Origin of the sequence: Helicobacter sp. CaF467b (assembly GCF_022664765.1) — a bacterium.
Taxonomy (GTDB): Bacteria; Campylobacterota; Campylobacteria; order Campylobacterales; family Helicobacteraceae; genus Helicobacter_D; species Helicobacter_D colisuis.
Map to the genome: position 1 here is coordinate 1,501,297 of NZ_JALAIY010000001.1, position 53,039 is coordinate 1,554,335.

Annotated in this window: 58 protein-coding genes; 32 read left to right on the forward strand and 26 right to left on the reverse strand. The window is 33.8% G+C overall.

Annotated elements, in window-relative coordinates; translation table 11 throughout:
• Positions 1 to 87: 87 nt before the first annotated feature.
• Complete coding sequence (locus MKD52_RS07700; protein WP_242099837.1) at positions 88 to 963, forward strand: DMT family transporter; 876 nt, start codon at positions 88 to 90, stop codon at positions 961 to 963.
• Here MKD52_RS07700 and MKD52_RS07705 read toward each other — a convergent pair.
• From MKD52_RS07705 to MKD52_RS07720, 4 genes are read right to left on the reverse strand one after another with little or no spacing between them, the layout of a single operon-like run.
• Complete coding sequence (locus MKD52_RS07705; RefSeq protein WP_242099838.1) at positions 940 to 2,019, reverse strand: glycosyltransferase; 1,080 nt, start codon at positions 2,017 to 2,019, stop codon at positions 940 to 942. The genes MKD52_RS07700 and MKD52_RS07705 overlap by 24 nt on opposite strands.
• A complete protein-coding gene (gene pglF / locus MKD52_RS07710; RefSeq protein ID WP_242099839.1) occupies positions 2,003 to 3,811 on the reverse strand; it encodes a UDP-N-acetylglucosamine 4,6-dehydratase (configuration-retaining) in 1,809 nt (602 codons plus the stop codon). The genes MKD52_RS07705 and pglF overlap by 17 nt, the downstream gene beginning before the upstream one ends.
• Positions 3,812 to 4,924 carry a UDP-N-acetylbacillosamine transaminase gene (gene pglE, locus MKD52_RS07715; protein ID WP_242099840.1) on the reverse strand — a complete coding sequence of 371 codons (1,113 nt, stop codon included), beginning with the start codon at positions 4,922 to 4,924 and terminating at the stop codon, positions 3,812 to 3,814. It lies immediately after the preceding gene.
• A complete protein-coding gene (locus tag MKD52_RS07720; protein ID WP_242099841.1) occupies positions 4,921 to 5,541 on the reverse strand; it encodes an acetyltransferase in 621 nt (206 codons plus the stop codon). The genes pglE and MKD52_RS07720 overlap by 4 nt, the downstream gene beginning before the upstream one ends.
• 260 nt (positions 5,542 to 5,801) lie before the next feature.
• Here MKD52_RS07720 and MKD52_RS07725 point away from each other — a divergent pair, with 260 nt between their 5' ends.
• From MKD52_RS07725 to MKD52_RS07760, 8 genes are all read left to right on the forward strand, one after another.
• Positions 5,802 to 6,104: a hypothetical protein gene (locus MKD52_RS07725; protein WP_112057680.1), complete on the forward strand. Its 303-nt coding sequence runs from the start codon at positions 5,802 to 5,804 to the stop codon at positions 6,102 to 6,104.
• Positions 6,088 to 6,903 carry a prolipoprotein diacylglyceryl transferase gene (gene lgt, locus MKD52_RS07730; RefSeq protein WP_242099842.1) on the forward strand — a complete coding sequence of 272 codons (816 nt, stop codon included), beginning with the start codon at positions 6,088 to 6,090 and terminating at the stop codon, positions 6,901 to 6,903. The genes MKD52_RS07725 and lgt overlap by 17 nt, the downstream gene beginning before the upstream one ends.
• Complete coding sequence (gene abc-f / locus MKD52_RS07735) at positions 6,896 to 8,821, forward strand: ribosomal protection-like ABC-F family protein (protein ID WP_242099843.1); 1,926 nt, start codon at positions 6,896 to 6,898, stop codon at positions 8,819 to 8,821. The genes lgt and abc-f overlap by 8 nt, the downstream gene beginning before the upstream one ends.
• Complete coding sequence (locus MKD52_RS07740) at positions 8,808 to 9,833, forward strand: SAM-dependent methyltransferase (RefSeq protein ID WP_242099844.1); 1,026 nt, start codon at positions 8,808 to 8,810, stop codon at positions 9,831 to 9,833. Before abc-f ends, MKD52_RS07740 begins: the two co-directional genes overlap by 14 nt.
• A gap of 15 nt (positions 9,834 to 9,848) precedes the next feature.
• Entirely contained in the window at positions 9,849 to 10,052 is a 204-nt protein-coding gene (locus MKD52_RS07745; protein ID WP_112057676.1) for a hypothetical protein, read from the forward strand.
• Positions 10,052 to 10,972, forward strand: a complete 921-nt coding sequence (gene cmoB / locus MKD52_RS07750; protein WP_242099845.1) for a tRNA 5-methoxyuridine(34)/uridine 5-oxyacetic acid(34) synthase CmoB — start codon at positions 10,052 to 10,054, stop codon at positions 10,970 to 10,972. The genes MKD52_RS07745 and cmoB overlap by 1 nt, the downstream gene beginning before the upstream one ends.
• Positions 10,973 to 11,392: 420 nt before the next feature.
• Positions 11,393 to 11,935: a YceI family protein gene (locus MKD52_RS07755; protein ID WP_242099846.1), complete on the forward strand. Its 543-nt coding sequence runs from the start codon at positions 11,393 to 11,395 to the stop codon at positions 11,933 to 11,935.
• 110 nt (positions 11,936 to 12,045) lie between these two features.
• Positions 12,046 to 12,963, forward strand: coding sequence for a radical SAM protein (locus MKD52_RS07760; protein WP_242099847.1), 918 nt, complete (start codon positions 12,046 to 12,048; stop codon positions 12,961 to 12,963).
• A 3-nt stretch (positions 12,964 to 12,966) separates the two neighbouring features.
• Here the strand turns inward: MKD52_RS07760 and murJ are convergent, their stop codons facing one another.
• A complete protein-coding gene (murJ, locus tag MKD52_RS07765) occupies positions 12,967 to 14,376 on the reverse strand; it encodes a murein biosynthesis integral membrane protein MurJ (protein WP_242099848.1) in 1,410 nt (469 codons plus the stop codon).
• Between the two features lie 83 nt (positions 14,377 to 14,459).
• On the opposite strand from murJ, the gene MKD52_RS07770 reads away from it, so the two are divergent.
• The 5 genes from MKD52_RS07770 to MKD52_RS07790 are packed head-to-tail and all read left to right on the forward strand — an operon-like array spanning position 14,460 to position 19,442.
• A complete protein-coding gene (locus tag MKD52_RS07770) occupies positions 14,460 to 16,250 on the forward strand; it encodes a FapA family protein (RefSeq protein ID WP_242099849.1) in 1,791 nt (596 codons plus the stop codon).
• Positions 16,251 to 16,258: 8 nt separating this feature from the next.
• Positions 16,259 to 16,834, forward strand: coding sequence for a Holliday junction branch migration protein RuvA (gene ruvA, locus MKD52_RS07775; protein ID WP_112057670.1), 576 nt, complete (start codon positions 16,259 to 16,261; stop codon positions 16,832 to 16,834).
• A gap of 1 nt (position 16,835) precedes the next feature.
• Positions 16,836 to 18,167: a 30S ribosomal protein S12 methylthiotransferase RimO gene (rimO, locus tag MKD52_RS07780; protein WP_242099850.1), complete on the forward strand. Its 1,332-nt coding sequence runs from the start codon at positions 16,836 to 16,838 to the stop codon at positions 18,165 to 18,167.
• Positions 18,154 to 19,143, forward strand: a complete 990-nt coding sequence (gene tilS, locus MKD52_RS07785; RefSeq protein ID WP_242099851.1) for a tRNA lysidine(34) synthetase TilS — start codon at positions 18,154 to 18,156, stop codon at positions 19,141 to 19,143. The genes rimO and tilS overlap by 14 nt, the downstream gene beginning before the upstream one ends.
• A gap of 59 nt (positions 19,144 to 19,202) precedes the next feature.
• The gene (locus MKD52_RS07790; RefSeq protein ID WP_006656210.1) at positions 19,203 to 19,442 is read left to right on the forward strand and encodes a DUF2443 domain-containing protein; all 240 of its coding nucleotides are present in this window, start codon (positions 19,203 to 19,205) and stop codon (positions 19,440 to 19,442) included.
• Here MKD52_RS07790 and bcp read toward each other — a convergent pair.
• From bcp to MKD52_RS07860, 14 genes are all read right to left on the reverse strand, one after another.
• Positions 19,431 to 19,910 carry a thioredoxin-dependent thiol peroxidase gene (gene bcp, locus MKD52_RS07795; RefSeq protein ID WP_242099852.1) on the reverse strand — a complete coding sequence of 160 codons (480 nt, stop codon included), beginning with the start codon at positions 19,908 to 19,910 and terminating at the stop codon, positions 19,431 to 19,433. The genes MKD52_RS07790 and bcp overlap by 12 nt on opposite strands.
• A 25-nt stretch (positions 19,911 to 19,935) precedes the next feature.
• Complete coding sequence (locus tag MKD52_RS07800) at positions 19,936 to 20,271, reverse strand: dihydroneopterin aldolase (RefSeq protein ID WP_242099853.1); 336 nt, start codon at positions 20,269 to 20,271, stop codon at positions 19,936 to 19,938.
• A gap of 12 nt (positions 20,272 to 20,283) precedes the next feature.
• Positions 20,284 to 20,835 carry an ABC-type transport auxiliary lipoprotein family protein gene (locus MKD52_RS07805; RefSeq protein WP_242099854.1) on the reverse strand — a complete coding sequence of 184 codons (552 nt, stop codon included), beginning with the start codon at positions 20,833 to 20,835 and terminating at the stop codon, positions 20,284 to 20,286.
• 9 nt (positions 20,836 to 20,844) lie between these two features.
• Positions 20,845 to 21,642 carry an MlaD family protein gene (locus MKD52_RS07810; protein WP_112057664.1) on the reverse strand — a complete coding sequence of 266 codons (798 nt, stop codon included), beginning with the start codon at positions 21,640 to 21,642 and terminating at the stop codon, positions 20,845 to 20,847.
• Between the two features lie 9 nt (positions 21,643 to 21,651).
• Positions 21,652 to 22,398 carry an ATP-binding cassette domain-containing protein gene (locus MKD52_RS07815; protein ID WP_242099855.1) on the reverse strand — a complete coding sequence of 249 codons (747 nt, stop codon included), beginning with the start codon at positions 22,396 to 22,398 and terminating at the stop codon, positions 21,652 to 21,654.
• Entirely contained in the window at positions 22,399 to 23,526 is a 1,128-nt protein-coding gene (locus MKD52_RS07820; protein WP_242099856.1) for an ABC transporter permease, read from the reverse strand.
• Complete coding sequence (locus MKD52_RS07825) at positions 23,516 to 24,244, reverse strand: thiol peroxidase (protein ID WP_242099857.1); 729 nt, start codon at positions 24,242 to 24,244, stop codon at positions 23,516 to 23,518. Before MKD52_RS07825 ends, MKD52_RS07820 begins: the two co-directional genes overlap by 11 nt.
• Positions 24,245 to 24,317: 73 nt before the next feature.
• The gene (locus tag MKD52_RS07830) at positions 24,318 to 25,514 is read right to left on the reverse strand and encodes a type II secretion system F family protein (RefSeq protein WP_242099858.1); all 1,197 of its coding nucleotides are present in this window, start codon (positions 25,512 to 25,514) and stop codon (positions 24,318 to 24,320) included.
• Positions 25,514 to 27,022 (reverse strand): ATPase, T2SS/T4P/T4SS family, encoded by a 1,509-nt coding sequence (locus tag MKD52_RS07835; protein WP_242099859.1) that lies wholly within the window; start codon positions 27,020 to 27,022, stop codon positions 25,514 to 25,516. The genes MKD52_RS07830 and MKD52_RS07835 overlap by 1 nt, the downstream gene beginning before the upstream one ends.
• Complete coding sequence (locus MKD52_RS07840) at positions 27,019 to 27,678, reverse strand: SH3 domain-containing protein (RefSeq protein WP_242099860.1); 660 nt, start codon at positions 27,676 to 27,678, stop codon at positions 27,019 to 27,021. The genes MKD52_RS07835 and MKD52_RS07840 overlap by 4 nt, the downstream gene beginning before the upstream one ends.
• Positions 27,679 to 29,166, reverse strand: coding sequence for a pilus (MSHA type) biogenesis protein MshL (mshL, locus tag MKD52_RS07845; RefSeq protein WP_242099861.1), 1,488 nt, complete (start codon positions 29,164 to 29,166; stop codon positions 27,679 to 27,681). It lies immediately after the preceding gene.
• Complete coding sequence (locus MKD52_RS07850) at positions 29,163 to 29,423, reverse strand: hypothetical protein (RefSeq protein WP_242099862.1); 261 nt, start codon at positions 29,421 to 29,423, stop codon at positions 29,163 to 29,165. The genes mshL and MKD52_RS07850 overlap by 4 nt, the downstream gene beginning before the upstream one ends.
• Positions 29,420 to 29,959 carry a hypothetical protein gene (locus tag MKD52_RS07855; RefSeq protein ID WP_242099863.1) on the reverse strand — a complete coding sequence of 180 codons (540 nt, stop codon included), beginning with the start codon at positions 29,957 to 29,959 and terminating at the stop codon, positions 29,420 to 29,422. The genes MKD52_RS07850 and MKD52_RS07855 overlap by 4 nt, the downstream gene beginning before the upstream one ends.
• Positions 29,956 to 31,020 (reverse strand): hypothetical protein, encoded by a 1,065-nt coding sequence (locus MKD52_RS07860; RefSeq protein ID WP_242099864.1) that lies wholly within the window; start codon positions 31,018 to 31,020, stop codon positions 29,956 to 29,958. Before MKD52_RS07860 ends, MKD52_RS07855 begins: the two co-directional genes overlap by 4 nt.
• A gap of 97 nt (positions 31,021 to 31,117) precedes the next feature.
• Between MKD52_RS07860 and MKD52_RS07865 the strand changes: the two genes are divergently transcribed.
• The 14 genes from MKD52_RS07865 (at position 31,118) to MKD52_RS07930 (ending at position 44,682) form a co-directional block, all read left to right on the forward strand.
• Positions 31,118 to 31,345, forward strand: a complete 228-nt coding sequence (locus MKD52_RS07865; RefSeq protein ID WP_112057654.1) for a type II secretion system protein — start codon at positions 31,118 to 31,120, stop codon at positions 31,343 to 31,345.
• Positions 31,342 to 32,148: a type II secretion system protein gene (locus MKD52_RS07870; protein ID WP_242099865.1), complete on the forward strand. Its 807-nt coding sequence runs from the start codon at positions 31,342 to 31,344 to the stop codon at positions 32,146 to 32,148. The genes MKD52_RS07865 and MKD52_RS07870 overlap by 4 nt, the downstream gene beginning before the upstream one ends.
• The gene (locus MKD52_RS07875) at positions 32,145 to 32,525 is read left to right on the forward strand and encodes a hypothetical protein (protein WP_242099866.1); all 381 of its coding nucleotides are present in this window, start codon (positions 32,145 to 32,147) and stop codon (positions 32,523 to 32,525) included. The genes MKD52_RS07870 and MKD52_RS07875 overlap by 4 nt, the downstream gene beginning before the upstream one ends.
• Before the next feature lie 79 nt (positions 32,526 to 32,604).
• Positions 32,605 to 33,834, forward strand: coding sequence for an aromatic amino acid transport family protein (locus tag MKD52_RS07880; protein WP_242099920.1), 1,230 nt, complete (start codon positions 32,605 to 32,607; stop codon positions 33,832 to 33,834).
• A 5-nt stretch (positions 33,835 to 33,839) separates the two neighbouring features.
• Positions 33,840 to 35,201, forward strand: a complete 1,362-nt coding sequence (locus MKD52_RS07885) for an L-serine ammonia-lyase (RefSeq protein WP_242099867.1) — start codon at positions 33,840 to 33,842, stop codon at positions 35,199 to 35,201.
• Positions 35,201 to 35,809 carry a dethiobiotin synthase gene (gene bioD / locus MKD52_RS07890; protein WP_242099868.1) on the forward strand — a complete coding sequence of 203 codons (609 nt, stop codon included), beginning with the start codon at positions 35,201 to 35,203 and terminating at the stop codon, positions 35,807 to 35,809. The genes MKD52_RS07885 and bioD overlap by 1 nt, the downstream gene beginning before the upstream one ends.
• 53 nt (positions 35,810 to 35,862) lie before the next feature.
• Positions 35,863 to 36,414, forward strand: coding sequence for a DUF507 family protein (locus MKD52_RS07895; protein ID WP_242099869.1), 552 nt, complete (start codon positions 35,863 to 35,865; stop codon positions 36,412 to 36,414).
• Positions 36,414 to 37,556, forward strand: coding sequence for a glutamine-hydrolyzing carbamoyl-phosphate synthase small subunit (carA, locus tag MKD52_RS07900; RefSeq protein ID WP_112057648.1), 1,143 nt, complete (start codon positions 36,414 to 36,416; stop codon positions 37,554 to 37,556). Before MKD52_RS07895 ends, carA begins: the two co-directional genes overlap by 1 nt.
• 12 nt (positions 37,557 to 37,568) lie before the next feature.
• Positions 37,569 to 38,744 (forward strand): aminotransferase class I/II-fold pyridoxal phosphate-dependent enzyme, encoded by a 1,176-nt coding sequence (locus MKD52_RS07905; RefSeq protein WP_242099870.1) that lies wholly within the window; start codon positions 37,569 to 37,571, stop codon positions 38,742 to 38,744.
• Complete coding sequence (locus MKD52_RS07910; RefSeq protein WP_242099871.1) at positions 38,728 to 39,372, forward strand: pimeloyl-ACP methyl esterase BioG family protein; 645 nt, start codon at positions 38,728 to 38,730, stop codon at positions 39,370 to 39,372. The genes MKD52_RS07905 and MKD52_RS07910 overlap by 17 nt, the downstream gene beginning before the upstream one ends.
• On the forward strand, positions 39,366 to 40,097 hold the full coding sequence (locus MKD52_RS07915) for an SAM-dependent methyltransferase (RefSeq protein ID WP_242099872.1): 732 nt from the start codon (positions 39,366 to 39,368) through the stop codon (positions 40,095 to 40,097). Before MKD52_RS07910 ends, MKD52_RS07915 begins: the two co-directional genes overlap by 7 nt.
• A 51-nt stretch (positions 40,098 to 40,148) precedes the next feature.
• Complete coding sequence (locus tag MKD52_RS07920; RefSeq protein WP_242099873.1) at positions 40,149 to 40,895, forward strand: EI24 domain-containing protein; 747 nt, start codon at positions 40,149 to 40,151, stop codon at positions 40,893 to 40,895.
• The gene (locus MKD52_RS07925; RefSeq protein ID WP_242099874.1) at positions 40,879 to 42,324 is read left to right on the forward strand and encodes a replicative DNA helicase; all 1,446 of its coding nucleotides are present in this window, start codon (positions 40,879 to 40,881) and stop codon (positions 42,322 to 42,324) included. The genes MKD52_RS07920 and MKD52_RS07925 overlap by 17 nt, the downstream gene beginning before the upstream one ends.
• 171 nt (positions 42,325 to 42,495) lie before the next feature.
• On the forward strand, positions 42,496 to 44,682 hold the full coding sequence (locus MKD52_RS07930) for an NADP-dependent isocitrate dehydrogenase (protein ID WP_242099875.1): 2,187 nt from the start codon (positions 42,496 to 42,498) through the stop codon (positions 44,680 to 44,682).
• Positions 44,683 to 44,901: 219 nt separating this feature from the next.
• On the opposite strand, the gene MKD52_RS07935 is transcribed toward MKD52_RS07930, so the two are convergent.
• From MKD52_RS07935 to MKD52_RS07950, 4 genes are read right to left on the reverse strand one after another with little or no spacing between them, the layout of a single operon-like run.
• Entirely contained in the window at positions 44,902 to 45,741 is an 840-nt protein-coding gene (locus MKD52_RS07935) for a DNA adenine methylase (protein WP_242099876.1), read from the reverse strand.
• Positions 45,731 to 45,955: a hypothetical protein gene (locus tag MKD52_RS07940; RefSeq protein ID WP_112057640.1), complete on the reverse strand. Its 225-nt coding sequence runs from the start codon at positions 45,953 to 45,955 to the stop codon at positions 45,731 to 45,733. The genes MKD52_RS07935 and MKD52_RS07940 overlap by 11 nt, the downstream gene beginning before the upstream one ends.
• Positions 45,937 to 46,827 carry a hypothetical protein gene (locus tag MKD52_RS07945; RefSeq protein ID WP_242099877.1) on the reverse strand — a complete coding sequence of 297 codons (891 nt, stop codon included), beginning with the start codon at positions 46,825 to 46,827 and terminating at the stop codon, positions 45,937 to 45,939. Before MKD52_RS07945 ends, MKD52_RS07940 begins: the two co-directional genes overlap by 19 nt.
• Before the next feature lie 7 nt (positions 46,828 to 46,834).
• Positions 46,835 to 48,052 carry an argininosuccinate synthase gene (locus MKD52_RS07950; RefSeq protein WP_242099878.1) on the reverse strand — a complete coding sequence of 406 codons (1,218 nt, stop codon included), beginning with the start codon at positions 48,050 to 48,052 and terminating at the stop codon, positions 46,835 to 46,837.
• A 92-nt stretch (positions 48,053 to 48,144) separates the two neighbouring features.
• Here MKD52_RS07950 and MKD52_RS07955 point away from each other — a divergent pair, with 92 nt between their 5' ends.
• The 4 genes from MKD52_RS07955 (at position 48,145) to MKD52_RS07970 (ending at position 51,194) form a co-directional block, all read left to right on the forward strand.
• Positions 48,145 to 48,396 (forward strand): RNA-binding S4 domain-containing protein, encoded by a 252-nt coding sequence (locus MKD52_RS07955; protein ID WP_112057636.1) that lies wholly within the window; start codon positions 48,145 to 48,147, stop codon positions 48,394 to 48,396.
• 9 nt (positions 48,397 to 48,405) lie between these two features.
• Positions 48,406 to 48,945, forward strand: coding sequence for a purine-nucleoside phosphorylase (locus tag MKD52_RS07960; protein WP_242099921.1), 540 nt, complete (start codon positions 48,406 to 48,408; stop codon positions 48,943 to 48,945).
• Complete coding sequence (rlmN, locus tag MKD52_RS07965; protein ID WP_242099879.1) at positions 48,938 to 49,978, forward strand: 23S rRNA (adenine(2503)-C(2))-methyltransferase RlmN; 1,041 nt, start codon at positions 48,938 to 48,940, stop codon at positions 49,976 to 49,978. The genes MKD52_RS07960 and rlmN overlap by 8 nt, the downstream gene beginning before the upstream one ends.
• Before the next feature lie 106 nt (positions 49,979 to 50,084).
• On the forward strand, positions 50,085 to 51,194 hold the full coding sequence (locus tag MKD52_RS07970) for an epoxyqueuosine reductase QueH (protein ID WP_242099880.1): 1,110 nt from the start codon (positions 50,085 to 50,087) through the stop codon (positions 51,192 to 51,194).
• Between the two features lie 40 nt (positions 51,195 to 51,234).
• Here the strand turns inward: MKD52_RS07970 and MKD52_RS07975 are convergent, their stop codons facing one another.
• Genes MKD52_RS07975 through ruvC form a run of 3 tightly spaced genes read right to left on the reverse strand, consistent with a single transcriptional unit; the run spans position 51,235 to position 52,995 of the window.
• On the reverse strand, positions 51,235 to 51,879 hold the full coding sequence (locus tag MKD52_RS07975) for a DsbA family protein (protein WP_242099881.1): 645 nt from the start codon (positions 51,877 to 51,879) through the stop codon (positions 51,235 to 51,237).
• A complete protein-coding gene (gene thyX / locus MKD52_RS07980) occupies positions 51,876 to 52,511 on the reverse strand; it encodes an FAD-dependent thymidylate synthase (RefSeq protein WP_112057631.1) in 636 nt (211 codons plus the stop codon). The genes MKD52_RS07975 and thyX overlap by 4 nt, the downstream gene beginning before the upstream one ends.
• Position 52,512: 1 nt before the next feature.
• Entirely contained in the window at positions 52,513 to 52,995 is a 483-nt protein-coding gene (gene ruvC / locus MKD52_RS07985) for a crossover junction endodeoxyribonuclease RuvC (RefSeq protein ID WP_112057630.1), read from the reverse strand.
• Between the last annotated feature and the right edge of the window lie 44 nt (positions 52,996 to 53,039).

The window sequence follows — 53,039 nt, forward strand, 5'->3', positions numbered from 1 at the left end:
TAGACTACCCTCAAATACTTTAAGGCAAGACTTCAAAATTTATTTTAAAAATATTACAATAATGCATTTAAAATTAAAAGTTCTTTAATGCAAAAATTAAGTAATGAACAAATTGGTATTTTATGGATTGTTGGTGCGAGTATTGCTTATGGGATTATGCCTGTGTGGAGTGTGGTGTCTCAAAATAATGGAATCTCAACTGATTTTATTTTATTTTTTCGCTTCCTTTGTAGTGCCTTTTTGTTATTTTTATGGGCGCTTTATAAGCGCATCTCTCTTAAGCTTACAAAATTGCAATATTTGCAATTTTTCTTCCTTGGCGGCATTTTATATATTATTCAGTCTTTTGCCTATCTTGATTCTTTGCGCTATATTCCTGCTTCGCTTTCTGTGCTTATTTATCATATTTATCCTATTATTGTCGCTCTTATTGCCCTCATCTTTTTGAGACAAAAACTACAAACTAAAACACTCTTTTCACTCTTTTTGTGTTTTGCAGGATTAGCAATCATACTTCAGCCTCCAAAAGATCTCCAGCTTAGCGTTTATGGTGTGATTTTATCGCTTATTGGTGCATTATTTTATGGGCTTTATGTTGTTTTTAGCAAATCCTATACCAGCAATCTTTCCTCTGTTGTTTGCAGTTTTTATATTTGTCTCTTTGCCGCCTTGATGATTCTTGGTTTTATGATTCCAAATCCACCACAATTCAACAGCTTTAACCCCATTGGAATCTTTGCTCTTCTTGGACTTACCTTTGTTTCCACGCTTTTCCCTATGATAGCATATTTCCTTGGAATGCCAAGAATTAATGTAACTAAAACAGCGATTTTAGGTATGATAGAGCCTCTTGTGGGGGTTTTGCTTTCTTTGTGGCTTTTGGGAGAAAATCTTAGCTTGTTGCAATATTTTGGAGGGTTTTTAATTCTCTTTGGCTCTTTAGTTCTTTTTATTAAGCGTTAGAGCAATAAGCTCTCTCCACTTTTTTAAAACTACTTCTTCTCCAAATTTTTCATAAATCACTTGCGTATTTTTGGCAAATTCTTGCCTTTTAGCAAGCATTACTTCAAAGCTTTTTAATAGGGCATTTTTATCGCCCATTTTAACCAAGATTCCATTTTTGCCATTACTTATAATCTCGCTAGGTCCATAAGGGCAATCATAGCTAATCACAGGCACTCCACACATTAAAGATTCAATTAAAACATTACTTAAACCTTCCCTATGGCTAGTTAAGGCAAAAAATTCTGCATTTTGATAGGCACTATAAAGATTTTCAACTTTCCCTAAAAAAACAATTTTTGCCCCTAGATTCTGGGCTTGTTTTTCTAAAGAATCACGACACTTTCCATCACCTGCTAAAAGCAGTGAAAATTGAGGATTTTTTTTAGAGAATTGTCCAAAAACTTCTAATAACTCTTCAAAATGCTTTGTTTCTATCATTCGCCCTGCACTCAAAATATAGGGCTTATGGGCGATAAAATCTTGCCAATCTGCTTCTGTAGTTTTATGGATAACAACTGGATTAGGCATCACACTAACATTTTTTAAAAATCCATAATGCTTTGAATCTTTTTGAGTAAGCGTGGTGATATGATCTGCTAATGGATACACCCTTTGGCGCAAAAACTTCCAAATCTTAAGATGATCCAAACTTGCATAAATACTATGCTCTGTTGCAATCACTGGAATCTTGTTTGCTCTAGCAGCTAAAATCGCCAAAATGTTAGTCTGATGAATAAAACTAATCACCAAATCCACCTTATGCTCCCTAAAACAACGCTTAAGCCTAAAAATACGCTCTATATTCCCAAGCATTCCACGCATTTTTGTTGCAATCACCACCACTTCTATGCGTTCATCTACGCTAAAAAAGCGATCTTTATCGCTCCACAATATTAAAATAATTCGATAAGAATCAATTAAAGCATTTGCTAAAAAACTCGCCACTTTCTCAGCCCCACCCATTCTAAGTGAAGAGACCACCAAGGCAAGAGTTGGCTTATTGTCCGTGTGCATTATGATTAAACTCCACTACAATTTCTTTTAATTTTGCTATCACTTCTTGTGTTTCTAAAAGCTCACTAATATCTTGATTAAGCTTATTAATATCATAACTTGTAGGACGAGCTACTTGAATTGAAGGGTATTTTGTCTTACCCTCACTCTCACCAATCAAAAGCTCCTCATAAAGCTTCTCTCCCGGTCGCAATCCACTAAAGATAATCTCTATTTCCTCTTCTTTACCATAGAGTTTTAGCATATTTTTAGCTAAATCCACAATTTTAACAGGCTCTCCCATATCCAAGATAAAAATCTCTCCACCCCTAGCAATTGCAGAAGCCTGTAAAACAAGGCGACACGCTTCAGGAATAAGCATAAAATATCGCGTGATTTCTGGATGAGTTACAGTAATTGGTCCTCCACTTTGAATCTGTGCTTTAAACTTTGGCACCACTGAACCGCTACTTCCAAGCACATTTCCAAACCGCACCGCCACAATCTCACTTTGTTTTGAATCAACATTTTGTGCATATAGCTCGACAACTCGCTTGGTTGCACCCATTACATTTGTGGGGCGCACTGCCTTGTCTGTGGAGATAATCACAATTTTAGGGACTTTTGATTCTATAGCAGAATCAATCACATTTTTACTCCCTAAAATATTATTTTCAATGGCACTTTTTTGATTATATTCACAAAGTGGAACATGCTTATAAGCTGCAGCATGCACGACAATATCAGGCTTTTCTTCTTGCATAAGCTCCAAAAGTCGATCTTTTTCCAAGATTGAAAACATCACCGCACGCAATAAATTTTTTTTGTCATTTTTAGAGAAAATTTTTCTTGTTAGCTCCTCTGTAATTACATAAAGATTGTATTCACTATGATCTAGCAAAACTAATCGCTTCGCCCCAAACTCCACGCACTGCCGCACAATCTCACTACCGATGCTTCCACCTGCCCCTGTAATTAGAATTGTTTTATTAGCAATAAACTCTCCAATGACTTCTTTATCCAAATCCTTACTAGGTCGCGAGAGTAAATCCTCAATTGAAATATCTTCTAGTGGCTTGTCTTCTTTGAGCATTGAGGCAATTTTAATCTCTTCAATTCCTATTTGTGTTAATTCATTAAAAAGTTTCTCTAAAGGCGGCTTAGCATAAGGCTTGGTTAGAATCACACTTTTAATCTTATGCTTCTCCAAAAGTTCTTTTAGGGCTGCTTTGGGATAGACTTTGAGATTTGAAATATAATTACCTTGTTCCTTTTTATCTTCATCAATAATCGCCAAGGGATAAAAGGGAATTTCACTATTAAGGGCACTTTTAATGAGCGTAGCTGCTTGTGTATTAGCTCCAAAAATCAAAGCAGGTTTAGGAGAGTTTTTGGGAGAATTCTCCAAATAAATTCGTTTAGAGATTCTAATCCCTCCAATCAAAATCCCAGAAATTACAAAGTCAATTACTACCACACTCAAAGGAAATTTATCAAAAAATCCCAAAAAGAATAAAAGCGTAAAGATTCCATAAGCCAAAATATGTGCATAAATAATTTTTAAAGCTTCGCTTAGTCCAAAAAATCGCCATGGCACTAAGTAAATTTTAAAAACCCACAAAGCACTAATTTTTAAGACAATCAAAGCCAAAAAGGCAAGAATCACTCCGTCGTTAAACTCCAATGGCACCTGAAAGCTAAAACGCAAATCATATGATAAAACCAAAGTAAAATATGAAACAATAATATCAATCACCAAAAAAAATAGGATTCTCTTGAGATTGCTTGGACGAAAAATAGCAGACTTTATCACTTAAAGACTCTTTAAATAATCCAAAATATAGCCCGATACCTCATCAATCTCTCTGCGCTCTAAGGCTCCACCGCTAGGCAAACAAATTCCATTATTAAAGAGACTTTGAGAAGTGCCATCACAAAAACTTATAGAATCTCTAAATAAAGGCTGTAAATGCATAGGCTTCCACAATGGACGCGATTCAATGCCCTTGTTAGCTAAAATCCCTACAAGATCCATTACATTGACTTTCTTCTCTTTAAATCTCAAAGTGCTTAGCCAACGATTTCCCCTTGAATCAGGAATCTCAGGCATAAATTCTACAAATTCACTAGAGAGATTTTCTTGATACCAATCAAAAATTTTTCGCCTTTTAGCAACCTTGTCTTCTATCTCTTCTAGCTGTCCTACGCCAATTGCTGCGCAAATATTGCTAAGGCGGTAATTATAACCATAGTCTAAATGCTCATAATAAGGCAGATTCTCTCTTGCTTGAGTGGAATAATACCTTGCCTTTTGCATTTGGCTTGAATCTTTGCCTAGCAGCATTCCCCCACCACTTGTTGTAATAATTTTATTACCATTAAAAGACAATGCGCCAAACTTTCCAAAAGTTCCAGTATGTTGTCCTTTATAAAATGCCCCTAAAGATTCCGCAGCATCCTCAATCAACAAAACCCCATATTCTTTACAAATTTCTACAATTTCAGAAATCTTAGCACACTGCCCATAAAGATGTGTCAAAATCAAGGCTTTTGGCTTTGTTTTTAAGCTCTCTAGTGCTTCTCTTAGAAGTTTAGGGGAGAGATTCCACGAAGAATCACTATCAATAAAAACCGGTGTTGCCCCTTGATACAAAATAGGCACAATCGAACCTATAAAAGTAAAAGTGCTTGCCAAAACCAAATCACCTTTAGTGATTCCTGCCACTCTTAAAGCCAAATGCAAAGCTGCTGTGCCGCTACTAAGCGCAAGTGTGTTAGGACTTTTAGTATAGTCTTGCATTGTCAATTCAAAGGAATTGACAAATTCCCCTAATGGTGCAATATAATTGCTCTTAAAAGCTTCATCAACATACTTTTGCTCATTTTTTCCCATTTGTGGTGGGGACAAAAAGATTCTAAAACTCATTGTAACTCCTTTTTTGCTGGATTTCCTACAACCTTTTTAAAGGATTGAATATCATTAATCACAACGCTTCCTGCTCCAATCATACAACCATCGCCCACACTTCTACCCTCAATCACAACGCTTCCTGCCCCAATATGTGAATCTTTTCCGATTCTAACACCTCCACAAAGTGTGCTTTTGGGGGCTAGATGAGAAAATTCTCCCACCTTACAATCGTGCTCCACCACACAACCTGTGTTTAAAATCACACCTGTTTCTATCGTGCTCTCTGCATTCACCACTACATTTGGCATCACCACACAAGCCTCGCTTATTTTAGCACTTTTAGAAATAATTGCACTTGAATGAATAAGGCTTGGAATCTCAAAACCCTGCTGTTTAAAAACTTCAAAAAAGGCTCTTCTTGCTTGACAATTCCCAATAGCTAATGTAATCTTAATTTCTTTTTGCAAACCCAACATTAAAAATTCTTTAGGGGAGATAGCATTTTTATTTGCCAAAATTTTGCCTTGTGGAGAATCATCAACGACAAAAGCAATTTCGCCCCCACATGCCAAAATAATATCAGCAATCACTCTCCCATGCCCACCAGCACCAACAATTGCAAATCTCACCATTCAAAGCCTTTTTGCTTCCTTTTTTTTAAAAACCTTAAAAAATATTGCCATAGCAATTTGATTTTCCAAAACAAGAATTCTACCCAAAGAATCACAAAAAAATCTTTATAAATTTTATATAATTATCATAATCTCTCTTATGCGATTTTGTCGTAAGAACAAAACTCATCTTTTAAAAATCTAAAATAACTACTTTTTTGAATTTTACTTTTATTTTGTTAGAATCCGCTTTTAGCAATTTTCAACAAGAAAGGTTAAACTTGCGAATTGAAAAAATCCAAGAAGATATTTATATTTTACGAGGAAAATTAAAAGATATTAGCGATTATCAAGATATAAAATTGCTCTTAGAAAAAATACGAAAAGCCCAAATAAATGAAATCTCTTTTGGCATTCCACACGCAAAAGATATTAGTCTTTATATTTTAGGATATTGGCTAAAACTTGCCAAAGACGATGGCTTTAAATTTCATTTTTACATTTCTGATGATCTTTTGTATGAGCGCTTTTTATACTTAGGGTTGCATGAATTTTTTGAGGTTATTAATGGAGAAATGGAATAATATTTATAATGCTTTTAATCCTATTGCATTCAATCTTTTTGGTATTAGTGTGCATTGGTATGGGATAATGTATGTTTTAGCTTTGCTTGTGGCACTTGGTGTGGCAAAATGGATTGCCAAAAAAGATTCTTATCCTATTTCAAGTGCGCTTTTGGAAAGTTATTTTTTATGGGTAGAAATTGGTGTTATTTTAGGTGCTAGACTTGGATATATTATCTTTTATGATCCTTTTAGCGCTTATTATCTCACTCACCCTTGGCAAATTTTCAATCCCTTAGATAAAGATGGAAATTTTGTTGGGATCCGCGGAATGAGCTATCATGGGGCAGTCATTGGCTTTTTAATTGCCTCTTTAATCTTTGCAAGAATTAAAAAAGTTAATTTTTGGCTTTTTATGGATTTAGCTGGACTTAGTATTCCTTTAGGCTATGTATTTGGCAGAATCGGAAACTTTCTTAATCAAGAGCTAATTGGCAGAGAAACTTCAAGCGCTTTGGGGATTTATGTAGATGGAATCTTGCGCCACCCAAGTCAGCTTTATGAAGCCTTTTTGGAGGGTATTGTTGTTTTTGCAATTCTCTTTTTGTGGAGAAAAAAGGCGCGTTTTATAGGACAGATTGGAATCTTATATGGCGTGCTTTATTCACTTATGCGCTTTGTCGCAGAATTCTTTAGAGAGCCTGATTCACAGCTTGGCTTTGTAGCTTTTAATTGGCTAACACAAGGGCAATTTCTCTCATTAATTATCGGTATTTTTTGCTTTGCCCTACTCTTTAAACCTAAGGAAAAAAATGGCTAATCTTTCTTTACAAAATATCTCCAAACAATACGACTATAAGCCCATTTTGAGTGATGTTTCCCTTAGTGTGCAAGAGGGAGAGAGAATGGCTATTGTAGGCAAAAATGGTGCAGGGAAATCAACACTACTTAAGATTCTTAGTGGGGAAGTGGAAGCCGATGAGGGAAGCCAAATCCTCCAAGGCAATTTAGAAATTAAGCATTTAATCCAAAAGCCTGTTTTTCAAGAGGGGCAGAGTGTTAAGGAAGTTATTTTGCATTCTTTAGAAGAGCTCACACAGGCTAGAAAAAGGCTAGATGAAATCGCTCAAAAACTCCAAAATCACCCCAATGATGAATCGCTCATCAAAGAACATTCTCTTTTAAGTAATTTTATTGATCATCACAATGCTTGGGATTTAGACAATAAAATCAATCAGATTCTAGAAACTTTTGCCCTCAAAGAGCTTCAAGACAACTTTGCTAATCTCTTAAGCGGTGGGGAGCAAAAACGAGTGGCTTTAGCTTGTTTGCTACTAAGAAAGCCCGATATTTTACTGCTTGATGAGCCCACAAACCATCTTGATGTTGAAATGGTAGAATTTTTAGAAGATTTACTCTTAAGAGAAAAATGGACGCTTATTTTTATTAGCCACGATCGGTATTTTATTGATAGAATTGCCACACGCGTTATAGAAGTAGAAGACTGCAAGATTCGAAGTTTCAAAGGTGGTTATGGAGACTATCTAAAAGCCAAAGAAGAACTCCTAAAAAGCCTTGCTAAAAGCCATGAAACGCTACTTAAGCACTTAAAAGCAGAAGAAGAATGGTTGGCGCGTGGAGTGAGGGCAAGAGTTAAACGCAATGAAGGCAGAAAAGAGCGCATCATGCAAATGCGACAAACCGCCAAAAACAATCCCTCCATTATCCGAAAAATGACTTTAGAGCTAGAACGCGAAAAAAAACATTTCAATCAAGAAGAAGGGGTGAATCGCAAAAAAATGTTGTTTGATTTACAAAATATTTCCTTTAGTCTTGACAAAAAACTGCTCATCAAAGACTTCTCAACGCGCATTTTACAACGCGATAAAATAGCCATTGTAGGCAAAAATGGTGCAGGTAAATCAACGCTTTTAAAATTAATGCTAGGTCGCTTAAAGCCTCAAAAAGGGAAAATAGAATGTGGAGAAGTGCGAATAGGATATTTTGATCAACACAGAGAAATGCTGGATGATTCTAAGGATTTGCTAGAAACCTTTTGCCCTTTTGGTGGAGATAGAATCGATGTCAAAGGAAAAAATATGCATGTCTTTGGCTATCTTAAAAACTTCCTTTTTCCTAAGGAATTCCTAGACAAAAAAATCGGCACTCTAAGCGGTGGAGAGAAAAATCGTGTTGCCTTAGCCTTGCTTTTTACCAAGGAATATGATTGCTTGATTTTAGATGAGCCCACTAATGATTTGGATATTCCCACCATTAACATCTTAGAAGAATACTTGCAAAGCTTTGATGGAGCGATTATTTTTGTGAGCCACGATCGGTATTTTGTGGATAAAATTGCCAAAAAACTGCTTGTTTTTAAAGGTAATGGAAACATTGAAGAAACCCACAAAAACTTTAGCGAATACCTTGAAATAGAAAAGGAACTTAAAGATTATCAAATTTTTGAAAACTCTTTGCAGGTTTCAAAAGATAAGCCTAAAGCCGAAAAACAAAAGACAAAGCTTTCTTATCATCAAATGCGCCTTTTAGAGATTCTGCCCCAAGAAATTGAAGAGCTTGAATGCCAAATTAAAGAGCTTGAATCCAAGCTTTATTCAAACACTCTAAGCACAGCTGAACTCCAAGAAGTCTCTTTGGAGCTCCAATCCAAACAAGCCCTTTGTGAAGAAAAAACTTTGCAATATTTTGAATTAGAAGAACAGCGTGAAAACCTCTAATCTCCAGTCTTTTTCAGAATTTATGCAAGAATGGCTTTATGGAGAAAAAGGCTATTATCAAAACCACAGAGTTGGAAAAGAAGGGGATTTTTACACTAGCGTGAGTGTGAGTTTCTTTTTTGGCTATTGCATTGCTAATTTTATTAAAAATTTTCTAAGTCAATCGCTTAAACTCTTGCCTAATAAAATCGCCATTGTAGAAATAGGTGCTGATAGGGGGTATCTAATTAGTGATATTGCAAATTTTCTAGCACATTTTACGCTTTTTGAAAAACTTCATTTTTGCACAATTGAGCCACTTAAAAATCTCCAAAATACTCAAAAATCAACCTTTGCAAAATCCCAAAATACTCCCCTAATCACTTTTAATTCTTTGCAAGAATTAAAAGAGTGTGGTTATGACTTTATCTTTTTTGTAAGCAATGAACTTTTTGATTCTTTTGCTTGTGAGCTATTTTTTAAGGGCGAAATGGCATACATACAAAATAATTCACTCATTTTCAAACCCGCCCCAGAAATTATTTTACAAACCGCTCAAACAATGAATATAGAAATCGGTGAGATTCCACCCAAATTACCTGAATTTATAGACTCACTTAGCTTATGTGCAAAATCTTTTGCATTTTTAACTTTTGATTATGGGAATCTCCACCCACGCAATGCTTTTTCACTGCGACTTTATCATAACCACACCACAGATAATTTCTTCTCAAATCCCACTTCAAAAGCCTATCAAGCCCATCTTTTAGAATCTTTTGGAAAAAGTGATTTGACTTATGAAGTTAATTTTTCTTACCTTAAAACACTTTTTTCAAAAATAGGCGCAAAGGAAATTTTCTTTGGCAGACAAAATAAAATCCTTGTGGATATGGGATTAGATCAAGTTGGCGAGTGGTATATTCAAAACTTTGGTTTAGAATCTTTTATGCGCCTCTCCCCAAAAATCCGCACACTCATAGATCCAGAAATCCTTGGAGAGAGATTTTTGGGAATCTTATTTGCTAGAATCTAAAACAAAGGAGTAAAAATGAAACTTTTGATACTTCAAAGCCTAATTATTTCCGCTTTTTTAAGTGGTTGTCTTTATCGCAATGAATGCGGATATTCTAATTCTTATTGGGATGAAAAGGGCTATTATTATGATTCACAAGGGAATTATGTGGAGACCTGCCCGGATAATCTCATCTACAAAGATGGCAAACAACCCCAAATGAGAGAAGAAGTTTTTTAATGCAAAGCCTAAAAGAAATCCAAGCAAAGCGCAATTTAGCATTAACCCACAAACACATTGCACCTTTATTTGAATCCCTAAACTCCTTGCAAAGCCTTCCCCAAAATGAGCTGGGAAATGCTACTTTTAGCTTTGATGATTTTATTAATCTCTCTTTGCCCAATCTCACAGAATCTTCACTCCACCACATTACAGAAGTGGCAAAAACCCTTATTCCTTGGAGAAAAGGACCTTTTAAGATTAATTCTTTGGAGATTCTTAGCGAGTGGAATAGTGCCATTAAATACAATATTCTAGAGCCTCATCTAAATTTACAAAACAAAATCATAGGGGATATTGGTTGCAATAATGGCTATTATATGTTTAGAATGCTTAAAGAAAATCCCCAAAAAATCATCGGCTTAGATCCTATGCCCTTATGCAAATTACAATTTGATTTTATGCAGTTTTTTATCCAAGATTCAAGGCTTAATTTTGAGCTTTTAGGTATTGAGGATTTGCCTTTTTTAGATATTAACTTTGATATTTTACTTTGTCTTGGAGTGCTTTATCATCGCAAAAGCCCCATCGATTCTATTAAAACCATCTACAATTCCCTAAAACAAGGTGGGGAAGCAATTTTTGATAGCATTATTTTAGAAGGGGATGAGGAAATCGCCCTTTGCCCACGCAACAAACGCTATGCCAAAATGCCCAATGTCTATTTTATCCCTACCTTAAAAACTTTTATAAACTGGCTAGAATTTTGTGGTTTTAAAGAAATCACGCATATTGCGACCCTAAAAACAGGCATCGATGAACAAAGAAAAACTCCTTGGAGTAATGCAGAGAGTTTGGAGGATTTTCTAACCCCCGATAAGACAAAAACCATAGAAGGCTATCCTGCCCCACAAAGAGCTTATCTCAAAGCAAAAAAATAGTTCAAATCATAGCTATAAGTGCTACATTTGACACACTCCACCCACAATAACATCAATTTTATCATATAAAATAAATATAGAAAAGTTATTTATAATGCCATTAAAAGCTATTGACAATATAAAAGCCCAATTAAGGCAAATTAAAACCTATTGTTCAATAGAATTTAAATCTTTTGCTTATATAAAGCCTATCTCCTCTTCCTAATATATTAGAAATGAGAGTTTTTGAGCTATGGTTTTTGGATTTACATCTTAGCACCTTTTGCATTACGCTTTGCCATCAAACCCATCAAGCACTACCCCTCCCCTACTCTACACAAAATTAAACACCCACAAAACAGCCAATCACCTTCACATAAAAATAATTTCTAAAATATATGCTATAATCTCCATATTCAATCTAAAAAAAAGGATCGTTCTATGAAAAAAATCTTATCTATTTCTGCTTTTGTTGCTCTATTTAGCTGTCCCCTTTTGGCTGAGCCGTATGCCTTAGATCCAAACAATTCTCAAGTAAATTTTGAAATTTCTCATCTCAAACTCACTAAAGTAGATGGAAAATTTGATAAATTTAGTGCCAATATTGACTATGATGCAGCTAAAAAAGTCCTAAATTTGCTAGAAGGTAGCGTTGAAATTGCCTCTGTTGATACAGCTAATGCCAAACGCGATGAACATTTAAACGCTGCAGATATTTTTGATTCTAAAAAATATCCAAATATGACTTTTAAAATGACTAAGTTTGAAACAGGTAAAATTTATGGGGATTTAACCATCAAAGGCATCACAAAGCCTATCGTTCTTCAAAGCACAGAAACACTTAATGGCGCAACCTTGCAAATCAAAGCTAATGCAACAATCAAGCGTTCTGATTTTGATGTGGTATGGGAATCTAATCTTAAAGATAGCCTAGTAGGCGATGAAGTTAAAATCCTACTCACGCTCACTGCTAATCCGCAATAACTTTAGAGTTTTCTCTAAAGTTTTCTCTGCTTTAGAATCTACTTTATAAATCTGCTTTAATACCTTTGTGTTATAATCTTAAAAAAATCCCTTAACCATTAGGAAAAGCTATGAATATCATTTTTGGACCTATTACTTCAAGAAGGTTTGGAGAATCGCTAGGTGTAGATCTCTCGCCCCAAACCAAACAATGCAATTATGACTGCCTCTACTGCGAACTAGAGGGCAAAAAAGCTCAAGATTCTATGCAAAATATCTTAGAAGTTGATACAATCCTAACTGCCATAAAAGAAGCTCTAAATAAATTTAAAAATATCCAATCCCTAACCATTACTGCAAATGGAGAGCCCACACTCTACCCTAATTTATACGAATTAATGCTGCGACTAGAAGACATAAAAGGCGACACACAAACCCTATTATTAACTAATGGCTCTTTACTTTGGGATTTAAGTGTTTCTAGGGCTTGTTTGCTATTTGATAAAGTCAAATTCTCTCTTGATGCCATCTCTCCTGAAGTCTTTAAAAAAATCGATAGACCCATTAAAAATATTTCACTAGAGCAAATCTTGCAAGGAATCTACCAATTTAGCGCCGACTTTAGCGGAGAACTTTATGCAGAAATTCTTTTTGTCAAAGGAGTGAATGATGATTTAAAAGAAGTGCAAAAAATGGCAAGATTCCTAGCACCAATGCGACTAAAAAGACTAGATATAGGCAGCATTGATAGACCACCTGCTTACAAAGTTGATCCTATTTCACAAGAATTACTAGAAAACTTTGAAATGATTTTTAAAAGCTATAGCATACCTGTGTTTTTACCCAAGAGAATCACAAGCTCCAAAAAAGACAATTTAGAACTTTCAAAAGAAGAGATTCTAAAAACCCTAGCCCTACGCCCTATGAGCAAAGCAGATATACAAAGCCTGTGGAGTAAAACAAGTATTCAAAGACTTTTAGAATTACAGCAAGAAGGGATTATTTTGTTAAAAAGTATTAATGGCATAGAATTTTTTGCTATCAAATAATACCTAAAGCATAAAAATATATTGTTTAAAAAACATAATCAAAGCAATCTCCAAAGCTAACAAAGCAACAATAATCAAAAGCCATTTGGGGTGATTTAAAATGCTAAAAAATCTCCCCCAACCAAAATAATGCAAGGTTAGAAAAAATACAAAAAAACCACTAATACTTCCTGCTATTGCCAAACCAACCGCGCCATAAAACTGCATTAACACAAGCGAACAAATTGTCCCAACACCCAAAGAAAATGCTGTGATTTTTGCTGCTAGGGCTTGTTTGTTTTGCGAATAAAGCCACAAAGAAAAGATTCTAGAAAGCCCAAAAGGTAAAAGCCCAAACATATAAGCGCTAAAAACTGCTGCTGTCTCTAGCGTATCCTCACGCCCAAACTGCCCCCTCTCAAACAAAAGCCAAATAATTTCATTTTGTAACAAAACCCCACCAATCACACAAGCCCCAAGCAAAAAACACAAAAGCCAAAAAGAGCGAGAAAGCTCCTTTAGGGCTTTTAGCTCTTGCTTTTCTTTGAGATATTTAGCAACCAAGGGAAAAAGCGCCGTGGAAGTTGCAATCGCAAAAATAGCTAAGGGAAGCTGAAAGATTCTGTTTGCATAATACAAATACGAAATCGCCCCACTTGTCAAAAAAGATGCCAAAAGCGTATCAATAAAGGAAGCTAGTTGTGCGCTAGAACTCCCAATCATTGCAGGAAAAAATTGTTTATAAAAAGATTTCACACTTGCATTTACCGCTTCTTTTTTGCTCTCTAATTCCTTAAAACCAACGCACAAAAGCTTAAAAAACTTCAATCTCCACATCGGATAAAAATGCAATAAAATCTGTGCCATTCCACCAGCTAAAACTCCGTAACTAAGCCACAAAACCGCCTCATAAGCAGGACTATTTCGCGCTAAAAACAAAGCCACAATCATTGCCAAATTTAAAAATGCCGGAGAATACGCCCACGCGGTAAAATTTCGCTTATATTGTAGCATTGCTCCCAAAAAAGTTACCACAAAAACCAAAAGTAAATACCAAAAATTAATCGCCACTAGGGGCGCTGCAAGTGTGATATTCTCATCGCTAAACCCATAAGCCAAAACCTTAGTAACTTCTTTTTGAAAGCTCCAAACTAACATTGATAAAACAAACAAGATTCCGCAAAAAACTGCAAGAATCTTTAAGGCAAATCCACCGCGGAATCGCGCTTGAAAAAAGCTAGGTAAAAAAGCTTGATTAAACGCTCCTTCCCCAAAAATTCGCCTAAAAAGATTAGGCAATTTAAAAGCCACAAAAAAAATATCGCTATAAATCCCAGCTCCCAAAATGCTAGCTGTCATCAAATCGCGAATAAATCCCAAGATTCTTGAAGCCAAGATTCCGCTACTATTAGTTAAAAAAGCCCTTAAAAACATTTGTCATTCTCTTTATGTAATCTTTTTCTTATAGGGTTTTTGATAAAATAAGGCAATATTTTTACATAAAAAGCTTTTAGAATATGTTAAAAAAAGATTTGCAAAACTCATTTAGACCCTATTATATCAATGAATGCGAGGATATTAAATTTGCTTTTAAACAAATTGCCTCTCAATTAAATTGCAATTTAGATACGCTTGATTTTGAATTACGCGGAATCACAACCTATGTCAAAAAAACCTATGATTACTCTCCCCAATCGCTAAAAGAAAGCGAAGCCAATACTTTTTTTAACCATTACAATAATCTCTTAGAACCCAACCTTCTCATCTCTCAACGCTATTCTATTCTTGTGTTCAAAAAAGAAAAAAAAGAAACGCGATTCCATATGATTACTGATAAGTTTTTCTCAAAAGCTTTTATAACATTCCGAGAAGGATTTGTGTTTAACGCACAAGAATTTGAAAATCTCTATCTCCAAATCAAGAAATTCAAAGCATGGAATCGTATTTTATTTATTAAAGAAGAAGAAGAAAAACAAGCTTTAAAAGATTTTTTAAGCATCTTAAAATATCCGCTCAAAAAAGAAGTCAATTACCTACTCTCTCAAAGCTTTGGCTACATTCCGCCAAATGAGAGCTCACTTGAATTCAAAAAAGAAGTAACTCAAAATTTCCAAACGCTTATAGCCGATGAAATCATCTGCATTTTTCATAAAGCTACCAAGGGCAAACCTGGTAGAAATATCCGCGGTGAATATATAGTCCCTGAAAATCCAAAAACACTTGATCAGCCCTGCACACTTAAATTTGACCCCAACAGCATTAAACTCAAAGAAACTCCTCTAGAGATTCACTATCTTGCTGCAATTGGCGGGATTTTAAAATACGAAGATGATTATCTTTATATAGAAAATAGCCTAGAGACTAAGGAAGTCAATCTCAAAACAACCGGCTCACTTATTGGCAAGATTGAAAGTGGGACAGAGATTAATATTACCGAAACTGATTCACTCAAAGAAGCGCTTGGACAAGGAATGAAAGTCCAAGCCTCTAAAATCAATATCCAAGGCAATGTCGGGGCTAATGCACAAATTAACGCAAATGAAGTTTTTATTGGTGGTTTTACACATCAAGATTCAAAAATCTATGCCACAACAGCCACTATCAAAAACCACAAGGGCTATCTCCAAGCCAAAAATGTCAAAATAAAAACTTTAGAGACTGGAATCATTGAAGCCCAAAGGGTAGAAGTGGAACAAATGTATGGAGGCAAAATTTATGCAGAAGAAATCATTATCCAAACCCTGCATTCAAATGCCTTTTTATACGCCACCAAAAAAATTGAAGTTTCTCTTATGCAAAAGGGCGAAAACCGATTCTACATTGCTGCTAATTATAGCCTAGAGAACAAGGCACTATACCAAAAGCTTTTAGATCAAAAAGATTCTTCAATTAAAGAAGCCATTTTGCTCACCAAAGAATTAAAAGTTGAAAGCCTAGAGTTGCAAAAAATCAAAAATACTGCCAATGAAATGCGAAAGATTCTAATCCATTACAAAAATACTAACACAAATCCACCAAGCTACTTACTTGCTAAATTCCAAGAATACCACGCACGAGTGATCGCACTTAAAGAAAAAAAAGCAAAAATCAACACCCTAAGCGAACTCTCCAAACAGGCTTACAATGCTTTAAATAAGCTTGATTTAGCAACCAAAGAAGGCACTATTGTTGTGCAAAGTGGTTGGGTGGGATACAATGAAATCCATTATGTTTTCTATTCTCCCAAAAATGAATTTATGCTAATCCCAAAAGCTGGAGAGCCCTCAAGAGTTATTTTTAAAAATGATAAAATCCATTTAGTTTTATAGGAGACAAAATGATTATTGCCCTAGAAGGAAAAATTTTCTCCAAAGAGCCCACCAAGATAGCTATTAGTTGCGCTGGAGTTGTTTATGAAGTTTTTATCTCTCTACAAACAAGTAACCAAATCACTCAAAACAAAGGCGATTCTATTACGCTACTTACCACACACATTATTCGCGAAGATGCACAAAATCTCTTTGGCTTTTTAGAATCTAGTGAAAAAAAACTCTTTGATACGCTCATTAAAATTAATGGCGTAGGACCCAAAGTTGCTATGGCAATTCTCTCTACCTATACACCACAAACTTTTGCTAAAGTAGTAGAAAACAATGACATTAAATCCATGCAAAGAGTGCCTGGAATTGGTCCAAAAAGTGCAGGGAGAATCCTAGTAGAACTCTCTGGCTGGTCGCTAGAGCTAAGCCAAAATGAGACAAATCACAAAGATTCAGATTATAATCAAGTTATTCTAGCCCTTGAATCGCTAGGTTATAAAAATGATATTATTCAAAAAGCCATTAAAGGTTTAGAAAAAAATGAGGTGGGGCAAATGGTTAAAGCCGCACTCAAAAAAATACAAGGTTTATAAAATGCAAAAAAAACTTCATCTTATTTCACTAGGTTGCACTAAAAATCTCGTTGATAGCGAGGTGATGCTAGGCAAACTTAGTGATTATGAAAACACACAAGAAATCAATGAAGCCGATGTGATTATTGTCAATACTTGCGGATTTATTGAAGCAGCAAAAAAAGAAAGCATTCAAACGCTACTAGAAGCCCTAGAAACAAAAAAACAAGGGGCGATTCTAGTAGCTAGTGGTTGCCTTAGCGAACGCTATGCCAAAGAACTAAAAGAGGAGATTCCTGAACTTGATATTATCACCGGCGTGGGAGATTATGACAAAATTGACAAAATGATAGAAGAACGCAAAAAGGGGGAGAGAATCCTCTCTAATGCAAAGGGAGTCTTTTTAGCCAATGAGACCAATAAGCGAATCATTAGCGGATCAAAAATACACGCTTACATCAAGCTCTCAGAGGGCTGTAATCAAAAATGCAGCTTTTGTGCTATTCCAAGCTTTAAGGGCAAATTGCATTCGCGCACACTTCAATCCACTCTAAAAGAAGTGCGCAACCTTGCCTCTGAAGGCTATAGTGATTTTACTTTTATCTCTCAAGATTCTAGCTCTTATTTGCGTGATTTAGGGATTAAAGATGGACTTGTAGAGCTTATTAGTGGTATTGAAGATCTAGCCAAAGAGGGAGTAAATATTAAAAGCGCTAGAATCCTTTATCTCTACCCTTCCACCACCTCTAAGAAGCTTATTCAAAAAATTATTGATTCGCCAATTTTTCATAATTACTTTGATATGCCACTGCAACACGCTTCCCAAAAAGTGCTTAAAGCTATGGGCAGAAGTGGAGAGTTTATGGAGCTTTTAGAAATGATGCGGAAAGCACCCAATAGCTTTGTTAGAACTAGCTTTATTCTAGGACATCCCGGTGAAGGAGAAGAAGAATTTGATGAGCTTTGTCAATTAGTAGAAAATTTTTCTTTTGATCGCATTAATTTCTTTGCCTACTCCAAAGAGGAAGGAACTAAAAGCGCTACAATGGAGCAAATCCCTAGCAAAACAATCCATTCAAGGCTAAAGAAAATCAACAAAATATTCACACAACAATACCAACAAAATCTTAAAAAACTAAAAGGCGCAGAAATCACAGCGCTTATTGAGGGCAAATCCAAAGAACACGAGTTTTTCTACGCAGGACGAGAGTTAAGATTTGCTCCTGAAATTGATGGGGAGATTTTAATCAACGACAAAACCATTGATGAGGAAATCACAAGCGGTTATTACAAAGTAAAAATCACTGAAATTGCAGGGGAAGACATTTTAGGTTGCGTGATTGGAAAAGCCTAAATTAGAATTTTTAGAAGAATTAAAAGATGCAAAGAATCTCCTTGCTTTTTCGGGAGGATTAGATTCAACAGCGCTTTATTTTTTGCTAAAAAGCCATGGAATTACCTTTGATGTGGCAATAGTGGATTATGGAATAAGACAGCAATCACACCTAGAAATCTCAAGGGCAAAAACACTCTGCTTTTGGGATAACAAACAATGCTACACGCTTAAAGCTCCCAAAATTAACAAAAACTTTGAAGCAAATGCAAGGGCGATTCGTTATGATTTTTTTACCTCTTTAGTCTCTCAAAATTCCTATCAAAATCTTATTTTAGCCCACCAACTCAATGATAATTTAGAATGGTTTTTAATGCAATTTTGCAAAGGAACTAGTATAGAAAATATGCAAATACCCCCCAAAAGCCTCTTTTGGAAACAAAATCAAAAAACCTGCTACATTCTCCGCCCTATGATTTTTCTACCAAGAATCACGCTTCAAATGTATTTGCAAACCCATAAAATCTTTTATTTTGAAGATTCTAGCAATGCAGATACCACTTATAAGCGAAATTATTTTAGAAAATATTTTGCCAATCCCCTCATTCAAAATTTCCAAACTGGGATTCAATTTAGCCTAGAACTCCTAGCAAAAGAACATTCCAAGACAAATTTAGAAGATTTAGGGGGATTTTTTGTTTTTAAACACAGCGCTCTTAGTCTCTATTATATTGACAAAGCCTCCAAAAAACTAGGTTACTGCTTAAGTAAAACCCAAAAACAGCAATGCCAAACCCACTTAACCAAGCAAGAATTTTCTATCGTTTTAGGTGGCAAAATCGCTCTAGAAAAATCCCAAAATCAAATCTGTATTTTTCCCTACACACACTATAAGCTAACCAAATCCCAAAAAGAAACTTTCCGCAAAAACAAAATCCCAAAGAAATTTCGCTTCTTTTTAGCAAAAAAGGGATTGATTGATTTTACTTTATTCTAAAATTTCTATAAACCAAAAAATGCTAAAATCCAATTATCAACCAAAGAAGAAAGGCAACAATGTTTGAACGAATTGATTCTCTGCTAAAAAAAATCGAGGAAGCGCAAGCTGAAATAGAATTTCTCCTAAGATTAGCTAAGATTTCTTTTGTAGATTATGTGATGATAAAGCGTGGCTCTCAAGATATGCCACCCTCGCTTGATATGTGGAATCTCCAACAAATTGACGAAGAAGTTTCTAAGCTCAAAGAAGCCATTGATAGTCTCAATAAAATCAAAAAAGAAGTGCTAACTTGGTAAGTTTTGCAATTCTTTTAATTTCTCTTTGATTGCTTCAATATGCCCTTTTACCTTGACATTTTTCCACATAAATGCAATTTTTCCTTGCGGATTAATAATAAAAGTTGATCGTATGACACCTTCATATTCTTTACCATAAAGCTTTTTTAGACCCCAAGCACCATAGGCTTTTAATACATTCTTATTAGAATCACTTAGTAATGTAAAATTCAATTTTTCTTTTTCTATAAAACTTTGATGAGATTTGACACTATCAGGACTAACTCCTAAAACAACCGCACTTAAACCATTTAATTCTAATAAGTTATCACGAAAATCACAAGCTTCTTTGGTACAACCTGGTGTCTTATCCTTAGGATAAAAATACAAAACTACCCAACTTCCACTAAAATCCTGCAAAGAAATTTCAGCATCATCTTGATTGGGCAGACTAAAATTAGGTGCTTGAGCATTAATTGATAATTCCATGCTATTCCTTTATTTTTTTATGATTCTAGCAAATTTTATGACTAATTTGCATTGCCACCTTACAATCTTCAAAAATCTCTAATTTAGTGATGGTGATTTTATAGCTTTGAATCTGTGAAAATCGTTTTGGAATCTCTTTAGAAAAATACTCTAAAGCTTCTTCTAATAGCCCAAATTCACTCAAAAAAGCTTCTTTAAAAAACTTCCTTAACTCACGATAATCCAAAAAAGTCTCCCCTTGATTCTTAAAATAGTAAAACTCCCCTTCTAGCTTAATTTTTTGCTTCTTTTCTCTCTCAAAGGGCAAAATCCCAATCACAACCTCCAAAATCCAATCTTCTAAAAAAATTACATATTCCATATAAATTTCACCCTATATTCGGGAAAAAGCTTCAAAATATCCATCTAAAATCACCGCATTCATTGTTTTGATAATCTCTTTAAAATCGCCCTCTGGCACTACTTCATCGCGATAAATCCACAAAGTCTTTGAATCTTTTGCACTCTTTTGGAGTTTTGCTTCAAAAAATACACGATTAGAACTCTCATCATAAGAAAAATCTAACACATACAGCTTTAGAGAATCTCTTAAGGGATTTCTACTTTCTACTAAATCAATACAACTTTGATAAGCTGCCTTTAGCATCAAAGAATCAAGCATATTGGGTAGAGATTCTATCCATTGATTCTTTGCAAAATAGGCGACTTCATTAGAAGCCTCTCTGTAAGCAATTTTTTTAGTATTGATTTTCTCTGCGACCTCAACACCTAACCAATTATAAGTCTGAACACTCTTGCACTCTGTCTTTTTATAAGGAATTTCTAATTGATAATAACTCACAGGCAAAACCTCCTTGCCCACACAACCACTCAAAATCCCCACCAAAATCATTCCCAAAATGATATTTTTTATTTTCATTTTCATTGCATTCCTTTACTCACGAGGTCCAAGTTTCTGTTTAGTTACATCAAACAAAAAACTCCTTGGCGAATCTCTAAAATCTTCCAAAGTATCACTGCCCCCCTGCAAGACTTTTTGCAAAGCCTTGGAATTCTGCTCCAAATCAAACAACAAAGGTGTTAGAATTAATCTTAAATTATAATCTCCACGCTTTAAACCCTCATTTAATCGCGCCCTTATTTCTCCAATGTGTTTAATCTCTGCCTTAGCATCTTTTAACACCCAGTAAAGTTCATCAGAAACATCAGCAAAGTTTTGCAAACCTGCTTCAATATTTCCAAGATTCTTATCATTAAGCAATCGATTAAATCGCTCCAAACTAGTTTCTAATTGCGCCATTACATTTTCAGCCTTAGAACTCACCTGTTCAATCCAATTTTCTTTAAACCCCAAAATTGCCTTTTGCGATTGTTTAAAAGGCTCACCCTTTCCTTGAATTAGAGTTAAAAAATTACCACCTGTTAAGCCTTGTGATTGCACTGCTACTTTGCTACCTTCATTTAATACAATCTCTTTTTGAACCCACACCACAATTTCCACTTCATTTCCACTTAATTGATAATGCCTAACAAACCCAACAGGCAAACCCAAATATTTCACAGGGGTTTCTACTCTAATACCATTAGGAAGCTCTTTGTTATAAATATAATACTCATTATATTGGCTTAAATTCCTATCATATTTGCCCATCCAAAAAATAAATCCGGCTAAAGCCAACAGAACCGCGATAAAAAATACTCCAAGCAATACATAATTTAATCGTGTTTCCATTCTCTTTCCTTATATTTGATGCAAAAATAAATCTAATGAATCTGTTTGCGCTCTTAGCTCTTCTAGGCTACCTTGAAAAAAGACTTTTTTGTCCTTTAAGACCACCATTCTATCCACAACTCCCTTCACACTTTCCATATCGTGCGTTACCATCACAATGCTAATCCCAAGCAAATCTCTAAGTTCTTTAATGAGTGCATCAAAATGTCTTGCACTCTTAGGATCTAGCCCACTTGTTGGTTCATCTAAAAAAAGAATCTTTGGGCTAAGACTTAGGGCTCTAGCCAAACCAACGCGCTTCACCATTCCTCCACTTAATTCACTGGGATAAAGCTTAGCAACTTCAGGATTTAACCCCACTCTTGTTAGCCAAAAATATGCCAAATTCTCTCTGTCTTGTTTGTCAAATTTTGTGTATTCGCACAAAGGCAAGGTAAGATTATCAAGCACATTAAGAGAGCTAAATAACGCCCCAAATTGAAACAACACTCCAAAGTTTAATTTCATTGCCAAAGTTTCTTTAGCATCCAATCCCCAAATTTCTTTACCCAAAATCCTAACTTCCCCACCAATGGGTTTTTTAAGAAAAATCATCGTATTTAAAAGAGTGCTTTTCCCACTTCCGCTACCCCCCAAAAGTGCGAAAATATCACGAGAATACACCTCAAAGCTCACGCCATCGTGGATAATGTTTTTGCCATAGCCTGTGTAGAGGTTTTTAACTTCTATTAAGCTTTCTTTTTGCAAACCCCCCATTTACCAGCCCATCTCTGTAAAAATCACCGAACAAATCGCATCAAAGGCAATCACTAAAAAGATCGATTCTACAACACTTTTAGTCGTATGCACTCCGATGCTACGCGTATCCTTAGCCACAATAAATCCGTGAAAACAACCAATAAAAGAAATAATTAAACCAAAAAATGGCGCTTTAGCAATCCCCACCCAAAAATGCCGCATATCCACCATTTGCAAAAATCGCTCCACAAACTGCTCAGTGCCAATTCCAAGCTGCAATTGACACACCAACATAGCCCCCAAAAGCCCAAATAAATCAGCAATAAAAACCACCAAAGGCAAAACTAAACAAAGCGCCAACATACGAGGCAAAACTAAAAAGGTAATTGGATCAAATCCCATAACGCGCATTGCATCGATTTCTTGAGTTGCTTTCATCATTCCAATCTCTGCGCTAAAAGCTGATGCACTCCGCCCTGCAATAATAATTGCTGTAATAATGGGTGCCATTTCTCGCAAAGTTAGCATAGAGCTCATTTCAACAATTAAAAGACTTGCGCCAAACTGCTTTAGCTGAATCGAACCTTGATAGGCAATCACAACCCCAATTAAAAAACAAGCCAACGCTACGATTCCAATCGCTTTTATTAATGATTCTTGAATGCAATACAAAGTTGCTTTTAAGCGAATATTTTTGGGCTTTAAAAAGCTTGCAAACCAAGCATAAAGAATCTCTCCAAAAAATCCAATCACTCTAATGGAATCTTTAAAAAAACCCTTTAATATTTGCAAACTATCCCAATGTAGCTTGATAAAATCTTTCACCACATCTTGTTTTGGGGGATTTTTTCTAGTTGCAAGAATTTGAAAAATTTGCTGACTTTTGGAGTGATTTTTCAAAGCATTTTCTAAAACAATATTTTTTGATTCTAAGGATAGAATCCAACGCTCCAAAATCTCTCCACCACAAAAGTCTAAATCAAAATTTTCTGCTAATTCAATCTTAATCTTAACATTTGTTAATTTTATAGAATCAAGTCTTAAAAGCAATGTTTTTGGGATTTTGTAATCCCAAAAACCGCCTAATTTTAGGACGCAAATATCACTCTTTGTAATTTCTAATGTTGGTGTCATTTTACTCTTCATAAATAAAAGGAACGCCTTTAATCACTCCACTTTCAAAAATCTTTTTTGTATTTTGAGTGATTCGTGAAAAATCTGTCTTTAGCTCCTTATCACTCAAGGTTATGTCTTTGAAGTATTTATTTAAAAGCGCCACCTTCCCTTTTGTGTCATCTTTTTTTAACTTAGCTGCTTCATTCATAATAAGTTGAGATTTGACAAAGGCTTCTTTTTCGTGGATTGGAGCAAAAATCATTTTAATATTAGCTTTCTTTAGCTCTTGATTAATGCTTTTTAAATGCTCTCTACAATAAGGGCAATCTGGATCTGAGACCACAATCTTGGTAGGGAGATTCTTACCTTCTCCTTGCAAATACAAGAAATCACTCTCTTTAAAACTGCTAAAAAGCTCCTTTAAAACCTTAGAATCTCTAGCTTCTTTCTCTTTTTGTGCTTGATTTAAAGCTTCTTGCATCATTTGAGTATCTACATTGCTAAGCTTTAAAACATTGCTTAATCCAATAAAATATTCACCCTCTTTACTCACAATCACAGGAAAAATATCACCACCTTTTGTTTTACCAATTACAAAATACATTGAAGGAAAGCTAACAAGCTCTTTTTTAAACTCCACTTCCACCTCAACATCTGCCATAGCTTTAATGCTTTTTTTGAAATTCTCTTCTAAAGCAGCACTTGCAAAAGTCAAACCACAAGCCAAAATTGCAATAATCTTTTTCATTAACATTCCTTATGTTTTTTTGTTAATCATTATACAAAGAAAACTCAAAAAAGCCACTAAAAAAGTAATTTAATTACCCCTTAATTTGCATTGGCAACTCCCAAAGTGGCAAAAAGATACCAAGCGCTAACCACAACACAAGAATCCCAAGCACAAAAACCATCAAAGGCTCCATCATTGCCAACAAACTCTCACTTTTATTCTGCAGCTCTTCTTGATGCAGCGCCAAAATTACCTCCAAAGCTTCTAAAAATCCCGCTTGATCCTTAGCGCTATGCAATAATTGCACACTTAACAAATCCCAAACTCCACTGCCCTCAAAGCTATCTGCAATCAAAGCTCCACGCATAAGGCTAGGATAAATCTCTTGCAATCTTTCTTTAAGATAAGTATTACTTAATGATTTTGTTGCAATCTCCAAAACTATTTTCAACTCTAAATTGCTTTTATAGAGCCAATAAAAACACAATAAAAACTGCGAAGTTTGATAAAAATATAACACTCTCCCAAAAAAAGGTATCTTTAAAAGCCATTTTGATATTTTTGCTTGAAATTTGTTGTTTATGTAATAAAGTTTTCTCAAAAGCCATAATCCTAAAATCATCACTCCTAGAATCAAAACCCCATAATTTAAAACCAAAACTCTCATAAAAAGTAAGCTTTGACTAGCCAAAGGCAGAGATGAATCAAGACTAGCAAATAAACTTTCAAATTGTGGCAGCACAAAAAGTGTGATACCTAAAAAAACTAAAACCATAACACAAACCACAAAAAGCGGATAAAACAGAATCTTTCTTAAAAGCTTATGGTTTTTTTGTCTATTTTGCAAATCCAGCAAAATAAACTCTACTGATTCTGCTAATCTCCCACTTTTTTGCCCTATCCCAATCATCGCGCAAATAAAATCTGAAAAACCAGCTTCCCTAAAACAAGCAGCCAACTCCCTACCTTGATGAAGCGAATTAGAAACCTTTAAAAACTGCATTTTCAGATAATTATTTTTAGTATATTTTTGGATATTTTCTAATATTTCTTTAAGTGGCAAATTAGCCTTTAACCCAAATTTTAGCTGATAAAATGCGCTAGAAATTTCTTTTGTCTTTGGCTTTTGCAAGAAAAAATAATCCAGCCAACTCTCTTTATAATCTATCGCCAAAACTAAAACTTTCTTCTTTTGCAGGGTTTCTTCAAGTGCTTTTTTATTAGGGGTGCTAAATTTTTGCTCATAAATCTTGCCATTCTTTTTGTATTTAACCACAAAAGAAGGCATTATTTAATCACCTTATACACTTCTTTAAGATCTGTAATACCATTTTTGGCTTTATTAAGCGCTCTTTTTTCTAGGGTAAAGCTTTCATCATTGGCAAGGATTTTTTCTAAAATTTCTGTTTTGGTGATTTTTTGGGCGATAAAATCTTCTAAATCTTTATCCATACACAAAATCTCTGCAACCACTTCACGCCCACTATAGCCCGTGTAATTACACATTTCACAACCTTTTGAAATAAAAACTCCATCTTGAGATTCTCGACAATGCCTACAAAGCTTCCTTAACAATCTTTGGGCAATGATTCCGCTTAAAGCTTGGGAAATAAAATAAGATTCTAATCCCATATCCAATAAGCGCACAATCGTATCTAGCGAATCATTGGTGTGTAGTGTCGCAAAAACTAAATGTCCTGTAAATGCCGCTTGAATCGCAATTTGCAATGTCTCTTTGTCTCGCACTTCACCCAAAATAATAACATCAGGATCCTGCCTTAGAACATTTCTTAAAATCGATGCAAAATTAATCTTAGCTCCTATTGCCACTTGAGAAATATGCTTTAGCCGATACTCCACTGGATCTTCAAGTGTGATGATTTTAAGATTCCTCTCTTTTAGGATATTTAAGATTCCATACATTGTTGTGCTTTTTCCACTTCCTGTTGGTCCTGTAATAAAAACTAAACCATAGGGTAAATTAAAAAGATTAGTGATTTTTTCTAGCTCATCAGATGAAAACCCCAAAGTCTCTAAAGGCATAAGTGTTTTTTGCTTATCTAAAATTCGAAGCACTATGGATTCTCCTTCAATCAAAGGAAGTGTGGAAACACGAAAATCAAAGTCTTTTATGATTTGGTTTCTTAGCTCTATGCTTAGAGAAAATCTACCATCTTGTGGGATTCTAGTCTCTGTGATATTAAGATGAGAAAGTAACTTAATGCACGAACTTAACGGATTTAAAAGCCAAGATTCCAAGCTCAAATACTCCACCAAAACTCCATCAATTCTAAGGCGAATCCTCATAGTCTCAAAGTCTCTCTCAAAATGCACATCACTTGCACCTTTACAAACAGCTTCTTGCAAAATAAGCTTTAAAAACTCCAAAATACTAGAATTTTCCTCTTTAGAATCTTTAGCAATTTCATTTGGAATCCTCTCTAAAAGTTTCTGTAATAATTCCTCTCGTTCAAGCCAAGAAATTGCCGCTTTAAAATCCCTATTTTTAATTAAACCAAACACGATAGAAAAGTTAGAAAAAATCATTTTCAAAGTTTCTTGATAAGACTTCTCAAAAGGATTTTTTAAGGCAATTAGCAGAGTTTTTTCTTCTTTTTTTATAATAATGGCTTCAAAATATCTCATTTGATCTAAGCTTAAGAGAAATGCCACCTCTTTTTTAATGGCACCAAGCTTAAATAGCTCCAAGCCAAGCTCTTTTGCCAACTTTTCAAAAAGCAAATCCTCTTCTTCTAAAGAAAGGGAATCCAAATCACTTTCAAAAATTTTTTTCAAATCTTATTGCCTTGCATTTGTGTCAATAATAAAACTAATTTTTCATCATAATAAGTTTGCAAAACATACTCTAAAACTTCTATGGCTTCTGTTTTTTTACCCTCCAAATACAATCCCTTTGCAAAAACTTCCCAACTTCCTAGATTCTGCGGATTCTCTTGATTTGCTTTTAATGCAAGAGTTTTTGCTGCCTGATAATTTTCTTTAGCCAAAAGCGCTTCTGCTTGATCTAACCAATCCTCTTTTGAATCCTTGGGGCGACTTGCAAGGATAATTTTTTTGCTTTTTTCTTGTGGTAATTTGGCTTGGGGCAATGTTTCTTGAGATATTTTTACTATAGTTTCTTTTTGTGGTGGCAAAATAGACTTTTTAGGAACTGCAGGATTCAAAGACAAATATTCTGCAAACACCCAACCACCAGAAACTCTCAAAAATCCATTTTCCATTTTAGAGTATTCACAAATCTTTGTGTTGTATTCTAACTTCCCTTGAATATCTGCTTCAATCGTTGGCTTCTCTCTTAGGTTTAGCTCACTAGCTTGGACATAAAAACAAGGCTTTGAGATAGATTTTGATTCCAAATAAGGATTAATATCTTTAGCAAAAAAGATCAAAACTCCTCCCACCACCATACAAAGCAAGGCAAATTTCAACATTTATTCCTCCTTAATAAGCCTATATCCAAGTGTTTCTAGACTAACATTTTCTTGTGCTTGGATAATTTTTGGCTCAATGATAAAAATAATTTCCTCTGTATTTTCTATCTCTTGAGAATAAGAAAAAAGTGGCTTAATCAATGGAATACTCCCCAAAATAGGTATTTTATTTTCCTTAGTGGTAAAATTTTTAGAAATCAATCCACCCAAAATCACTTTTTGATTGTTTTTCACACTCACAATTGATGAGAGTTGATTAGTCATCAAATTTGGTGGGGTTTCAAAGGCAGTGTTAGGAATCTCAGTGCGATTCTCTTTAGTTTTGGTAATGGAAGGATTGATTTTTAGCATAATTTCCTCCCCAAAAATGAGTGGAGTAATATCCAATAAAACCCCAGCAAAAAGACTTGGATATTCATTGTCTGTATTAGTAAGCGTTGTTTGGGCATTCGTATTTTGATAAATGGTATTTTTTTGATAGCGCAAAATATCTCCTACGCTAATCATAGCGGGTTGATTATTAAGCGTTAAAACTTTTGGATTAGAAATTGATTCCACCTTACCATAAGATTCTAAAAATTCAATAATCCGCGTAAGGCTTAAACCTTGTGAAAAAATATTGATTCCATAATGCAAATTATTCACACCCTTTTGTCCCACAATATTTATCCCACTCGCATTCCCAACTTCTCCATTCCCACCAAAACTCGCCCCCTCTCCAAATGGTGGAATTATTAAATTTTGTAGATTATAAAGATCATCCCAATTAATGCCTGTGGTATTAGTGTTATTGTGAGTGATACTCAAAATATGCACATCAATTAAGACTTGTTTTTGCAATCTTTGGTGCAAACTCTGAATATAAGCCCCCACTCTCTCTAATTCCTTTTTGCTTCCTCGCACACTAATAAGCCCTGCTCCCTTATTAAGCACAACCCTAGAATCATTTTCTTTTTTTCCCAAAATCCCTAATATCTCTCCCTCAATAGTTTCCCAAAAGTTAAATCCATCTTCACTAGTAATATTAATCCCTGATTTACTTGTCGCTTGTGAATCATCAGTAGCACTGCCATAGCTAGAATACCTAGAACTATCCTCGTGATTAATAGATACTGAAGTGTTGCTAATGCCTACTCGATTAGTGCTAACATAATTGATTTTATAAATTTTAGTCTCTATGCTTTTAAGTAGCAAAACATCATTCTTATAAATATAATGCAAATCTGCCTGATCAAAAAGCAAATCAAATACAAAATTCAAATCTTTACCCTTAAAATTAACCATTGTTAATTCTCTATCTAAATGGCTCTTTGCTGCTTCATCATCTAATACCACACTAAAAGAACATTCATTTGCAAACTCTCCTAAAACTTCATAAATCTTAACTCCGAAATCTTGCAATTCCAAATCAAACACTCGATTCTCACAAGCCTGCAAAAACCCAAAACTCATCCCCCAAAAATAAAAAATAAGCTTCAACAAATTCACAAAAACTTCCTCTCTTTGGCTAGACAAACTTCTCTCAAATCCTCTCTTATTTTGCTTTTTAACACCACACATTTTTTGCCAATTTCACTCACCACAAACCCTTCAAATTCCTCTCCAAGCCCCAGCCATTTGCCATTTAAATTAACCTTGCTAGGCATAATTCCAAAAATCCTTAAATCCAATTCTTCATAAAAAAATGGATCATAACACCAAGCAAACATACCCAAACAAAATACCACTAAAACTTGCTTCATCATTTTTCATCTTGAAGGGTTTTTAATGTCATAAAAAAATCCAATCTCTGTTGATTAGGATAAACCAAAAAACTCTCTGTTAAAAAAGTCTGTAATGCTTCAGCCTCTCTTAAAAATAAAAAAATGCTCTCAAAGTCTCCACTTCCGCTAACTAAAAATTTATCCACTTCTCTTGCAATAAAAAAAGATTCTAACTCGCTTCCTAATTTCTTTAAAACAAAGAAGTTTTGAAATTTTCCTTGCAGTCTTTCTTTTTTTTGATTCTGCTCTTTAATCAATGACTCTAGCTCTTTAATCTCTTGTTTTAGCCTCACATTATCCAAAATAGGAATCCCCTGCTTTTCTTGTAATTTTGCTAATTCTTCCTCCATTGCAAAAGTTTTAGCTTTTGCTTGATTAAAGGATTCTTGAATCTTTGCAAAACTCATCGCAAACACCGCGCCAAAGCAGCTTATAAACAAAAAAATTGCCACCAAGATTCTCTCGCGTAAAGTTCTTTTTGACAAAAATTCCTCTATCTTTTGGAGAATTGCTCTCACACCTTAATCCTTACAAAATAAAATCCCTCAATTTCCTCTAAACTCTCCAAATGTGCAAGATGATTCTGTTCTAATAACTCCAAAAACTCTATAACATTAGCACCTACAAATAAAATTTCAAAAACATCTTGCTTGGAATTAAAATAAGCGATTTTGATTTTTTGTAACTCTAAGAGCGGATTAATTTTGTCAAAAAATTGTGTGATTCTAGGATTAGTGTGTAAAAATTTTTGCAAAAACTGCTCATTATCTTTAAAAGATTGCTTTAAGGTTTCATATTTTTCTTGCAAAGCCACACTCTCTTTTTGCAACATTGTGTAATTTTGCATTTGGGTTTGTAGTGCTTTATTTTGATTTTCAATTTGTGCTTTTAAATTCTCATGATTTTTATTTTCAAGAAATATCAAAAGGCTTAAAAACAAAGGATATAAGAGCCCACAAATCACTCCAGCAGCACCACTAAGCAAAGTTATTCCCATCTTTTGCTTCCAAAATGGAATGGGTTTTTCTAAGGGGTTAAAATTCCACGATTCTTCTAAAGTTAAATCTTCAAGTTTTGGATTTAAAACCTCCCACTTTATCAAATTCCCCAAAGATTCTTCTTGAGTTTGCCCCTGCGTGTCCCAAAAATAAAAATTTGCGTTTGGATAATTATGAAAAATTTCTTGAGATTTTTCCAAAGAATCTTGCAATCCATTAAAGCTTTGTAAAAAAGTAATTTGCCCCTTAAAATATCCCACTAGAGTGATTTCTAATTTCTCGCAAAAATGGAGCATTAAAATAAATTGTTGCTCTTGATTAACTAATCTATAAGCCAAAAAAGCAGGATGAGTTAAAAACTCTCTAAAATCTTTGATTCCTTGTAATAAAATTTCCTTATTAATAAGCAAACAATAAAAGCAGTCTTTATCATAAAAATAGTGTAAAAAATATTCACAATCTCTTCTTAGATTTAAGATTTTGCAAATCTTGTCTTCTAAAAAGTCGTGAATATTTTCTTTGTCATATTCCTTAAGAAAAAGGGGATAAAAAACCATTGCCTGATTTGAAAAAAACCGCATTGCTTTTTCGCTTTTTATTGATTTTTTTATTTATTTTATCAATAATACTTAAAGACAATTAAAAAATTTTTTAACTTTTTATTTTTCAAGGACACAGATGTCAAAAAAAGCCTTTAGTTTATTAGAGATTATTCTTTTTATTTCTGTTATAAGCGTTCTTATAATCGCCTTACTCCAGAGCACTTCATTAAAAAATATCCAAATCCAAAAGCAGACTCTAGAACTTCAAAAAGTAACTTTTTGTAACAATGATAGTATTTTGTGTCTTTTTCAATCCAATATCCCCGAATCGCTTTATTTTTATGAAGTTAATGCCACAAAATGAAAAAAGCCTTTAGTTTAATTGAAATCACTATCGCTCTTGGAATCTTAGGAATCATCGCAATGCTAAGCGCTCCTTCTGTCCTAAAAATCTATGAACTCCATACCCTCTCCCAATATAAATTAGAAACCAAACTCCAAAGCCTTAATGCTCTTTTGCAAATCAAAAAAATCCTACAAGATTCAATCCAACCAAGCCTCAAAATAATCCCCAACGAATCAATAACTCAAAATCCCCTTAATCTCAAAAATAAAAGCTTAATTTTCTACCCCAAAATACAAGAATCATTTTTGATTGGGGATTATAGTTTGCCTTGTTTGCACGGAATCTTTAACCCCAAAACCTTGCAAATTCATTCTACTTTAAATTTAGAATTCCTAGCTATCAAGGCTGATTTTATCCATCTTTTAAATCAAAACTGCAAAATTTATCACAACAAGCTACACGCCCTTTTTGTGACAGAAAATTTTGTTTTCCCAGAGGATTTTTATTCGCAAAAATACACCGCAGAAATTCTAAACCTAAACGCCAATTTTCTGCAAACCACTATCCCAAAATTCCTAGAATCTGCTACAGCAAATCTTACTTTATTGCCCAAAGTTTATTTTTTACAGACACCCTATATTTTAGAGTTTGAAGACAAAATTTCCCTACAAACCAAAGACAAAACCCATATTATCTTTGAAAATCTTGATTCCTTTTTCATCTCCACAAATAATTTTGGAATCCTTTTAAAACTCTGCACCAAAGACGCAGACAACCAAAAACTCTGCTTAGAAGACTTTATTATAAAAGAGACATTATGAGAGCTTTTGTATTGCTTCCACTTATTGTTTTTATTATTTTAGGTGCGATGATTCTGTGGCTTTCACTCAAGCAAGAAACCTTACAAGAAGACCTACAAACCCAACACACACAAACAAAGCATCTAGCACTACACTTCATTTCTTTTAAAGAAATTATTAAAAGCAAGATTCAAGATAAAAGCCTTATAATTTCAGATTTCACAGAATTTTCAATGACGATTCATGAAAAATTTCATTATCAAGCTATTATCAAAAAGTTTGACTCTAAGCTAGAAAAAAACTCCATTTATTTTGTAGATGTTTTTGGTCAGTGTCTCTTTTCTATACAGCCTTGCTCATTACGGAAAGATTTTATTTTATATTTAGATACTTTTTAATAAAGTTGGCTTGATTGAAAAATTAAATTAAAATCTTAAGGAATTCCTTGTGAAATGGACAGAATTTGATACAAGGTGGATGCTCTCTCTTTTTGGGACAGCTGTTGGAGCAGGAATCTTATTTTTGCCTATACGCGCAGGAATGGGTGGGTTTTGGCCTGTTGTAGTAATGACATTGCTTATTTTTCCTATGGTATGGCTTTCACACCGCGCTTTAAGTCGCTTTGTCAATGAAACAAGTAGCGTTGATCACGACATTACTCACGCTGCTGAAGAATATTGGGGAAGAAATACAAGCTTTTTGATTACAATTTTGTATTTCTTTGCCATTTACCCTATTTGTCTTGCTTATGGTGTTGGGATTACCAATACTTTTGCTAGTTTCTTTATCAATCAATTACAACTCACAAATCTTTATGATTCTCAGACTATGCAACTTTACCCCTCTGTAAGGTTAATTCTGGCTATTATTTTAGCAAGTGCTATGATGGTAATTATGCTACTTAAAGAAAAGACCATAACCAAAGCTTGTAATTTCTTAGTTTATCCGCTTTGTCTCGTGCTTTTTGCCTTTTCTTTTTATTTAATTCCGCATTGGAAATTAGAGATTATTCAAACTACTCCAAGCCTAAAAGATTTTATTGAGATTGTTTGGCTAACACTTCCTGTGCTTGTTTTCTCTTTTAATCATTCCCCAGCCATCTCCACTTTCACCCTAAGTGTGCGTAGAGAATATGGAGAAAATTCCGAACAAAAAGCCAATCAAATTCTTTTTAGAACTTCTGCAATGCTCTTGATTTTTGTAATGTTTTTTGTTTTTTCCTGTATTTTGTGTTTAGATGCGACTGATTTTCAAGCCGCAAGAGATGCTAACATTCCCATTCTTTCCTATTTTGCCAATAAACTTGATGTGCCTTTTATTGCTTATGGTGCGCCAGTTGTAGCTTTTTTAGCCATTGTAACTTCATTTTTTGGTCATTATTTTGGTGCTTATGAAGGCTTAAATGGTATTTTACGCAAAGCCATCAAAATGTCTGGCAATGAGAATCCAAACCTTAAAGCAATCAAAATCTTTAGCACACTCTTTATGTATGTTACTATCATCGCTGTTGCTTATCTTAATCCTAGTATTCTAAATTTTATTGAGAGCTTAGGCGGTCCTATTATTGCGATGATTTTATTTATGATGCCAATGATTGCTATTTGGAGTGTAAGCAAACTCAAAAAATACAAGAATCCTGCCTTGGATCTTTTTGTAACTATTACAGGTATTTTGACAATCTCTAGTGTTGTTTATACCCTTTTTTAAAATAAATGAGTAATTTAAGTATTTTTAAAATCGGCATAGGTCCTTCATCTTCACACACACTTGGACCTATCTTAGCCGCCAATGCTTTTTGCAAAACCCTAAAGGAAAAAAAACTTTTTCAAGAAACTACTCAAGTTAATGCCACACTTTTTGGCTCTCTAAGCTTAACAGGCAGGGGGCATTTAAGCGATAAAGCTCTGATTTGGGGGTTAAGCGGACTTAATCCAAAAACCATAAATCCTTCTTTGCAAGAAGAGATTCTCAAAGAAGTTATGGAAAACAAAACACTCAAATTAGGCGGAGAGAGAAAAATTTCTTTTGTCTATGAAAAAAATATTCACTTTTGCAATGAGTTTCTACCTTTGCATGAAAATGCAATGGAGTTTTCTGCCCTTGACGAAAAAGGAAAGATTCTCTTTAAAGAAAGGTATTATTCCATAGGCGGAGGCTTCATTAAAACCCAAGAACAAATGCAAAATCGCAACACAACTAAAACAACGCAACTAAAACTTCAAATCAATAATGCCAAAGAACTCATTCAAGAAGCCAATAAGCGTAGAAAAAATCTTGCTGAAATTTCTATACTTTATGAAAAACAATTCCACACCAAAGAAGAAATTAGAGAATATTGCATGGAAATATGGGAAGTAATGCAAGAATCATTTTATCAAGGTTGCCACCCAAAAAGCTTGATTTTACCAGGTCCTTTACATTTACACAGACGCGCAAAGGGGCTTTATGAGCGAATTTGTCCCACCACAGATCCTTTTGGGATTTTAGACTACATTAGCCTTTATGCCATTGCTATTGCTGAAGAAAATGCAGGGGGAGGCAGAGTAGTAACTGCTCCAACAAATGGGGCTTGTGCGGTTATCCCCAGTGTGATGCTCTATCTTAAAAATCATAGCGTTGGCTTTAGTGATACCTTGGCTGTGGATTTTTTACTCTCTGCGATGATGATTGGCTCACTTTATAAGAAAAATGCAAGTATTAGCGGTGCTGAAGCGGGTTGTCAAGCAGAAATTGGTTCAGCTAGCTCTATGGCAGCTGCTGCAATGACTACAATTCTAGGTGGCAACATACAACAAGCTTGTAATGCTGCTGAAATTGCTATGGAACATCATTTAGGGCTAACTTGCGATCCTGCTTTTGGGCTTGTGCAAATTCCTTGCATTGAGCGCAATGCCTTTGGTGCGATTAAAGCTATTAGCGCTGCACGAATGGCAATGACACGCAAAAGCCATCCTGTAGTTAGCTTAGATAATGTGATTGCAACCATGTATCAAACTGGCAAAGATATGAATGCAAAATACAAAGAAACTGCTCTTGGCGGACTTGCCAAAACACTTAGTAAAAGCGTGTGCTAATGCAACTTTTTATTTGTGGTAGCCATACTGATGTAGGTAAAACTTCTGTAAGTGCAGCGCTGTGCTATGCTTTTGGGTTTGAATATTTTAAATTAGTCCAAGCTGGAATCCCAACAGATAGCCAAAAGATTCAAGCTCTAAGCCCTCACACCAAAATCCACCCACAAGGCATTCTCCTTCAAACCCCTGCAAGCCCACATATTGCAATGCAAAAAGAAAACATACAATACAATGGGTTAGAAATCCCCTTACCTCTTTCTAATCACCTTTTGATTGAAAGTGCTGGTGGGCTTTTTACACCTTTGGATTCTTGTGTGTGTATGATTGATTTTCTCCAAAAATATCGTTTTTCAACACTTTTAGTAGGAAGCTATTATCTAGGCGGAATCAATCACATTTTACTTAGCATTGACGCCTTAAGGCAAAGAAATATTGAAATTCTAGGACTTATTATCTCTGGAGAACAAAATCCCCAAATGGACAGCTTTATTCAAAATTATAGCTCAATTAAAATCGCTCATTTTCCCACCTACACCAATGATTTCCAAACCAAAGCCCAAAACCTCAAAGATTCGCTCAAAAAAAATGGAATCCTAAACTCAAAGTAATATTTTAAGAGATAAAACGCTAAAATTACAGAAAAATTATTTAAGGTTATATAATGAAGCTTAGACTCCCACACGCACCTTATATTGGAAATAAAATAGCACTTGATTTATCAACCTGCGGATTTGTTAATCTTTTGCATGGAATAGAAGGTATTAGCAAAATAGCACAAAACTTCATTGAAGCAGACATTAAAGAAGAAATAAAAATCGAAGAAAAAACAAGAGAAATCTTGGAAGAAAATCTTGATGAAATTGAATTTATGCAAGCAGATGAGCACCAGCTTTTTTGGAAAATCAAACATAAGCTTGCTGAAAATGAAGGCTTTATTTTAAATTGGGAAGATCGTTATAATCACCTTGCACACAAAATACTTGATGAACTTTACGAAGAAGATTTGATTGAATATTCTACCTCTGAAACACGCGTAAAAAATGTCATTTTCAAAGCCATTGATGGTTATGTTAAAATCTACAATGAAATAGAAAATATTGTTAATGAAAAAATTAGCAACTATAAACGCAAAATTGTTTTTGGCTCTGAAGAATATGATTTGATTTTTGATAGACTCTATCAAGAAGAGCTTAAAAAGAAAGGATTCCTATAATGCAAACTTTAAAAAATGCTTGGGTTTATTTAGAAAACGGAATGTTTTTTGAAGCAAAAAGCTTTGGAGCAAACAAAACTGCAACAGGCGAACTTGTTTTTAATACTTCAATGACTGGTTATCAAGAGATTACAACTGATCCAAGTTATGCAGGGCAGTTTATTTGCTTTACAATGCCAGAAATTGGGATTGTTGGGGCAAACCCAAAAGACACAGAAAGTCATAGTATCTTTGCCAAGGGTATTTTGTGTCGCAATTACAATGCCTTTTATTCCAACTTTCGTGCCACAGAGAGCTTGAGTGAATTTTTACAACAACACGATTGTATGGGGATTTGTGGATTAGATACAAGAATGCTCACACAAACTATAAGAAAACAGGGAGCTATGATGATGGTGGCTTCCACAGAAATTTCAGACAAAAATGAACTCAAAAAAATCCTTGAATCTTCCCCAAGAATCGAAGCTATTAACTATATCAAAGAAGTAAGCACCAAAGAAAACTATACACACGATGAGGGTCGATTTGACTTTGGGCTTATGGATTTTGCAAGACCAAAAACTAATAAAAAGATTCTTGCTATTGACTTTGGAATCAAAAAAAGTATTTTAAGAGAACTTGTAAATGCAGGTTTTAGCGTAGAAGTGATTCCACACTGCTTTGATGCAGAATCTCTTATCAAACGCCACAGCAATAAAGAGTTTGATGGGATATTTTTATCTAATGGACCAGGGGATCCACAAGTTCTAAATCAAGAAGTTACTCAAATCAAAAAACTCATTGAAGCAAAAATCCCAATTTTTGCCATTTGCCTAGGGCATCAACTGCTCTCTTTAGCCCAAGGCTATCCTACACACAAGCTAAAGTTTGGACATCACGGCGGCAATCACCCTGTTAAAAATCTGCTTACTAATCAAGTAGAAATTACAGCTCAAAACCACAATTATTCTGTTCCAGAATCCATTCAAGAAATCGCAGAAGTTACTCATCGCAATCTCTTTGATGGGACAATTGAAGGCTTAAGATACAAAACTGCGCTTATTTGCTCTCTTCAACACCACCCAGAAGCAGGACCTGGACCTTCTGAATCTACAGCACTTTTTAGCGAATTTGCAAAACTAATAGAAGAATCTAAAGCCTAAGAGGGCTTTAAATTGACAAATACCATTCAAACAATCCTTAATCAACTAAAACAATCCTCAAATCTCCGAACCCTTTTCCCACAAAAGCACAAGGATTTGGAAATCCAAAAAAATGGTAAATGGCTTTTAAATCTTGCAAGCAACGACTATCTAAACCTTGCAAGCAATCAAGATTTCATCGCAGAATTTTTAGATTCAAAGCTTTTTAGAGAAAATTGCTTTTTTAGCGCCTCTTCTTCTCGTAGTTTAAGCGGAAACTTTGAAATTTATGAAGCTTTTGAGACTTATTTGGAATTACTTTATAACAAAAAAGCTCTGCTTTTTAATAGTGGTTATCACGCAAATATAGGTGCTCTTAGCGCACTTAGCAGACTTAAAAATGTCCTTTTTATAGCTGATAGAAGTATTCATGCAAGCCACATTGATGGTTTAAAATCCTTTGAAAAAGTCGCTTTTAGACGCTTTTTGCACAATGATATGCAAGATTTAAAAAAACTGCTAGAGCAAAATGCCAATAATTTTGAAGCTATTTTTATTTTAACTGAGGGGCTTTTTAGTATGGAGGGTGATTTTGCAAAAATACAATCTCTTATTGCACTAAAAAAGCAATTTAAAAATGTCTATTTATACATTGATGAGGCTCATAGTATAGGGAGTTTTGGGCAAAATGGTTTAGGGCTTTGCTATCCTGTTTTAAAAGAAATTGATTTTCTTGTTTTGACTTTTGGCAAGGCTATGGCTTCTATGGGTGCGTGTGTGCTATGCCAAAATGATTTCAGAAATTATTTTATCAACTTCTCAAGAAGCCTAATTTACTCAACAGCACTACCACCTATTAATATTGCAATGAGTTATTTTTCCTTTTTGCATTTACCTAATTTACAAAAGCAAAGAGAAAGGCTTTCTAACATTAGCCAAGATTTTAAAATACTTTTGCAAAATAATCTTGATTATGAAATTTTAGGAGAATATAATATTTTAAGCCTTGTTTTAAAAGACAATCAAAAAGCAATATTTTTTCAAAAAGAACTAGAAAAAAAAGGATTTTTTGCACCTGCCATTAGACCTCCAACCATTCCACAGAATCGATCTTGTTTGCGTTTTTCTCTAACCCAAAAGATTCCATTTCACCAGCTTGAATCCTTATGTGATTCTCTAAAAGAAATTGATTATGAATATTTATCATAATATTAATAATAATAAAGATATTCTATTATTATTTGGTGGTTTTGCATCACATTTCAGTCATTTTCAAAGCTTTATCCCTAGCAATTATGATTGGATTTTACTCTCACATTACCAACATTTAAATTTTTCTGCACTAGAAAATTTGTTACTTCCTTTACGAAGTAAAAATCTCCATTTGCTTGGATTTTCTATGGGAGTTTGGGTGGCTCATTTGTTTTTAAATCGAGACTCTATTGCTTTTGATTTCAAATCCAAAACAGCAGTAAATGGCACAGAATATGGTATCCACGAAACTTATGGAATCCACCCCAAACTCTTTGTACTCACGCAAAAAAAATTTAACCTAGAATCATTTAAACAAAATCTTTTTGGCATTCACTATCCACCCCCCAAAGATTTTTTATTTTTAGAAGAATCCCTGCTCAAAGATGAATTAAAATTTTTTTTAGATTATCAATATCATATAGAAAATTCCTCTAAATGGGACAGAATCATTATTTCGTCTAATGACCTTATTTTTCCCACACAAGCACAAAAAAATTTTTGGAGCCATCAAGCTTACAAACAGCAAATTTTAGAAATCAATGCCCCTCATTTTGCTTTTTTTGATTGGAAAATTCTATGCTAAAAGCCACTTTACAAAAGACTTTTTTAAAAGCGCAAAACACTTACAGCAAAGCAGCAACAATCCAAAATAAAATGCAGGATATTTTACTAGAGATTCTTACATATCATCAAAAAAACTCTCATTTCCAAAATATCCTAGAATTAGGCTGTGGAAGAGGTGGTTTTTCAGAAAAAATAAGTAATAAATTAACATATAATAATTTTATAGCATTGGATTTGATAGACTTCTCTCAAAGCTTTTTAGACAAAAATATAGAATTCTTAAAATTTGATATTGAAAATTTAGAAATGATAAAAAATATTTATCAAAATATTACTTTTGATTTGATTGCTTCTAATGCTGCCTTACAATGGACTAATCAATTTAAACTTCTACCTAAATTTAACCAACTTTCAAACAAAAACTCTCTTTTGCTTCTAGGAATCTTTGGCAAAAATAATCTATGGGAAATGCGAGAGTTTTTAGGCTCTGGACTAGAATACCTTGATACTTTCAAATACAAAGAAATCTTAGAAAAAGACTGGGAGATTTTAGAATGTTTTAGTATATTGCAGACTTTGCACTTTAGTAATCCTTTGGAAGTTTTTAAGCATCTTAAAAACACTGGCGTGAATGTCTATACTAGCTCCCTTACACTCACAAAAACTCATCTAAAATCCTATGAAGAACGCTTTAAAAACAATCTCACTTATGAGCCACTCTATATTTTGGCGCAAAAAAAGTAGAATCTTAGAAAAACAATGATATAACTCCACAAAACATTTCTAGGAACAAAAATGGGAAAATCAATCACCCAAACCCCCTATTATTTACAAAAAGCTATTAAGGATTTTTTTAAGCCTTTTATTCTCAAACTCGCACTTCTTCCATTTATTATTTCTTTAGTTTTTTGGATTACTATTTTTTATTTTTTTAGCAAGAATGTAATGGCAAACTTATTTGAGTTAATTCAGCCATACATAACCATTGAAACTTCTTGGCTTTCTTGGATTCAAGCTCCACTAGAAATACTTACTCACACCTTTTTGTTTGTCATCATAGTGATAGTTTTTTGGTTATCACAATTTTTAACACTTATGTTAATTAATGCTTTTTTAACCCCTTTTGTTGTTAAATTCATTCACAAGCAACATTATTCTTCTATTTTGATTCAGCCTGATACAAACTTTTTTGTTTCTTTTTTGCTTTTAATTATCCCCTATGTGATTTATGCAATGCTTTTTTTATGTTTGCTTCCTTTTTATTTTATTCCCCCCATTTGGATTATTGGAATCACACTTTTAAATTATTGGCTATTTTCCAAAAGACAAGTCCAAGATGTCGGTGAAAATATTTTTAGCCAACAAGAATTTGCTCCTACTAAACAAACTCATAAAAATGCCATAAGAAGCCTAATAATACCTCTGTTCCTTTTAAGTCTTATTCCTTTTGTTGGCTTTTTTGTGCCTCTTTTTTCTTCTGTGGCTCTTACACATTTATTTTTTCATATCAAGGGGGATTTAAAAAATGGAAATTCAAATTGAACGCGCTGTTTTAAGCTCTATTTTCTTTGATCCAGAACAGCTAGATTTTGTCTCTGAGACACTTACACCCGAAGATTTTTCATACGCACCTAATCAAAATATTTTTGCTGCCATGCTAGAACTTAGGCGACTTGATATGCCTATTGATGAAGAGTTTATTCTCAAAAAATCCACAAAATCACGCCCCATAGACCAAGAAGAAATCCTAAATATTCTAAGCACAAGCCCTATTAGTGATATTCATGCCTATACACAAGAGATCAAAGAAGATTCTACAAGAAGAAAGCTACACTCTTTGGCTATGAAAATCAATGAGGCTAGTAATGATTCAGATAATCCCGCAAAAGATATTATAGATTACCTTCAAAGCGAACTTTATAAAATCACCAATATTCACGAAAATAAGGAATTTCGCGATTCTAGAGAAGTAACAACATCGACTTTGCATTACATTGAAGAAATAAAAAAACGCGGAAATTCTGTGCTTATTGGTGTAGATACAGGCTTTCATTCGCTTAATGAAAAAACCACTGGTTTTGGAAAAGGAGATTTGATTATTGTCGCAGCGCGTCCTGCAATGGGTAAAACCACACTTGTTTTGAATATGGCACAAAAAGCTCTAGATACAGGCAGAGGAGTTGCGTTTTTTAGTCTTGAAATGCCCGCTGAACAACTAATGTTAAGAATGCTTTCGGCTAAAACTTCTATTGCCTTACAACATTTGCGCGTAGGAAATTTACAGGATGAAGAATGGGAACAACTCTCTCATGCAGCCGATATTATGGCAAATGCGCCACTTTTTATTGATGATAATAGTATCCTAACTATCCATCAATTCCGCACTAAAATGCGAAAAATAAAATCAAAGCACCCCGAAATTGGACTAGCTGTAATTGACTATTTGCAACTAATGAGTAGTGCTGATGGCAAAAAAGATCGCCACCAAGAAGTAAGCGAGATAAGCAGGGGATTAAAAATGATTGCAAGAGAATTAGAAATTCCAATCATCGCACTCTCTCAACTTAATAGAAGTTTAGAATCCCGAAGTGATAGGCGCCCTATGCTTTCGGATTTGCGTGAATCTGGATCTATTGAACAAGATGCGGATATTATTTTGTTTGTTTATCGTGATGCTGTATATAAACAAAAAGATGAAAAAGAAAAAGAAGAAGCAGCTAGAAAAGAAGGTAAGGATTATAAATCTACATTTGTGCCTAAAAACGAAGAGGAAGCAGAGATTATTATCGGAAAACAAAGAAATGGACCAACAGGTGTTGTTAAGCTTACTTTTCACAAACATTGCACACGATTTGTTGATTCTGCTGATTCAAGCAATGCCTTAGAAATCATCTATGAATCCACCGCACAAACTACACAAACGCATTTCACACCACCAGAAAATAATCAAATAGAAGCCCCTATCATTTAGGATTTGCCCTTGTAAATTCTTTATAAAAAGTCTTTTGTAGAGATTTTAGAGACAAAAAGTATCACAGAATTTCACGCCTATAAAAAAGTAAAAAGATTCTTACCTAAAATTATTTTAATATGTGCAATTCTTTGCTATACTCTAATAAATTATTTCTAGCAAAGGACATTTATGAAAATTACCTACACTCTTACAGATGAATCCCCAGCATTAGCGACTTATTCTTTTTTACCAATCGTTAAAGCCTTTTTAAAAAAGGCAGGAATTGAAGTTGAAACTTCTGATATTTCACTGGCTGCTAGAATTCTAGCTCAATTTCCAGAAAATGGCTATAAAGATGAACTAGCTTTACTTGGCAATCTTGTAGAAAAACCTGATGCAAATCTCATCAAAACGCCTAATATTTCTGCTTCCATTCCACAGCTAAAAGCTGCTATTGCCGAATTGCAACAAAAAGGATTTAAGATTCCAAACTTCCCTGATGAGCCAAAAAATGATGCAGAAAAAACTATCAAAGAAAAATATCAAAAGGTATTAGGAAGTGCTGTGAATCCAGTTTTACGCCAAGGAAACTCTGATAGAAGAAGCACCAAGGCTGTTAAAGAATATGCCAAAAAAAATCCTTACAAAGTGGTGCCTTTTAATAAAGATTCTAAAAGTTGCGTTTCTTATATGCAAAAAGGAGACTTTTTTGATAATGAAAAAGCCATTCTAATCCAAGCCCCTACTACTGCAAAAATTGAATTCACAGGAAGCAAAGGAACTGAAATCTTAAAAGATAATTTAAAACTAGAAAAAAATGAGATTCTAGATGCAACCTTTATGAGTGTAGCAGATTTGAGTAAATTTTATGAAGAACAAATAGAAGTCTGCAAAAACAAAAATTTATTGCTTTCTTTGCACTTAAAAGCCACTATGATGAAAGTAAGCGATCCTATTATCTTTGGCTATGCTCTCAAAGCATATTTTAAAGAATTATTTGAAAGTTTTAAAGAGGAATTTGAAGCACTTGGAATCAATCCAAATAATGGTATTTCAGAGCTTCTAAGCAAAATAGAAAATTCTAGCAAAAAGGCAGAAATACTTGCTAAATACAATGAGATTCTTGCCAAAAATGCACCACTTTCTATGGTTAATTCTGACAAAGGGATAACAAATCTACATGTGCCTAGCGATGTGATTGTAGATGCTTCTATGCCTGCAATGCTAAAAAATGGAGCGAAACTTTGGGATAAAGAAGGTAAAGAGCGCGATACAAATGCACTAATTCCTGATAAAACTTATGCAACTATTTATGAAGCTGTGATTGAAGATCTGCACCAAAATGGCACACTTGACCCAAAAACTCTAGGAAGTGTTTCTAATGTAGGTTTAATGGCAAAAAAAGCTCAAGAATATGGTTCTCACGACAAAACTTTCGTTGCAAAAGAAGATGGTGTCTTTAGAATTGCCGATGAAAATGGCAACACACTCCTAGAGCACAAAGTGCAAAAAGGCGATATTTACAGAGCTAATCAAGCTAAATACGATGCCGTTTCAAATTGGATTGATTTAGGAATCCAAAGAGCAGATATCACTGGAAACACTGCAATCTTTTGGCTTGATGAAAAACGCCCTAGCAACAAAATTATGATTGACTTAGTCAAACAAAGATTACAAGAAAAAGGTAAAGAAATCGCGATTTTAGCTCCTAAAGAAGCTTGTTTAGAATCACTTAAACTCATTCGCGCAGGAAAAGACTGTATTTCAATTACAGGTAATGTATTGCGAGATTACTTGACAGATTTATTCCCTATTTTAGAGCTTGGAACAAGCGCAAAAATGCTCTCTGTAGTGCCAATGCTAAATGGTGGAGCTATGTTTGAAACAGGAGCAGGAGGAAGTGCTCCAAAACAAGTAGAGCAACTCATTGAAGAGAATCACTTGCGTTGGGATAGTTTGGGAGAATTCTTAGCCTTGCAAGCAAGCCTAGAATTTTTTGCTCAAAAAACTAACAATGCTAAAGCTCAAATTCTAGCAAACTGCCTTGATGAAGCTATCGCCAAATGGCTTGATAACAACAAAGCTCCATCAAGAAAAGTCAAAGAAGATGACAACCGCACTAGTCATTTTTATTTAGCAATGTATTTTGCAAATGCACTAGCCAATCAAAATAAAGATACAAATCTACAAGACTTCTTTAAAGGAATAGCCGAAGAATTCAATGCTAATGAAAGTAGGATTCACCAAGAATATCTAGAAGCTCAAGGTGGAAAAGTAGATTTAGGTGGTTATTATAAATTTGATAATGCAAAATGCAATGCGATTATGCGCCCAAGTACAACTTTCAACACTATTTTGGAAAAAATCTCTAAATAAACCTTTAGGACTTTTGGGGGGGCTTTTGCCCCTTAACTTCTGCTTTTAAATCCAAAAAATATAGTCTATTGAATCTTTTGAATAAATCTTTTAGCCAGATAAATACATTTTATCAATCTTTGTTAATAAATTACATTAATCTTTTAGAAATTTTAAAAGATGCAGAAATCGCGCGTGATGAGATCTGTAAAATATATTTGACATACAATACAGGATTTTTTATAATTCATCAAACAAAGAATTACAAATTTTCCTGTTGCTAATTAAAATTTCATTACCCTTTGGTGCATATTTTTGTTTATAATTGTTCATTCCATATTGTATCTGTAACTCTTGTATATAAAAATCTTGATAAAGCTCTCGTATAAATTCACTATCGTCATATGTAAGTAAAAAAGCGTGTGAAGTACTTTTTAAGGTTTCACACAATCTCTTGTGATCAAAACTTGTATGCAAATTACCTTTTTTACCATAAAGCTTTGATTTTGTGGCGCTAAAATAAGGCGGATCCAAAAATATAAACACATCTTTACCATTTTTTAAAATTAGATCTGCATAATCGCTATTTGAAAATTGAAAACCTTGAATCACTCGAGCAGCTTCTTTTAATCTCTCTATAGAACTTTGTGTAAAGCGTGATTGAAATGCTTTTTGTGAATATCCTCCACTATCTACAACTCCAGAGAATGTAATGCGATTAAGTATGAAAAAATCAATTGCTCTTTGGAAGTCATCTATGCTATCTCTACGCTTTATTAGTGTTTCATAAAGATTCCTACCACATTCATAACTATTCTTGATATTCTGAATTTCTTGTATTAACTCTGCACTTCTAGTTTTTAAAGTCTGCCAAAAACAATATAGATCATAATTCAAATCATTGGCATAGTACATAGCATCTTTGTAACTTGTATTTTGCAATAAATACAAACCTACACTACCACCACCAAAAAATGGTTCTCTACATTCCTTAAAATGTTTAAAAAAATAATCTCTTAAAAGCTTGATTGCTCTTGATTTTCCACCAGGATACCTTAATGGAGATTTACTATAGGTCATAATTAATCCATACACTAAAATGATTTTTGTTAGATTCTAGATTAAGATAAAGAAGCATTTGCTTTTCTTTTGGTGAAAATGGATTGCTGTTTAGAAATAATTCTAGATTATTGTTTGGCAGAGCAATACTATCTTGTAAAATATTAGAAGTTAAGCGCAAAACAACTTTAAAATTCTTGTAGCCTTGTATGGAATCTATATTGTTATAAAGCATAAACTTAAGTAAGCCATCTTTGATATCATCTTCACTTGGTAAAATTGTATTTTTACTATGTTTGCTTTCACAAAGATATAAATATTTGTCCTTAAATAATACATCATCAATGGTAAAAAGTATTGCCCACCCAAATAATTTTGTATCATAATTTTTGTCTTTTTCCCTATACCAATAAATTCTTTGGGTTGTGTGGTATGTATTTCTCTATTTTGTGCCATTTTTGCTTTGCTTCGTGAAAATTCCATAAAGGAATCTTTACTTTGTGTTATTTTGGTTACAAATTTATCAATATTTTGTGGATTATGTAAAGTGCAACCTAGACTTCTAGAAATATTTGTATAAGATTGTTTTGCAGATTCTATGAGCAATGATAGATTTTCTTGTTTGAGTTGATTAAGATTCCAATGTAAAGCAGATTGATGATAATTACAAAGTTTTTCTAATTCTTGTTTGATATATCCATTATGAAATTTTTGATTAGTAATCTTATTTTGTTTTATGCGATGTATTTCTGCTTTATCATAAAAAGCCAAAATAACATAAACATTCAGTAAGCTCATCAAAGAGAGTGTATCCCACTGCAAGTAATCCATATCGCCACTACTTCCCTCATCTTTAATGATGGGAATTATAGTAACAACTTTAGAAACATCACAATCAAAAGTATCATACACTCTTGCATAAGGATAGGATCGCGTGCGTTTTGGGCTAACCCATTTACTCAAAGCAAACTCTTTACCACTAAATGAAACAATGCTCGAACTAGGTAAATCATTAATATCTATAAAGATATGATTTTCTAATTCCTTTCGTAAGCACTTTTGATAAGAAAAATTCTTTATCTTTGCATTAAGTAATTCCGTGCTCATTAAAATTTTACTTCCTTGCTTTCCCTGCGATGATAAATCTTAGTGCATTGAGTTTGATAAATCCTGCGGCATCTTTTTGGTTATATACAGAATCTTCTTCAAAGGTGCTATAAGCCGCATTAAAGAGAGAGTTTTTGGATTCTCTACCTAGCACGGTTACATTGCCTTTATATAGCTCTAGCCTCACGACACCCTCGACTTTTTCTTGTGTCTTATCAATCAATGCTTGCAACGCCTCACGCTCTGGACTAAACCAATAGCCATTATAAATAAGCTCGGCATATTTTGGCATTATCGAATCTTTTAGGTGCGCTGCTTCTCTATCAAGACATAGAGATTCTATAGCACGATGTGCTTTTAGATAGATTGTTCCACCCGGAGTTTCATAGCACCCACGCGATTTCATACCCACATAGCGATTTTCTACCAAATCAAGTCGCCCAATACCATTCTCTCCGCCAAGCTTATTCAGTTTCGCCCAAAATTCCGCAGGGCTTAGCTTCTCGCCATTGATTGCTACGCCATCACCTTTTTCAAAACTAATGGTAATGATAGTTGGGTTATCAGGGGCATTTTTGGGGCTTACACTCCATCGCCACATATCTTCTTCAGGCGCAACATTTGGATCTTCTAGAATCTGCCCTTCATAGCTTATATGCAAGAGATTTGCGTCCATTGAATAAGGCGATTTATTTTGCTTTTTTTCAATCTCAATGCCTGCAGATTCTGCGTAAGCAAGTAATTTTTCGCGACTATTTAAATCCCACTCTCTCCAAGGTGCGATGACTTTTATATCAGGATTTAGCGCATAAGCTCCAAGCTCAAATCGCACTTGGTCATTGCCCTTGCCAGTTGCGCCGTGTGCTATGGCATCAGCGCCCACTTCTCGAGCGATTTCTACAAGTCTTTTGGCAATCAAAGGGCGTGCAATGCTCGTGCCAAGGAGATATTCTCCTTCATAGATTGTATTTGCCCTAAACATAGGAAATACAAAATCGCGTATAAATTCTTCACGCAAATCATCAATAAAAATATTTTGCGGTTTTATGCCTAATTTCAAGGCTTTTGCTCGTGCAAGTTCTACTTCTTCGCCTTGCCCAATGTCTGCTGTAAAGGTTACCACTTCACAATTATAAGTATCCCCAAGCCATTTGAGAATCACACTTGTATCAAGCCCACCGCTATAGGCTAATACTACTTTTTTAATGTCTTTTGTTTTTTCCATGATTTACTCCTTTTAATTTTTACAATTATATAGTATGATAAATTAATATAGTTTTAGATACAATACTCACAAAAATTTTTAGGCTTAAACTAATGAGAATCGATAAATTCCTAAATGCTGTTAATATTACAAAAAGACGCACTATTGCTCAAGATATGATTGAAAATGGAGTTGTCAAAATCGCTGGAATTAGTGTCAAAGCAAGTCGAGATGTGAAAGTGGGAGATATTATTGAAATTGCCTTTTTAGAAAAATCAAGATTCTTTGAAGTCCTGCAGATTCCTACTCAAAAAACAATCAAAAAAGATGAATCTCATTTGTATTATAAAGAAATTATTAAATAAGGCTTTATGATGATTTGCTGTGCTGGAAAAATTGAAAGTTTTTCTTTTGCTAAAAGTATTGGGGTTGGTCTCATAGAAAGTGCAATGAATCTCACACAACTTATTTTTTATGAAAAACCAAATGAAATAGTTTTTGTAGGAACTTGTGGATGTTATGATGATTCCAAACCCTTATTAGAAATCTTTGAATCACAAAGTGCAACTAATATTGAGCTTTCTTTTTTGCAGCAAGATTCTTATACTCCCTTAGATAATTGTATTTCTTTAGAAAATGTTTCACATGAAACATTAAAAAATATTATTAATTCCAGTAATTATATTACGACTAATTCTAGTCTTGCGCAAAAACTAACAAAACTTGGAATCTTATACGAAAATATGGAATTTTTTAGTGTATTGCAAGTTGCAAAACATTATGAAATACCCGCTTTAGGAATCTTTTGTAGCACAAATCATATTCACAAAGAAAGTCAAAAAGAATTTTTTTCTAACCATAAAAAAGCAATGCAGAATTTAGAAGATTATATTAGGACAAGAAAAAATGGATAAACAAAATATCTTTGGATTCACGCTAGATTCTTTAAGTGATTCTCTAAAAGATTTTCCAAAATTCCGAGCCAAACAAATCTACCATTGGCTTTATGTTCATTATGAAAATGATTTTAATCAAATGGAAAATCTCCCAAAAAATTTGCGTGAATTTTTAAAAGAAAATTTTACAAGCAATGCAGTAGAAATCGCAAGAAAAGAACAAAGTAGCGATGGTAGTGTGAAATATCTTTTTAAAACCGCTGATAATCTCACTTATGAAGCTGTTTTTTTAAAAATGAAAGAAGATAAATTTACACTTTGTCTTTCATCTCAAGTGGGTTGCAAAGTGGGTTGTAGTTTCTGTCTTACGGCTAAAGGTGGATTTGTAAGGAACCTTAGTACAGGAGAAATGGTGTATCAAGTTTTTGCTATCAAAAAAGATCAAAATATCCCAAATAATAAGGCTGTAAATATAGTGTATATGGGAATGGGCGAACCACTTGATAATTTAGAAAATGTTACAAAATGTATTCAAATCTTATCAGAACTTGATGGATTAAGCATTTCTCGCAGAAGGCAAACTATCTCTACAAGTGGAATTGCACCTAAAATCAAAAAACTTGGAACATTAGATTTAGGAGTGCAGCTAGCCATATCACTCCATGCAGTTGATGATGAACTCCGCACGAAATTAATGCCTATTAACAAAGCCTATAATATTCAAAATATTATTGATGAAGTGGCAGCTTTTCCTATTGATTCACGCAAAAGAGTAATGTTTGAATATCTAATGATTGATGGAATCAATGATAGTTTAGAATGTGCTAAAAAACTTGTAGTGCTTCTTAATAAAATCAAAGCTAAAGTCAATCTCATTTATTTTAATCCTCACGAAGGAAGTCCTTACAAACGACCAAGTAAAGAAAAAGTTGAAGCTTTTAGAGAATTTTTACTCAAAAAAGGACTTTTATGCACGATTCGTGAATCTAAAGGCTTAGATATTAGCGCTGCTTGCGGACAATTAAGAGAAAAGGAAATTGCAAATGCCTAGTTTGGATATTATTTTACTTGTTTTTTTGATTATTGTTTTTATCATCGGCATGGGTGCTTTTTTGTATTATGCCTACAAAAAATAATCAAAGATTCAAAGGTTTATAATGTCTCAAATTCCCCACAATTTTTCAAATCAAAAGACTACTTTAGTGCATATTTGTTGCAGCGTGGATAGTCATCATTTTCTAACCCAACTTCAAAAACTCTACCCACAAAAACAATTTTGTGGCTTTTTTTATAATCCTAATATTCATCCCTATGAAGAATATCTTATGCGTCTTAATGATGTCAAAAGAAGCTGTGAAATGTTAAAAATTCCATTAATTGAAGGGGAATATGATTTAGATTCGTGGCTTTATGGCACAAGAGGATTAGAAGATGAGCCAGAAAAAGGTGAACGATGTTCATATTGCTTTGATTATCGTTTAGAGAGAACAGCACAAATTGCAAAAGAAACGCATTGTGTGGAATTCACTACTACTCTACTTGCAAGTCCTATGAAATCTCAAAATGAACTCTTTTCACAAGGTGAAATGATGGCGAAAAAACATTCACTTGATTTTCTACCCATTGATGTGAGAGGAAATGGCGGAACTAAAATTCAAAATGAACTTGCCAAAGAAGCTAATCTTTACCGCCAAAATTATTGTGGTTGCCTCTTTGCACTAACTAAGCAACGAGAAAAAGCTCAAAAGATTCCATTAGAGCTTGTTTCTGCACTCAATCTCCCAAAAGATTCTAGAAATCTTCCTCTTTTGCGCCTAAGAAATTTTCAAATACGAGAATCTTTAGAAAATAATAATAAACCCTATAACATTATCAAAAGAAAAGTTCAAAAATATTGTCTTCTTAAAGGAATCTTAACCCAAGATTCAAAAACTATTCCTAGCTTTATTTGTAATCACTCTATAATTAATAAACCCACAAAAGCAAAAATTGAATTTTGGAAAGATGGAATTGGCTATGCTTCAAAAGAAGGAGTTTTATTTTTAGAATTTGAAAAATTTAAAGAATTTATTCAACAAGACAATTTTGAATCGCTCCTAAAAAATGGTTTAGATGAATCCTATCAATTATCCCTACGACAAAAAATATATCCACAAGGATTTTTAACTTCCCCTATTCTTATTATCAAAGAAAAAATTACTGGGGAATTTAATTTAGAAATTCAATTTGTTTTACAAGAAGAAATTATAGAAGATTTTATAGATTAGATTCTAAGAATTTTTAAAATAACTAAATTTTTAAATTTAGTTATTTTGTAAGTAAATAATCAACTTTATAAATAAAATCTTCCACGCCCTTTATTCCGCTAGATAAAATCATATATTTTCCATTGATAACAAAACTTGGAACTCCTTGAATCTCTGTGTATTCTAATATACTTTGCCATTGCTTTAAAGCTTCTTTAGAATTTTTAGTTTTTAAAATCTCTTTATATTCTATTTCAGAAATTCCTAGTATTTCTAAACCCTCTTTTAAAAATTCTTGTCTATTTGACCAATTTTTCCTTTCTTTGTGAATGGCATTAAAATAATGATTCAATACTTTTTTATACATAGAATCATTGTCTTTTAATTCTAAACCTTTTTCCTTATCTTTTGTCAATGCCACAACTAAAATATTAGAAGTTTCTTCATGAATTGGAATCGAAGCTGCCACATGATAAGGTAAAAATTCTACATCTTTTGGTAAAAATTCTAAAAGATTAGGGACAAAATTTGTATTATAGTATGCACAATGCGGACAACCGATATTAAAAATTTCAATCACCTTATTTTGCATATTAGAAATGGGTTTTTTTAAAATAATATAATCCACATTTTCTTTTAAATCATTTGCCAAAGCTTGCAAACTAAACAAACAAATTCCAATCAACCAAAGTTTAAAAATTTTCATAATTCTCCTTTGTTTTTATAAATTGATTCAAAAATAAACTTGTGTTCTTCAGGAATATGATTATAAACTTCCAAAGCAAGATTCCTAATCTCCCATAATGCACTTTTAGAACTTCTTAAATGCAAGAAATTTTGCAAACTTCTAGCATTAATACTCCAAGTTAATTCAGTTTTGTAAGATTCAGGCATTGCAAATTTTGCCAAATCATTACTGATATTATCTTTTAAAAGAATCCTAAGATTTTCTAATGCTTTAATAGAAGATTCATTTACTTGAAAATTTTCTGTAAAAACTAAAAATTTCTCTGCTCTTTGTAAATTTGTTTCATCTATAGGAAGAAAGCTTTCCTCTACTTTTAATTCCTTTAATGTATATCGACTACTCTTAACACTTAAAGAAGCCATTCTATGTCTAGCTAACTCTTGCAAACAAGCTCTTGAAATACCTTGAATATAAAAAGTATAGCTAAGGTGTTCTAAAGTGCTAGAATGTTTATATTTATTCCCTACCCTATCAATGAGTTCTCTATCTTTTTCACCACCATTATCACTTTTATCAAAACTTTGCCAACAAGTTCGAATCGCTTGAGAGCAAATGTTTAAATTAGTATAGTTTAATAAAGTAATATTCATTTTATTCCTTATGTTGTAACTTTAGCCTTTGGGCGTGAGTTATGGCAATAGCAATGGCATCAGTAATATCTAAAGGTTTAATTTCACCCTTGATTCCTAAAATTCGCTTCACCATAAAAGCAACCTGTTCTTTTTGTGCTTTTCCATTTCCTGTTAATGCCTTTTTAACTTGCAAAGGTGTGTATTCTGTAAAATTACCTAACTCTTGTAAAATTTTCAAACTCAAAGCCCCACGAAATTGAGCCAACTTTATCACCGTTTTGGGATTATAAGCATAAAAAATATCTTCAATAGCCACAGAATCAATCTGATGATTTTTTAAAACCAAATCAATTCCCTCTACAAATTCTAAAATTTGGTGCTGTAAAATTCTTTCTTTAATTTTTATTAACCCTGCTTCTAATAAAATTAATGATTGTTTATTTATTTGAATAATGGCATATCCGCAATTTCGACTTCCTGGATCAATCCCTAAAATATTCAAAATTTTCCTTCTAATGAATTAAGAAAATGTAATCATATAAAAAT

Bases quoted from the DNA above. Each gene is read 5' to 3' on its own strand.
- MKD52_RS07935 (WP_242099876.1), bottom strand. From the start codon at position 45,741: ATGACCTATAGTAAATCTCCATTAAGGTATCCTGGTGGAAAATCAAGA.
- MKD52_RS07885 (WP_242099867.1), top strand. From the start codon at position 33,840: ATGAGTAATTTAAGTATTTTTAAAATCGGCATAGGTCCTTCATCTTCA.
- MKD52_RS07850 (WP_242099862.1), bottom strand. From the start codon at position 29,423: ATGATGAAGCAAGTTTTAGTGGTATTTTGTTTGGGTATGTTTGCTTGG.
- MKD52_RS07825 (WP_242099857.1), bottom strand. From the start codon at position 24,244: ATGAAAAAGATTATTGCAATTTTGGCTTGTGGTTTGACTTTTGCAAGT.
- pglE (WP_242099840.1), bottom strand. From the start codon at position 4,924: ATGAGTTTTAGAATCTTTTTGTCCCCACCACAAATGGGAAAAAATGAG.
- MKD52_RS07930 (WP_242099875.1), top strand. From the start codon at position 42,496: ATGAAAATTACCTACACTCTTACAGATGAATCCCCAGCATTAGCGACT.
- MKD52_RS07960 (WP_242099921.1), top strand. From the start codon at position 48,406: ATGATTTGCTGTGCTGGAAAAATTGAAAGTTTTTCTTTTGCTAAAAGT.
- MKD52_RS07830 (WP_242099858.1), bottom strand. From the start codon at position 25,514: ATGCCTTCTTTTGTGGTTAAATACAAAAAGAATGGCAAGATTTATGAG.
- MKD52_RS07840 (WP_242099860.1), bottom strand. From the start codon at position 27,678: ATGTTGAAATTTGCCTTGCTTTGTATGGTGGTGGGAGGAGTTTTGATC.
- bioD (WP_242099868.1), top strand. From the start codon at position 35,201: ATGCAACTTTTTATTTGTGGTAGCCATACTGATGTAGGTAAAACTTCT.
- MKD52_RS07940 (WP_112057640.1), bottom strand. From the start codon at position 45,955: ATGCTTTATAACAATATAGATTCCATACAAGGCTACAAGAATTTTAAA.
- MKD52_RS07970 (WP_242099880.1), top strand. From the start codon at position 50,085: ATGTCTCAAATTCCCCACAATTTTTCAAATCAAAAGACTACTTTAGTG.
- MKD52_RS07895 (WP_242099869.1), top strand. From the start codon at position 35,863: ATGAAGCTTAGACTCCCACACGCACCTTATATTGGAAATAAAATAGCA.
- MKD52_RS07880 (WP_242099920.1), top strand. From the start codon at position 32,605: ATGCTCTCTCTTTTTGGGACAGCTGTTGGAGCAGGAATCTTATTTTTG.
- thyX (WP_112057631.1), bottom strand. From the start codon at position 52,511: ATGAATATTACTTTATTAAACTATACTAATTTAAACATTTGCTCTCAA.
- MKD52_RS07790 (WP_006656210.1), top strand. From the start codon at position 19,203: ATGTTTGAACGAATTGATTCTCTGCTAAAAAAAATCGAGGAAGCGCAA.
- MKD52_RS07745 (WP_112057676.1), top strand. From the start codon at position 9,849: ATGAAACTTTTGATACTTCAAAGCCTAATTATTTCCGCTTTTTTAAGT.
- MKD52_RS07950 (WP_242099878.1), bottom strand. From the start codon at position 48,052: ATGGAAAAAACAAAAGACATTAAAAAAGTAGTATTAGCCTATAGCGGT.
- bcp (WP_242099852.1), bottom strand. From the start codon at position 19,910: ATGGAATTATCAATTAATGCTCAAGCACCTAATTTTAGTCTGCCCAAT.
- MKD52_RS07705 (WP_242099838.1), bottom strand. From the start codon at position 2,019: ATGCACACGGACAATAAGCCAACTCTTGCCTTGGTGGTCTCTTCACTT.
- abc-f (WP_242099843.1), top strand. From the start codon at position 6,896: ATGGCTAATCTTTCTTTACAAAATATCTCCAAACAATACGACTATAAG.
- MKD52_RS07760 (WP_242099847.1), top strand. From the start codon at position 12,046: ATGAATATCATTTTTGGACCTATTACTTCAAGAAGGTTTGGAGAATCG.
- cmoB (WP_242099845.1), top strand. From the start codon at position 10,052: ATGCAAAGCCTAAAAGAAATCCAAGCAAAGCGCAATTTAGCATTAACC.
- MKD52_RS07810 (WP_112057664.1), bottom strand. From the start codon at position 21,642: ATGGAAACACGATTAAATTATGTATTGCTTGGAGTATTTTTTATCGCG.
- MKD52_RS07875 (WP_242099866.1), top strand. From the start codon at position 32,145: ATGAGAGCTTTTGTATTGCTTCCACTTATTGTTTTTATTATTTTAGGT.
- rimO (WP_242099850.1), top strand. From the start codon at position 16,836: ATGCAAAAAAAACTTCATCTTATTTCACTAGGTTGCACTAAAAATCTC.
- MKD52_RS07755 (WP_242099846.1), top strand. From the start codon at position 11,393: ATGAAAAAAATCTTATCTATTTCTGCTTTTGTTGCTCTATTTAGCTGT.
- MKD52_RS07975 (WP_242099881.1), bottom strand. From the start codon at position 51,879: ATGAAAATTTTTAAACTTTGGTTGATTGGAATTTGTTTGTTTAGTTTG.
- MKD52_RS07910 (WP_242099871.1), top strand. From the start codon at position 38,728: ATGAATATTTATCATAATATTAATAATAATAAAGATATTCTATTATTA.
- murJ (WP_242099848.1), bottom strand. From the start codon at position 14,376: ATGTTTTTAAGGGCTTTTTTAACTAATAGTAGCGGAATCTTGGCTTCA.
- MKD52_RS07800 (WP_242099853.1), bottom strand. From the start codon at position 20,271: ATGGAATATGTAATTTTTTTAGAAGATTGGATTTTGGAGGTTGTGATT.
- MKD52_RS07820 (WP_242099856.1), bottom strand. From the start codon at position 23,526: ATGAAGAGTAAAATGACACCAACATTAGAAATTACAAAGAGTGATATT.
- rlmN (WP_242099879.1), top strand. From the start codon at position 48,938: ATGGATAAACAAAATATCTTTGGATTCACGCTAGATTCTTTAAGTGAT.
- MKD52_RS07945 (WP_242099877.1), bottom strand. From the start codon at position 46,827: ATGAGCACGGAATTACTTAATGCAAAGATAAAGAATTTTTCTTATCAA.
- MKD52_RS07770 (WP_242099849.1), top strand. From the start codon at position 14,460: ATGTTAAAAAAAGATTTGCAAAACTCATTTAGACCCTATTATATCAAT.
- lgt (WP_242099842.1), top strand. From the start codon at position 6,088: ATGGAGAAATGGAATAATATTTATAATGCTTTTAATCCTATTGCATTC.
- MKD52_RS07915 (WP_242099872.1), top strand. From the start codon at position 39,366: ATGCTAAAAGCCACTTTACAAAAGACTTTTTTAAAAGCGCAAAACACT.
- MKD52_RS07865 (WP_112057654.1), top strand. From the start codon at position 31,118: ATGTCAAAAAAAGCCTTTAGTTTATTAGAGATTATTCTTTTTATTTCT.
- MKD52_RS07805 (WP_242099854.1), bottom strand. From the start codon at position 20,835: ATGAAAATGAAAATAAAAAATATCATTTTGGGAATGATTTTGGTGGGG.
- MKD52_RS07925 (WP_242099874.1), top strand. From the start codon at position 40,879: ATGGAAATTCAAATTGAACGCGCTGTTTTAAGCTCTATTTTCTTTGAT.
- MKD52_RS07700 (WP_242099837.1), top strand. From the start codon at position 88: ATGCAAAAATTAAGTAATGAACAAATTGGTATTTTATGGATTGTTGGT.
- carA (WP_112057648.1), top strand. From the start codon at position 36,414: ATGCAAACTTTAAAAAATGCTTGGGTTTATTTAGAAAACGGAATGTTT.
- MKD52_RS07870 (WP_242099865.1), top strand. From the start codon at position 31,342: ATGAAAAAAGCCTTTAGTTTAATTGAAATCACTATCGCTCTTGGAATC.
- MKD52_RS07920 (WP_242099873.1), top strand. From the start codon at position 40,149: ATGGGAAAATCAATCACCCAAACCCCCTATTATTTACAAAAAGCTATT.
- MKD52_RS07860 (WP_242099864.1), bottom strand. From the start codon at position 31,020: ATGCGGTTTTTTTCAAATCAGGCAATGGTTTTTTATCCCCTTTTTCTT.
- MKD52_RS07720 (WP_242099841.1), bottom strand. From the start codon at position 5,541: ATGGTGAGATTTGCAATTGTTGGTGCTGGTGGGCATGGGAGAGTGATT.
- MKD52_RS07815 (WP_242099855.1), bottom strand. From the start codon at position 22,398: ATGGGGGGTTTGCAAAAAGAAAGCTTAATAGAAGTTAAAAACCTCTAC.
- MKD52_RS07955 (WP_112057636.1), top strand. From the start codon at position 48,145: ATGAGAATCGATAAATTCCTAAATGCTGTTAATATTACAAAAAGACGC.
- ruvA (WP_112057670.1), top strand. From the start codon at position 16,259: ATGATTATTGCCCTAGAAGGAAAAATTTTCTCCAAAGAGCCCACCAAG.